The 57,391-nt window shown below is 63.3% G+C and carries 52 protein-coding genes and 5 tRNA genes (2 of these 57 cut by a window edge); 39 read left to right on the top strand and 18 right to left on the bottom strand.

Features of this window, described 5'->3' with window-relative positions:
• Together R3E77_13790 and R3E77_13785 are read right to left on the bottom strand one after the other, a co-directional pair.
• Window positions 1-288, bottom strand: the 5' end (the start) of a protein-coding gene (locus R3E77_13790; protein MEZ5500483.1) for an SDR family NAD(P)-dependent oxidoreductase. It extends 570 nt beyond the left edge of the window; only the first 288 of its 858 coding nucleotides appear in the window; the start codon lies at window positions 286-288; its stop codon lies off the left edge, out of view.
• Between the two features lie 5 nt (window positions 289-293).
• Window positions 294-593: a hypothetical protein gene (locus R3E77_13785; protein ID MEZ5500482.1), complete on the bottom strand. Its 300-nt coding sequence runs from the start codon at window positions 591-593 to the stop codon at window positions 294-296.
• Between the two features lie 90 nt (window positions 594-683).
• Here R3E77_13785 and R3E77_13780 point away from each other — a divergent pair, with 90 nt between their 5' ends.
• The 3 genes from R3E77_13780 to R3E77_13770 are packed head-to-tail and all read left to right on the top strand — an operon-like array spanning window position 684 to window position 3,795.
• Window positions 684-1,691, top strand: coding sequence for a hypothetical protein (locus R3E77_13780; GenBank protein ID MEZ5500481.1), 1,008 nt, complete (start codon window positions 684-686; stop codon window positions 1,689-1,691).
• Complete coding sequence (locus R3E77_13775) at window positions 1,691-3,193, top strand: FAD-binding protein (GenBank protein MEZ5500480.1); 1,503 nt, start codon at window positions 1,691-1,693, stop codon at window positions 3,191-3,193. Before R3E77_13780 ends, R3E77_13775 begins: the two co-directional genes overlap by 1 nt.
• A 14-nt stretch (window positions 3,194-3,207) precedes the next feature.
• Complete coding sequence (locus R3E77_13770) at window positions 3,208-3,795, top strand: OsmC family protein (protein MEZ5500479.1); 588 nt, start codon at window positions 3,208-3,210, stop codon at window positions 3,793-3,795.
• On the opposite strand, the gene R3E77_13765 is transcribed toward R3E77_13770, so the two are convergent.
• On the bottom strand, window positions 3,728-4,342 hold the full coding sequence (locus R3E77_13765; protein MEZ5500478.1) for a class GN sortase: 615 nt from the start codon (window positions 4,340-4,342) through the stop codon (window positions 3,728-3,730). The two genes, R3E77_13770 and R3E77_13765, sit on opposite strands and share 68 nt — an antisense overlap.
• Window positions 4,339-6,336 carry a marine proteobacterial sortase target protein gene (locus R3E77_13760; protein ID MEZ5500477.1) on the bottom strand — a complete coding sequence of 666 codons (1,998 nt, stop codon included), beginning with the start codon at window positions 6,334-6,336 and terminating at the stop codon, window positions 4,339-4,341. Before R3E77_13760 ends, R3E77_13765 begins: the two co-directional genes overlap by 4 nt.
• Window positions 6,337-6,468: 132 nt before the next feature.
• Here R3E77_13760 and R3E77_13755 point away from each other — a divergent pair, with 132 nt between their 5' ends.
• Together R3E77_13755 and R3E77_13750 are read left to right on the top strand one after the other, a co-directional pair.
• Entirely contained in the window at window positions 6,469-7,710 is a 1,242-nt protein-coding gene (locus R3E77_13755) for an MFS transporter (GenBank protein ID MEZ5500476.1), read from the top strand.
• On the top strand, window positions 7,707-8,603 hold the full coding sequence (locus tag R3E77_13750) for a rhomboid family intramembrane serine protease (protein ID MEZ5500475.1): 897 nt from the start codon (window positions 7,707-7,709) through the stop codon (window positions 8,601-8,603). Before R3E77_13755 ends, R3E77_13750 begins: the two co-directional genes overlap by 4 nt.
• Here the strand turns inward: R3E77_13750 and R3E77_13745 are convergent.
• Window positions 8,587-9,927, bottom strand: a complete 1,341-nt coding sequence (locus R3E77_13745) for a hypothetical protein (GenBank protein ID MEZ5500474.1) — start codon at window positions 9,925-9,927, stop codon at window positions 8,587-8,589. The genes R3E77_13750 and R3E77_13745 overlap by 17 nt on opposite strands.
• A 238-nt stretch (window positions 9,928-10,165) precedes the next feature.
• On the opposite strand from R3E77_13745, the gene R3E77_13740 reads away from it, so the two are divergent.
• From R3E77_13740 to R3E77_13690, 11 genes are all read left to right on the top strand, one after another.
• Entirely contained in the window at window positions 10,166-11,575 is a 1,410-nt protein-coding gene (locus tag R3E77_13740; protein MEZ5500473.1) for a hypothetical protein, read from the top strand.
• Window positions 11,572-12,912, top strand: coding sequence for a glycosyltransferase (locus R3E77_13735; protein ID MEZ5500472.1), 1,341 nt, complete (start codon window positions 11,572-11,574; stop codon window positions 12,910-12,912). Before R3E77_13740 ends, R3E77_13735 begins: the two co-directional genes overlap by 4 nt.
• An 8-nt stretch (window positions 12,913-12,920) precedes the next feature.
• Window positions 12,921-14,945 carry a hypothetical protein gene (locus R3E77_13730; GenBank protein MEZ5500471.1) on the top strand — a complete coding sequence of 675 codons (2,025 nt, stop codon included), beginning with the start codon at window positions 12,921-12,923 and terminating at the stop codon, window positions 14,943-14,945.
• Window positions 14,942-16,009 (top strand): HlyD family efflux transporter periplasmic adaptor subunit, encoded by a 1,068-nt coding sequence (locus R3E77_13725; GenBank protein ID MEZ5500470.1) that lies wholly within the window; start codon window positions 14,942-14,944, stop codon window positions 16,007-16,009. The genes R3E77_13730 and R3E77_13725 overlap by 4 nt, the downstream gene beginning before the upstream one ends.
• Before the next feature lie 121 nt (window positions 16,010-16,130).
• Complete coding sequence (locus R3E77_13720; protein ID MEZ5500469.1) at window positions 16,131-17,054, top strand: arginine deiminase-related protein; 924 nt, start codon at window positions 16,131-16,133, stop codon at window positions 17,052-17,054.
• Window positions 17,054-17,692 carry a glycerol-3-phosphate 1-O-acyltransferase PlsY gene (gene plsY, locus R3E77_13715; protein MEZ5500468.1) on the top strand — a complete coding sequence of 213 codons (639 nt, stop codon included), beginning with the start codon at window positions 17,054-17,056 and terminating at the stop codon, window positions 17,690-17,692. The genes R3E77_13720 and plsY overlap by 1 nt, the downstream gene beginning before the upstream one ends.
• Window positions 17,689-18,681 (top strand): biotin--[acetyl-CoA-carboxylase] ligase, encoded by a 993-nt coding sequence (locus R3E77_13710; protein MEZ5500467.1) that lies wholly within the window; start codon window positions 17,689-17,691, stop codon window positions 18,679-18,681. Before plsY ends, R3E77_13710 begins: the two co-directional genes overlap by 4 nt.
• Window positions 18,678-19,463 carry a type III pantothenate kinase gene (locus R3E77_13705; protein MEZ5500466.1) on the top strand — a complete coding sequence of 262 codons (786 nt, stop codon included), beginning with the start codon at window positions 18,678-18,680 and terminating at the stop codon, window positions 19,461-19,463. The genes R3E77_13710 and R3E77_13705 overlap by 4 nt, the downstream gene beginning before the upstream one ends.
• A gap of 9 nt (window positions 19,464-19,472) precedes the next feature.
• A complete protein-coding gene (locus R3E77_13700; protein MEZ5500465.1) occupies window positions 19,473-20,105 on the top strand; it encodes a hypothetical protein in 633 nt (210 codons plus the stop codon).
• Window positions 20,106-20,165: 60 nt separating this feature from the next.
• Window positions 20,166-20,241 (top strand) — tRNA-Thr (locus R3E77_13695).
• 44 nt (window positions 20,242-20,285) lie between these two features.
• Window positions 20,286-21,329 carry an LLM class flavin-dependent oxidoreductase gene (locus tag R3E77_13690; GenBank protein ID MEZ5500464.1) on the top strand — a complete coding sequence of 348 codons (1,044 nt, stop codon included), beginning with the start codon at window positions 20,286-20,288 and terminating at the stop codon, window positions 21,327-21,329.
• A gap of 7 nt (window positions 21,330-21,336) precedes the next feature.
• On the opposite strand, the gene R3E77_13685 is transcribed toward R3E77_13690, so the two are convergent.
• The 9 genes from R3E77_13685 to R3E77_13645 all read right to left on the bottom strand — a co-directional run bounded on the left by R3E77_13685 (window position 21,337) and on the right by R3E77_13645 (window position 29,873).
• Entirely contained in the window at window positions 21,337-21,648 is a 312-nt protein-coding gene (locus R3E77_13685) for a PilZ domain-containing protein (GenBank protein ID MEZ5500463.1), read from the bottom strand.
• A gap of 63 nt (window positions 21,649-21,711) precedes the next feature.
• Window positions 21,712-22,701 (bottom strand): endonuclease/exonuclease/phosphatase family protein, encoded by a 990-nt coding sequence (locus R3E77_13680; protein MEZ5500462.1) that lies wholly within the window; start codon window positions 22,699-22,701, stop codon window positions 21,712-21,714.
• A 110-nt stretch (window positions 22,702-22,811) separates the two neighbouring features.
• The gene (locus R3E77_13675; GenBank protein ID MEZ5500461.1) at window positions 22,812-23,276 is read right to left on the bottom strand and encodes a type IV pilin protein; all 465 of its coding nucleotides are present in this window, start codon (window positions 23,274-23,276) and stop codon (window positions 22,812-22,814) included.
• Window positions 23,277-23,312: 36 nt separating this feature from the next.
• Window positions 23,313-26,771 carry a PilC/PilY family type IV pilus protein gene (locus tag R3E77_13670; protein ID MEZ5500460.1) on the bottom strand — a complete coding sequence of 1,153 codons (3,459 nt, stop codon included), beginning with the start codon at window positions 26,769-26,771 and terminating at the stop codon, window positions 23,313-23,315.
• Window positions 26,772-26,799: 28 nt separating this feature from the next.
• A complete protein-coding gene (locus R3E77_13665) occupies window positions 26,800-27,153 on the bottom strand; it encodes a hypothetical protein (GenBank protein ID MEZ5500459.1) in 354 nt (117 codons plus the stop codon).
• 26 nt (window positions 27,154-27,179) lie between these two features.
• On the bottom strand, window positions 27,180-27,650 hold the full coding sequence (locus R3E77_13660; protein ID MEZ5500458.1) for a PilX N-terminal domain-containing pilus assembly protein: 471 nt from the start codon (window positions 27,648-27,650) through the stop codon (window positions 27,180-27,182).
• An 11-nt stretch (window positions 27,651-27,661) separates the two neighbouring features.
• Window positions 27,662-28,762 carry a PilW family protein gene (locus R3E77_13655; GenBank protein ID MEZ5500457.1) on the bottom strand — a complete coding sequence of 367 codons (1,101 nt, stop codon included), beginning with the start codon at window positions 28,760-28,762 and terminating at the stop codon, window positions 27,662-27,664.
• Window positions 28,763-28,767: 5 nt separating this feature from the next.
• Window positions 28,768-29,271 carry a type IV pilus modification protein PilV gene (gene pilV, locus R3E77_13650; protein MEZ5500456.1) on the bottom strand — a complete coding sequence of 168 codons (504 nt, stop codon included), beginning with the start codon at window positions 29,269-29,271 and terminating at the stop codon, window positions 28,768-28,770.
• Entirely contained in the window at window positions 29,268-29,873 is a 606-nt protein-coding gene (locus R3E77_13645) for a GspH/FimT family pseudopilin (protein ID MEZ5500455.1), read from the bottom strand. The genes pilV and R3E77_13645 overlap by 4 nt, the downstream gene beginning before the upstream one ends.
• Before the next feature lie 260 nt (window positions 29,874-30,133).
• Here R3E77_13645 and R3E77_13640 point away from each other — a divergent pair, with 260 nt between their 5' ends.
• From R3E77_13640 to R3E77_13625, 4 genes are read left to right on the top strand one after another with little or no spacing between them, the layout of a single operon-like run.
• On the top strand, window positions 30,134-31,321 hold the full coding sequence (locus R3E77_13640) for a class I SAM-dependent methyltransferase (GenBank protein MEZ5500454.1): 1,188 nt from the start codon (window positions 30,134-30,136) through the stop codon (window positions 31,319-31,321).
• The gene (locus R3E77_13635) at window positions 31,318-31,773 is read left to right on the top strand and encodes a hypothetical protein (GenBank protein ID MEZ5500453.1); all 456 of its coding nucleotides are present in this window, start codon (window positions 31,318-31,320) and stop codon (window positions 31,771-31,773) included. The genes R3E77_13640 and R3E77_13635 overlap by 4 nt, the downstream gene beginning before the upstream one ends.
• 14 nt (window positions 31,774-31,787) lie before the next feature.
• On the top strand, window positions 31,788-32,375 hold the full coding sequence (locus R3E77_13630) for a LemA family protein (protein ID MEZ5500452.1): 588 nt from the start codon (window positions 31,788-31,790) through the stop codon (window positions 32,373-32,375).
• Window positions 32,376-32,430: 55 nt separating this feature from the next.
• Complete coding sequence (locus R3E77_13625; GenBank protein ID MEZ5500451.1) at window positions 32,431-34,395, top strand: M48 family metallopeptidase; 1,965 nt, start codon at window positions 32,431-32,433, stop codon at window positions 34,393-34,395.
• A 7-nt stretch (window positions 34,396-34,402) separates the two neighbouring features.
• Here R3E77_13625 and R3E77_13620 read toward each other — a convergent pair whose 3' ends face one another.
• Both R3E77_13620 and cysK read right to left on the bottom strand, forming a co-directional pair.
• On the bottom strand, window positions 34,403-35,530 hold the full coding sequence (locus tag R3E77_13620) for a homoserine O-acetyltransferase (GenBank protein ID MEZ5500450.1): 1,128 nt from the start codon (window positions 35,528-35,530) through the stop codon (window positions 34,403-34,405).
• Entirely contained in the window at window positions 35,527-36,468 is a 942-nt protein-coding gene (gene cysK, locus R3E77_13615) for a cysteine synthase A (GenBank protein ID MEZ5500449.1), read from the bottom strand. The genes R3E77_13620 and cysK overlap by 4 nt, the downstream gene beginning before the upstream one ends.
• A 97-nt stretch (window positions 36,469-36,565) precedes the next feature.
• On the opposite strand from cysK, the gene R3E77_13610 reads away from it, so the two are divergent.
• From R3E77_13610 to R3E77_13535, 16 genes are all read left to right on the top strand, one after another.
• Window positions 36,566-37,540, top strand: coding sequence for a LysR substrate-binding domain-containing protein (locus R3E77_13610; protein ID MEZ5500448.1), 975 nt, complete (start codon window positions 36,566-36,568; stop codon window positions 37,538-37,540).
• Window positions 37,537-38,337, top strand: a complete 801-nt coding sequence (locus R3E77_13605; GenBank protein ID MEZ5500447.1) for a pseudouridine synthase — start codon at window positions 37,537-37,539, stop codon at window positions 38,335-38,337. The genes R3E77_13610 and R3E77_13605 overlap by 4 nt, the downstream gene beginning before the upstream one ends.
• 98 nt (window positions 38,338-38,435) lie before the next feature.
• Window positions 38,436-38,521 (top strand) — tRNA-Tyr (locus tag R3E77_13600).
• Between the two features lie 84 nt (window positions 38,522-38,605).
• A tRNA-Gly gene (locus R3E77_13595) sits at window positions 38,606-38,679 on the top strand.
• Window positions 38,680-38,690: 11 nt separating this feature from the next.
• A tRNA-Thr gene (locus R3E77_13590) sits at window positions 38,691-38,766 on the top strand.
• Window positions 38,767-38,860: 94 nt separating this feature from the next.
• A complete protein-coding gene (gene tuf / locus R3E77_13585; protein ID MEZ5500446.1) occupies window positions 38,861-40,051 on the top strand; it encodes an elongation factor Tu in 1,191 nt (396 codons plus the stop codon).
• 12 nt (window positions 40,052-40,063) lie between these two features.
• Window positions 40,064-40,139 (top strand) — tRNA-Trp (locus tag R3E77_13580).
• A gap of 10 nt (window positions 40,140-40,149) precedes the next feature.
• Window positions 40,150-40,533, top strand: a complete 384-nt coding sequence (secE, locus tag R3E77_13575; protein ID MEZ5500445.1) for a preprotein translocase subunit SecE — start codon at window positions 40,150-40,152, stop codon at window positions 40,531-40,533.
• Window position 40,534: 1 nt separating this feature from the next.
• Window positions 40,535-41,068, top strand: coding sequence for a transcription termination/antitermination protein NusG (gene nusG / locus R3E77_13570; protein MEZ5500444.1), 534 nt, complete (start codon window positions 40,535-40,537; stop codon window positions 41,066-41,068).
• 130 nt (window positions 41,069-41,198) lie between these two features.
• Window positions 41,199-41,630, top strand: a complete 432-nt coding sequence (gene rplK, locus R3E77_13565; protein MEZ5500443.1) for a 50S ribosomal protein L11 — start codon at window positions 41,199-41,201, stop codon at window positions 41,628-41,630.
• 1 nt (window position 41,631) lies between these two features.
• The gene (gene rplA / locus R3E77_13560; protein MEZ5500442.1) at window positions 41,632-42,327 is read left to right on the top strand and encodes a 50S ribosomal protein L1; all 696 of its coding nucleotides are present in this window, start codon (window positions 41,632-41,634) and stop codon (window positions 42,325-42,327) included.
• A 219-nt stretch (window positions 42,328-42,546) separates the two neighbouring features.
• Window positions 42,547-43,074, top strand: a complete 528-nt coding sequence (gene rplJ, locus R3E77_13555) for a 50S ribosomal protein L10 (protein MEZ5500441.1) — start codon at window positions 42,547-42,549, stop codon at window positions 43,072-43,074.
• A gap of 47 nt (window positions 43,075-43,121) precedes the next feature.
• On the top strand, window positions 43,122-43,511 hold the full coding sequence (rplL, locus tag R3E77_13550; GenBank protein ID MEZ5500440.1) for a 50S ribosomal protein L7/L12: 390 nt from the start codon (window positions 43,122-43,124) through the stop codon (window positions 43,509-43,511).
• A gap of 101 nt (window positions 43,512-43,612) precedes the next feature.
• Window positions 43,613-47,692, top strand: coding sequence for a DNA-directed RNA polymerase subunit beta (gene rpoB / locus R3E77_13545; protein MEZ5500439.1), 4,080 nt, complete (start codon window positions 43,613-43,615; stop codon window positions 47,690-47,692).
• An 18-nt stretch (window positions 47,693-47,710) separates the two neighbouring features.
• Window positions 47,711-51,916, top strand: coding sequence for a DNA-directed RNA polymerase subunit beta' (gene rpoC / locus R3E77_13540; GenBank protein MEZ5500438.1), 4,206 nt, complete (start codon window positions 47,711-47,713; stop codon window positions 51,914-51,916).
• Window positions 51,917-51,985: 69 nt separating this feature from the next.
• The gene (locus R3E77_13535) at window positions 51,986-53,245 is read left to right on the top strand and encodes a DUF4010 domain-containing protein (GenBank protein MEZ5500437.1); all 1,260 of its coding nucleotides are present in this window, start codon (window positions 51,986-51,988) and stop codon (window positions 53,243-53,245) included.
• A gap of 3 nt (window positions 53,246-53,248) precedes the next feature.
• Here R3E77_13535 and R3E77_13530 read toward each other — a convergent pair whose 3' ends face one another.
• Both R3E77_13530 and R3E77_13525 read right to left on the bottom strand, forming a co-directional pair.
• Window positions 53,249-54,367, bottom strand: a complete 1,119-nt coding sequence (locus R3E77_13530) for a hypothetical protein (protein ID MEZ5500436.1) — start codon at window positions 54,365-54,367, stop codon at window positions 53,249-53,251.
• Window positions 54,368-54,600: 233 nt separating this feature from the next.
• Complete coding sequence (locus R3E77_13525) at window positions 54,601-55,500, bottom strand: hypothetical protein (GenBank protein MEZ5500435.1); 900 nt, start codon at window positions 55,498-55,500, stop codon at window positions 54,601-54,603.
• Between the two features lie 349 nt (window positions 55,501-55,849).
• On the opposite strand from R3E77_13525, the gene rpsL reads away from it, so the two are divergent.
• The 3 genes in view from rpsL to fusA are tightly spaced (at most 38 nt apart) and all read left to right on the top strand, a layout consistent with a single transcriptional unit that may run on beyond the window.
• On the top strand, window positions 55,850-56,224 hold the full coding sequence (rpsL, locus tag R3E77_13520) for a 30S ribosomal protein S12 (protein ID MEZ5500434.1): 375 nt from the start codon (window positions 55,850-55,852) through the stop codon (window positions 56,222-56,224).
• A gap of 14 nt (window positions 56,225-56,238) precedes the next feature.
• The gene (rpsG, locus tag R3E77_13515) at window positions 56,239-56,718 is read left to right on the top strand and encodes a 30S ribosomal protein S7 (GenBank protein ID MEZ5500433.1); all 480 of its coding nucleotides are present in this window, start codon (window positions 56,239-56,241) and stop codon (window positions 56,716-56,718) included.
• A 38-nt stretch (window positions 56,719-56,756) separates the two neighbouring features.
• Window positions 56,757-57,391, top strand: the beginning of a protein-coding gene (fusA, locus tag R3E77_13510) for an elongation factor G (GenBank protein ID MEZ5500432.1). The gene runs 1,453 nt beyond the window's last position; only the first 635 of its 2,088 coding nucleotides appear in the window; its start codon is at window positions 56,757-56,759; its stop codon lies off the right edge, out of view.

Genomic DNA, 57,391 nt, shown 5'->3' with positions numbered 1-57,391 from the left:
AGCGTGATCGATCAAACCTTTGACGTCGGCTTCGCTCAGCATGTTGCCGGTACATGCACTCGCTTCGGCGCCCGCAGCGCGAAGCTCGTCGCGTACTGCATGGAGTTCCTCGATTCTGCCGATGCCGTGCTCGGGCGCAAGTTCACCGGCCAGTTCGCCGAGATCGTGCACGACAAGGCGCGCACCGCATTGCGCAAGGCGCATCGCAATGGCCGCGCCGAGACCCTGCCTGCGTCCCGCGCCGGTGACGATCGCCACCCGTCCATCGATTCCTGGGTAACGGGTCACGGCCCTCAACGCCTCTGGTGCATGCGCAGGACGCGTTTGATATAGGCGTCGCGCCACGCTGCCCTTTCCGACTCGACGGCGGCGGGCGCTTCGTAGGATTCGATGTCCGCTCGCGTCACGGTGCCCTTGGCATCGAGAAGCCGTTCGACGGTATCCAGACGTTCGCGCAGCGCGCCGACTTCGGTGGTCAGTTCCAGCACGAAGGTCATGATTTGATCGAGGTCCGGATCCGCGAAAAACGCCGGCCGCTTGCCTTTGCTCAGGCGCGGCAGCTGAACTTCGGCCGGGCTCCTGCGCTCGCTCACCGGGGCGTACCGGGCCTGTGTCTTGGCGCTTCGCGGATCATCCTATGAGTATAATGAATTTCCACCTGCGCGAACCTCGGGAGGCTGGCGATGACGGGAATGGCTCCACCTGCCGGATTGCGGACGCCGCCGCGGCGTCTCCTGCTGGTCCTGGGCTGTGCGTTCTTCTGTTCAATCGGTACGGCTGCGCGCGCCGGCGAGCCCAGCCTGCTGAGAATCCGTGCCGCGACCGTGCTGGCTGCCGACCTCGTGCAGACCGAGCGGCACTATCGTGCCTGGCTCGGGTATCAGGTCCGCGAGCGTGGCCGGCTGCCGGCGGCGGTTGCGCGCAGCCTGGGTGCGCCGCGCATGACCGGCCTGCCATTCATGTTGATGAGCCCGGACGCCGCGCCCGATGTCTGCATTCGCTTCATTGCCATGAAGCCGCCTGGCGGCTTCCGTCCGATGACGACCTGGGGATGGAACAGCATCGAGATCATCGTCGACCAGCCGCAGGCATTGCGTGGGCGTTTGGGAGCGGCGCCTTTCGAAGTCATTGGCGAGCCCGCGCCGCTCAACAGTCTGCCGAGTATCCACGCCTTTCAGGTGAAGGGACCTTCGCGCGAGGTGTTGTATCTTACGGCCGAAACCGGCGATCGCAGCAAGTCGCGATTGCCGCTACCCGGCGGCGAAGTCGGTCGCATATTCATCATGGTGCTGGCTGGCAGCGACATCGACGCCATGCTTGGCTGGTATGCCAGTACTTTCGGATTGCAGCCAGGCAAGGTGAGGCCGACGCCCATCGGCGTGGTGCAGCGCGCTCAGGGACGTGGTGCCGACTACCAGTATCCCCTTGCCGTGATGGCATTGCGCGATCCGGGGAACATGCTGGAATTCGACGGCTATCCGGCTGACACCATTGCGCGCAAGGCGCCGCGCGGGCGCCTGCCGCCCGGCATCGCCGTGACCAGCTTTGCTGTCGCGGATCTCGATGCAGTGCCTGTCACCTGGCTGCGGCCGCCGGCAGTGCTGCCGGGGAAACTCTATGCAGGCGCGCGCAGCGCGACCACACGCGGCCCGGCCGGCGAACTCATCGAGCTGATCGAAGAACGACGCTGATGCCGTTGCGACGACGCGATTTCCTGCTGGGCACGGCGGCGACCACGGTCGCAGCGCCCGCTTTCGGCCATAGAGCAAACGAGCCCAGGCCGAACGCGACGGATTATCTGATCATCGGCGCCGGCACGGCGGGCTTGCCGGCCGCCATCTTCGCATCGCGCCGTGGTGCTTCCGTGCAATTGGTGGATGCGGCACCGGTCATCGGCGGCACCTTGCAGATTGCACAGGGACAGATCAGCGGTGCCGGTACACGTCTGCAACGAACACTTGGTATCGAGGATACGCCCGAGTTGCACTATGACGACATCATGCGCGTCACCCTGGGTACGGCGGATCCCGACATCGCGCGCCTCGTTGCCGACAATGCCGGGGCGACGATCGATTGGTTGCTCAGCGCGGGCTTCACGCCATTACCCGGACACCCGGTCACCGGAGCGTCTCCCGGCCGACCGGCCTACAGCCGTCGCCGTTACCTTTGGGGTGCCGATGCGGGCCGATCCATCCTCCAGGTCGTCCTGCGCGAGATCGAGCCTTTGCTGGCCGATGGGCGCATCCGCCTGGCGCTCGATAGCCGGGTGACTCAACTATTGGTGGATGACAACGGCGCCGTGCGCGGCGCGAGCGTGCTGCGCGAGGGCAGGGCGCAGGAATTTCACGCGCGCAACGTGCTGCTGACCTGTGGCGGGTATGCCGCCAACGGCAGTCTGTTTCGACAACTGTGCGGCTATCCCAATTATGCCGGTTCCGCCTATGTCCACTCGCAGGGCGACGGCCTTGCGCTCGCGACGTCGGTAGGCGGTTATCTGCGCGGCCGCGAAAAATACCGCTCCGGATTCGGCTCGATCCTCGCCGATGAGCATTATCCGGCCAAGGTATATGCGCGGTTCAACACGGTGCCACAGGATCGCCCGCCGTGGGAAATCTGGGTCAACCAGCTCGGCGAGCGTTTCGTCCGCGAGGACGAGCCCGATCTGTTGCGACGCGAGCAGTCCCTGCTCGGGCAGAGTGAATTGCGCTACTGGATCGTGTTCGACGAAGCCATTCTTCGCGCGGCGCCGCCGGGGATCAAAGGCTGGAGCCGCGAGCAACTGCGCGCTGCCTGCAATCGGCATCCCATGTTTTCCTCGGCATCGAGCGTAGACGCCCTGGCACAGGCCACCGGTATCGATGCCCACGGCCTTGCCGCCACGATCGCCGCGTATAACAAGGTGGTGGCCGGTGGCAGGGATCCCCTCGGACGCCGCCACGCGCCGCATGCGATTTCGCGAGGGCCGTTCTATGCCATACGGCACCAGGGCCACTCGGCGACATCCGTCGTTGGCGTGACCGTGGACGCACAGTTGCGGGTTCTGCGCGGCGGCGGCGATGCGGTCGAGAATCTGTACGCAGCCGGGGAAATACTCGGCAGCGGTGCAACCATGGGCAAGGCATTTGCCGCAGGCATGATGTTGACACCGGCGCTTACTTTCGGGCGATTGCTCGGCGAGCGATTGCCGATCTGAAGGAGTGAATCTCGATGCGTGAGAAAGCCACCTACCCCGAGTACATCGGCATTTCGGATGTGACGACACGATCGTATGAACAAATGCGTGTCGAGGCGTACTTCGACGGCCAGCCGTCGATCATGTTCGACGAACCTGAAGGCTTCGATATCGGCGACCCACCCGATCTACGCGGCCGGTCGCGTGGCTGGACACCGGTACATGCCCAGCTTGCGGCGCTGGCAGGGTGCACGTCGATCACGATTGCGGTGGTGGCGCGCGACCAGAAATTTCGCTACGCCAATCTGAAGACCAAGCTGCGTTCGCTGATCGATATCCGCGGTTTCTTCTTCGACCTGCACCTGCAGCCGAAGTACCAGCAACTGAATTTCGATCTCACGCTTCGCACCAGGGAGTCGGTGGCCCGGATCCGCGACCTGGCCAAGGAAACCCACCGGCGTTGTCCGCAACTCGGGTTGTTTCGCGCTGCAAGGGTTCCGATGCTGGTCACCTGGTATCGCGCCGGCAGCCGCCGGGCGTTGTTCGAAGAGCGTTTCAGTCTGCGCGCGGGGCGTACGCCTGAAGACCGGCTGATCGGTCGCGCAGCTCGGCCACGACGATGAAACGCAGCGGGCCACCGGGCAGCAGCGCATTGAATGGATAGCAAGTCACGAGCGTAAGCATCGGCTGATCGGCATCGAGAAGGATGCGCGCCTTGTCCACGTGGACGATGCGGGTGCTGGTCACCCTGAACGAGAAATGCTGCCCGTCAACCCGCTCGACTTCGAGCGAATCACCGACGGCAACCTCCTGCAAGAATGCGAAATGGGTATCGCGGTGGCCGGCGATGATGCTGTTGCCGAGCTCGCCGGGAAGAACACTGGCGGCGTCGTGGGTGGGCGCGAATGCCAGGTTGCGGCCGCTCGCGCCTTCCAGGATCAGGCGATGTGTGCCGATGCGGGGTAGCGCGAGCCGTGCAATCGCGGTCGTGTCGGCCCATGGCCAGGGACGCGGTGCGATCACACCGTTGCGTGCCTGCAGCCAGCTTCGCTCGATCAGGCGCTGAGCCAACCAGGCTTTTGCCTGGATCCAGCCGCCGTTGCCCAAAAGGCCGATGCCGGGCAACGCGAGTAGCAGCACTGAGCGCAGCTTGATGGCGCCCGCGTTCATGGCGACGACACCGCGGGCAGGGCGCGGACCGACACCACGTAGTATCGCGCCGCAGCGAGCAGCAACAGCAGCATGCCAACGGCAATCATCAGCGGCGAGCCGGTGGCAGTGCTCGGCATGCCAGCCTCGCGCGCCCAGAAGCTGCCACGTGGCGCGACCGTCGGCAGTTGCCGCTGCGCAAGCGCCTCGCCTGGCCGGCGTGCCGGCGTCTTGTCGACGGCGACGAGACTCGTAAGGCGTGTCACAAGGCCATGACGCAGTGCTGCCACCGTGATGTCCCGATCGATTGCCGCGCGTGCATCCAAGGAAAGGTCGGCTCGAAGTCGCGAGCGTTCGAGTGAGGCGATGCGTTCGCGCGCCCACAGTTTGCCGATGCCGCTCGGATGAGCCAGTTCGCGTACGGCGAATTGCGTGCTGAAGTAGCCATTGGCGTCACTGCCGCTCAATAGCAACGGTCGATCGATGATGCCGTGGTGGCGCAGGACGATCATCAGCGGATCGCCGGCATACAGGTCTCCCGGCAGTGGCGCCGCAAGTTCGTAGTCGCCGCCATCCGGAAATTGCAAAGCGAGTTCACGCAATGCCGGGTGCTCGAGTTTCTCGAACAGGCTGCTCATGCGCTCGGCAATCTGCGCACTGTCAGCGATGAACACAAAACTGCCGTGTCCTGCTATCGCTGCTTCGCGCATGAACCAGGAATTGGGTGCGGCGCCGATTCCGACGGTGAACAATCGTCGTTTGCCCAGCCGGTTCTCGACCATGCCGAGCAGATCCTGTTCGTTGCTGACGCTGCCGTCGGTGATGAATACGATTTGCTGCAGCGGATTCTGACCCGACATGGCGAGGGCCATCGCGAGCGCGTCACGCATCTCCGTGCCGCCATCGGCTGTCAAGGCGGCGATGAACCGCTGTGCTTCCCCGACATGCAGTGAATTGGCCGGCTGCAAAGTCATATAGAGTGCTTCGGCATCGTCGGCGAAGCGGATGATATTGAAGCGATCCTCAGGGCGAAGACGCCGAATCGCCATTTGCAGTGCGGCCCGAGCCTGATCGATGGAAGGCCCGCCCATCGAACCCGAGGTGTCGACGATGAAAACGACGTCCCGGGCTGGAACCCGGGCCGACGGATCGACTGGCGGCGTCAGCGTGAGGAGAGTGAACCGCTCACCCCCGAACTGTTCACTGAAGGCGGCAGCGCTGATCGCATCATCCTGCGCCGCCCGCCATACCAGTTCGAAGTCCCGATCCATCGGCAGGTTGCGGCCGGCGACGCGAAGTTCGCCGATACCGTCATGCATGTCACTCGTCAAGGGGTGATTGAGGCTGCGAAGGTCCGCCGGCGCAAAGCCCGGCGCGAAATCGATGCCGATGGTCAATTCCTGCGCACTGCCTTCGACGAGCTCGCGAGACGGCGAATCGGGCGCCCGGTTGTCCTGGCCGACGGGCGCATAGCGCGGGGTGATCGCGAGCGGAATATGCAGACGGTACTCGCCATCGCGCGGCGCTACGGTATCTAGATAACCGATCTCGATTTGGACCTGCCCATGTGGTTCGATGTTCGCGACCTGGGTCGTGAACATGTTGGGCCGGTCCTGCTCGGCCAGTACGGTGGTCTGGCCTTGTGCCTTCGCCTGGCGGTACTCCGCGCGAGCGACGTCCTTGCTGCGTATCTCGCCGCGTATCTCACGCTGACCGATGCGCATACGCAGCGTATCGACGGCCGCGGTTGCTGCGAGCGGATAAACATACAGGCCCTCGGCCCACCGGTCGTCGTCATTGCGAAAGCGCTGCACGAGGGTAACGCGCACCAGATTCCCGACTACGCTCGCACGAATTTCGCTGCTGAGTCGAAGCGCCGCGCTCGGTTCCGTCGCTTCGTCGTAGAGCATGAGCAGGGTGCCGGAGCTGGCTTCGTCGGCGTGCAGCGCCCATGCGGGCGAAAATCCTGCGCTACCCAGTAGCGCGACAAGACCGATCAATGCAGTCCGAGTCATGTTTCAGCCCTCCATGGCGCTATTGCAGACCCGTGGCCTGTCCGGGCGACGACAGACTCTGACGGCACCATGGCGCACTTGAGGCAAAATAGGGCGGCGGTCCATGCCGGCCGCTCGAAATGGGGGTCGTGCATGTCAGACAACCAGGCGTCGCGGGGAGAATTTGCCCGAGGCTGGCGGGTGCTGGTTGCTTCGTCCCTCGGCGTGGCCTGCGGCGCATCGCCCGTGCCATTCAACTCCCTCGGCTCGTTTACCCTGCCGGTCACGCAGGAGTTCGGCTGGGGTCGCGGCGAGATGCAGCTCGCCATCATGTGGTTCACGGTCGCAGTGGTCCTGACGGTCCCGTTCGTCGGCGCATTGGCGGATCGCATGGGCGTGCGCCGGGTGGCAATCGGCACCTTGATACTCTTTGGCGTGTGCTTTGCCACTATCGGGCTCACGCCCGCGTCGCTGCCCGTGTTCTACCTGCTGTGGTTCATCAATGGCGCGTTAGGTGGCGGATCAACGCCTGTCACCTGGACAAGGGCTGTCAATGCCTGGTTTCAGCGCAAACGGGGTATTGCACTCGCGGCCACGCTATTGGGCACCGGTCTGACCGGCATGTTTCTGCCGACACTTGCAACCTGGTTGATCGGCCAGGTCGGATGGCGCTGGGCTTATGCCTTTGTCGCCTTGCTGCCGCTCGGGCTTGCGCTGCCTTTCGCACTGGCCTGGTTCAGGGAACCACCCCGCATCGCCGGTCATGCCGAACAAGGGGATCCGCGTGACGAGGGTTTCACCCTCGCCGAGGCTGCGCGCAGTTATCGCTTCTGGGTTCTCGCGTTTTCCGTGTTTGTGGTTGCGGTCGGCGTTGGCGGATCGATTACCAACTTCCAGCCGCTCTTGGCAGATCACGGGTTCAGCGCCGCGCATGCGGCGCGCATCGCGGGCGTCATTGGACTGTCCGTCGTCGCAGGGCGACTGATCGCCGGCTATCTGATCGATCACTGGTGGGCGCCCGGAATCACATTTCCAATGCTGGTTCTGCCAGCGCTCGCCTGCGTCCTGCTCGCACAAGCGCAGGTATCGGCTGATGTCGCCTATTTCTGCGCTGCGTGCATTGGCCTGGCGGCCGGCGCAGAAACGGATCTCGTCGCCTTCCTGACCGCGCGCTATTTCGGCCTACGTCATTACGGGCGGATCTACGGCGTGCAGTATTCCGGCTTTGGCCTGGCCTCGGGGATTTCCCCGTGGCTTTTTGGCCGTGTCTATGACATGACCGGCAGCTATCGACTCATACTGTTCGTTGCTTCCGCATTTTTCTTCATGGGCGCGGTCCTGCTGCTGACCATGGGTCGTTACCCACGTACATTCGCCACGCAAAAAAGTGCATGAGCGAAGCAAGCGTCGAATTGGGACGCACCGGGGATGCGGATCTCGCCGAGGAGTACCGCCTCGTTTTGCTCGCGCGTGGCATCGACGCCAACATCGCGCATCTCGATGGTGCATACGTCTTGCTTGTGGCGACGGGGCGATACGAGGAGGCGAGCAGGGAACTCGCTCAATACAGCAATGAGCGTCGCGCGCAACGCCCGGCGGCCGAGCCCGCGATGCACCTGCCATGGCGCAATGCGTCGCTGTTTGCAGTCGGCATCTATGCCTTCGTGCTGGTTTTCGTTACCAACCTCGCGGTTCGCGGCAGCTTCGGCGGCAACTGGTATGCGGCCGGCCGGCTAGAGGTCGATCGCGTCGTTGCAGGGCAATGGTGGCGATGCCTGACGGCGCTCACCTTGCATGTCGACTTCGAGCATTTGATTGCGAACATCGGCTTCGGAGGTGTATTCGGGTTCATCGCCGGACGCTTTTTTGGTCCCGGTGCGGCATGGTTGCTCATCCTGTTGGCTGGTGCCGCAGGCAATTGCGCCGATGCCTGGCTTGCGCCGGCCGGACACCGCGCCGTAGGTGCCTCGACGGCGATTTTCGCGGCGCTCGGGCTGACGTCGGTTTTTTCGTGGCGTGAACGCAGCACCTCGCGACGCATCTGGGCCTACCGCGTGGCGCCTGTCGTCGCGGGCGTGGTCCTGCTGGCCTACACCGGTACGGGTGACGAGAGCACGGATGTCCTCGCGCACCTGACGGGGTTCCTGGCAGGTGCGACGGCCGGATCACTGCCACTCAATTCACTGCGGCGCGCCTGCGCTGGTGGGGCAGCGCAGCTTGCCTGTGGTATCGCCGCAATATCCGTGCTGATCGTCGCCTGGATCGTCGCTATTACGCGTGCAGGTTGATGGCGAGTTTCGCCTCGTTGCTGACGCTCTGCGACTCGTGGTAGCGGCGCGCAGCTGCGCCCGCGCTGTTTGAGTCGAGGTCTGCCGACGGCTCGGCCTCGACCAACGCCGTCAGCGTCGCATCGACGACTGCACCCAGCATGTCGATTGCAGCAGCCGTCTGTTCCTTGTTGGGTGCAGGCTTTTCGTCCGTTGTTTGGACCGGATCTTCGCTCGAGACAGGCTCGTCGACCACCGGCGCATCCTCAGGTTCCTCCGCAATTCGCTGTACGACGCGGAAGAAGAATTCGAGTTTGAAGCGCGCATTGAGCTCGACGTTGCCGGTCGTGCCGGAGGTCTCGGCAGGCGCCGCGTTGGTCTGGGCCGGTGCGCCGATCTGCAGGGAGTCGAAGAGATTTGCGAGAAAATTCGTGATCGCCGCGAATATCTGTTGAACATTCGGCGCCGTCGCGGTATCGCGCGTCGTGTCGGCAGCCGTCGGTGCGGGCTCGACCGGTGAATTCGCGTTTGTCGCATCGGGGGCGGCTGCGGCGTCGGCGGCGGGCGCAGCGGCAGCGCTCGAAGGCGCTGAATTTGCGCTTGCGGCAGGCGTGGCATCGGCAACGGCGCTCGAAGCGACGGGGTGGTAATTGACCACGGGCTTCTGGTAGGTCGCCGTAACGCTCGAGGGCGTCGCCGTATTGGCAGGCGCGGGTTCCGTGGCAACGGCGGCGTCATTGAATTGCGCTTCCACGGAGGTCTGCTCCCGGTAGCGAAGTTTCAGCGCAAACGATGCCAGCTGGGCCGGATCGATCTGCAGATCCGCGGCGGCCGCGAACGCTCCGGCCACGTCGCCACTGAAGAAGCTGGCACTCAGGCTAGCGACCTTGTCGAGCACCGCCTGTATGGCCGCCTGCTCGTCGTTGTTGATATCACCCTTGATACGAAGCGCGAGACGCGTGCTGCTGTCGGTGCTGAACGAGAGGCTGTCACCGGTTTCGCCGTCACTCTGATAGTCGGCTTCGGTAACCGAAGAGCTCACCAGCCGGATCTTGACCAGATCGCCTTCCTGCGTGCGAAAAGACAGCGATGCTTTCTGCTGTACAGCGCTGCGTACGGCCATGGCGATGAGATTCGCGCCCTGGTCCGCCTGGACCTGATCGGCGGCATGGACGGCCGCGTCGAGACTCGCAGTTGTACTCACGCTGGAGGATAGATTGCCGGAGAGGGTTCCTGCTGCGGCATCGTCGTTACAACTGGCGCAGGTCGCTGCAGGCTGCCGGATGATGTCCTGATGCAGTACCGGCACCATCGCTGTCTGTACCTGGGTGTTGACCGTAGTCATCGCATGCGCTCCACAAGAAAATCGCTGTATGCGCACTAGAGCGGCATCGCGGCGCGGGTCTTTAGTCAAATCCCCGGCCTGCAGGCATGTCGAGAGTGGATTGTGATCTCGCGCACATTGCGATCGCATCGGCGCGCGCCACGCTGGCATGGCTCCGTGGCCAATCCGCCGTGCTTCAGTTCTGCCGGTTTTGCGCCGTTAACCGCCCTGTGCAACTGAAGCTACCCGAACCGCCGCCATGACCCTGGCCACACTGAATAGACAGCCCGACAGGCAAGTCGCCACGCTCGGACCGCGGGCGCGCGAAACGATACATTCCGGCACTGCCATCGAATACCAGTCGCTCGGTGAGCTACTTGCGATGAGTGCTGAGAGCCCCGTCGTGCTACTCGATCCCCAATCCCGTGCCCAGGGCGAACAGTGGTTGCACCTGCTTCGCAGCGAGCGCTCCGCGTCGCTGCTGCCGATTTTCCTGGTCGAGAATTTTGGACCTGTATGCGCCATGCTCGCCGACGGCATCTGCGCCGATGAGACTGCCATGTTCGCGGAGGCTGAGCGTATTACGGACGCTGTTGCGCAATTGCCCGCCGAGTTGCTGGCTGAGCCAGAGCACCGCTTGCTTGCTTTCCTGCAGACCCGCCCGTCGCGGGAGCTGACGCCCGTCAGCGATTGGCACCATCCGCAAATCTGCCACTACCCGGTGCTCGATGCATTGGCGCCGCAGGGCGTGGACGGTTTCGCGTGGAGTGAGCCGCTCCGGCGCCGGGGTCTCCTGCAGGCAAAAAAGCTCGTCCATCGACTACGCTACTGCCCGGGCTGCGATCAGGCGCAGCTCGCATTCGTCGACCTGTGTGCGCAATGCGATTCGATCGAGATCGATGAAGAGATATTCCTGCACTGCTATACCTGCGGTCATGTGGCTCGAAACGAGGAGTTCCGCACTACCGATGGCCTGGAATGCGGCAATTGCAATTCCAGACTGCGGCACATAGGAGTCGACTACGACCGCGCGCTCGAGACTTTCGGTTGTCGTGCCTGTGGTGCACGTTTCCTGGAGCCCGTCGTCAAGGCGAGTTGTCTTAACTGCCTGCGACTGTCGGCGACCGAGGATCTGCACGAAAAGCGCTTTCACACCTTTGAGCTTTCGAACGCCGGCCAGCTTGCGGTGCGCACCGGCAACGTCGGCGACCTGTTCGGGCTCATCGACGAGCTCAATTGCGCACATCCGGCGTATTTCGAGCAAACACTCAATTGGCAGATCGGGCTGTCGCGGCGCCACGCGGAGGTACAGTTCGGGCTTGTCCTGCTGAAGTTCGAGAACGTACGCGAATTGCTGGTGCAGTTGCCACGCGTACGGGTCGCGCAGATGCTGGACAACTTCGCGGCTCGTTTGCGCGAGCTTCTGCGTACGACAGACCTGCTGATGCGCGCCGACGAGCAGTACTGCTGGTTGTTGCTGCCGCAAACGCCACCGGAAGGCGTGCAGATCCTGTTGAGTCGAGTATTGAAGCTCCCCGAGCAGATCACCGATCCGGCGCTCGGACGGCTGCAGATATCCGCGCGCGCACATGCATCGCGCGATGGCAAGGACAATCACCAGGACGCTGCCGCAGTCATGCAGGCTATGCGCGAGCGAGTGAGTGCATGATGCTCTGGCAGGAGTTCTCGCAAGCGCTGTTTACCCTGCAGCAGCTCATTCATAACGCCGTCGATTCCGACTGGATCGACGTTGCGCTGAAGTTTTTCCCCTTTGTATTCGTGTTCGAGCTGCCGGCGCAGGTCATCGTCATGCTGGGAGGGGTTCGCTATTTCGTGAAGAATCGCTTTCGCCGCCGTGACGCGCTCTATCACCCACTGGTCAGTTGCGTGATCACCTGCTATTCAGAAGGCGAGGACGTGCGCAAGACCGTGCGTTCGCTTGCCGGGCAGCTCTATCCAGGGCGTATCGAGATGTTCGCCATCGTTGATGGGGCCAGGCAAAACCGCCACACGCTCGAGGTATTGCTGCGCGAAGCACCTGCCATCAATCGCGATCCAAAGCGTCGGCTGGAAGTCGTGCCGAAGACGCAAAGAGGCGGGCGCGTATCGAGCCTCAATCAAGGTCTCGCACTCGCACGAGGTGAAATCGTCATGGCGCTCGATGGCGATACGTCATTCGACAATGACATGGTAGGAAACATGGCTCGGCATTTCGCGAACCCGAATGTCGTCGCCGTGTCCGGCAACCTGCGTGTACGAAATGCCCGCAAGACCCTGGTTACGCGACTGCAGGCGCTCGAGTACATGCTGTCGATTCACCTGAGCCGCGCCGGACTCGATCAACTCAACGTGGTCAACAATATCTCTGGCGCCTTCGGTGCGTTTCGGCGAAGTTTCATCGCGCATATCGGCGGCTGGGACAGCGGTACGGCCGAAGACCTGGATCTGACTCTGCGCATCAAGAAGTACTTCGCCCGCCATCCGCAGCTGCGCATCCGTTTCGAGCCACGCGCCATTGGGCATACCGATTCACCGGAGACGCTGGGGGGGTTTCTCAATCAGCGCCTGCGCTGGGACGGCGACCTTTCCTACCTGTACTTGCGCAAATACCGACATGCGCTGCGCCCGGGACTGTTGGGTTGGCCGAATTTCATCGCCTTGCTGTGGACGGGTCTCTTCTTCCAGATCGCCTTGCCGTTTCTGGTGATCGGATACATGGTCTGGGTGTTCTTCGCGTATCCGGCGGCCTACGTCATTGGTGTTCTTGCATTCATCTATCTGTTCTATTTGTTGCTGGCTGCCGCCATGTATCTCGAGTACCTGCTGCTGTTCTCGGAACGCAAACGCTACGACCTGGGTTTCGCCTGGGTGTTGCTGGTATTTCCTGCGTTTGCGTTTATCACCCGCAGCTGGAACGGTATCGCGACGCTCTCGGAAATGTTGAATCGGACCCACCTTGATTCTTCCATGGCGCCGTGGTGGGTGTTGCGCAAGACGCGCTTCTGAGGTTGCTAATGCGTAGCATTTGGCTGCTCACGGTGATGTCGGGTGCCAGTGCGATTGCGCTGGCGGCGCCGCCCCTGCGGCTTTCCGATCTCGAACAGATGTTGCCGCAGTCGGCACTGGCGAGCGCACAACTCGCGTTGCATCGCGCGAGGACGGCGCGACTCGAAGCGGGGAGCATGTTGGGCGGGATTTCGCTGGTCGGCGGTTCGGCCTACACCCATGGCAGCGAAATCGTCGACATCGACCGGGTTCGTGACATCGATCTGCTCGGCGCCGACATTGGACTGCGCATACCAGTGCTGGCGAGCAGACGCAGCTACATTCGTGAACGCCTGTCAAATGAACTGGCGCAGGCGCAAGCGGATTTCGATCTGGCGCAAGCGCAACGCCGGATGTTACGCGAACTGCGCGTTGCCTATGTCAACGCCTGGGCGGCGACGCAACGAGTGAATCTGGCAAATGAACTGCTGGCGCTGCGGCTGCGCGCGCTACCGGTGCTTGCGGAAAGGACGCGCTCGGCGCTGTTGCTCGAGTCCGATCGGCTTGAGTTTCAGAGTGCGTTCGTCATGGCCGAGCGCGATGCTGTCACTGCGCAGATGGAGGTGCAGTCGGGCGCAGGGCAGATTGCGGCTCTCACCGCTCTTCCAGCTGCCGCAATTTCAGTGATGCGGCCGGCGCCAGTCGAGTTGTGCCATGGCGGGGACGCCGGCGTCGACCCGGAGCTTCAATATCTCGATCGTGCCCTGGCGTTGCGAAGCGAGTGGCCGGAACGGAACGCCCTGGATCAGGTCGAGACGACCCTGCGCATCAATGCCAATCGAATCACCGATCAGGGATCGGCGCGCGATGCGGGCACGGCCAATATCGCTTTCACCTTCAATATGCCGCTCGGCGCGCTCCAGCAACGGAGGGCGCTGGCTCGCGCGGATGCGGCTGAAGCCCAGGCATTGCAGTATCGCCGCGAAGCACGGCTTGCCGAGATTGACTCGGCTCGCCTCCGGCTGGCACAGCGCCAGGATGCGTCCCGGCGACTGGTCGCATTTGCCGGCAGCCGTCTTGCGGCGGCAGAGAGTGCCGTACGCGAGCGCGAACTGCGCGCAGCACGGCTCGCAGGCGATACCCAGGAGCAATTGCTGCAGGCACGGATCGGTCGTTACGCTGCCGCGCGCGCCGCACTCGATGCAGAGGTCGAGACGATGCTCATGCAGATCGACGCTGCGGAATCGGGACTCTGTGCTGCCAAGGTGGAGTCGCTCCGCGCCATCTACCTGTGGCACGACGCGGAACGCTTGGCCTCGGTCGCGCCGTCCGGGCGGTCGCAGCACGGAGCGCTCGGTATCGATCGGGTGTTGTTGTCGCTCAATGCCCGGGAGCTGCGCGAAGCGCGCGTCAATCCAGCCGCTCTCGCCGCTCGCATCGCGAAGCTGCGCGAGCAAGGCTACGCCGTCGAATTGCTGCTTGGCGAACCCACCTGGCTGCTCACCAAGGGTCGGCCGGCACTATTGCGGACCATCGGGGACCTGGCGGTGTTCGATTTTGATGCTTTGCATCTCGATCTCGAGACCACCCAACTGGATGCTCGCCATGGCAGCGAGGAGAAACTGCTCGAGGAGCTTCTGGAGACGCTGCGGGAGGCGAAGCGGCGCTCTCCCTGGCCGCTTGGGTTGAGCGTGCATCCGCGTCAGCTGCAGGTGCAGCTGGGACGCGCCAATTCAAGACGACCATTTGGCAACGCGCTACAGGATCTCGATGTCGAGACGACGCTGATGACCTATGTTGCCAATCCCGAACGGGTGGTTGCGATCGTACGCGACGCACTCTCGTCCTTGCCGCAGCTGCGTTATCGCGTGGCCTTGTCACTCGAGCGCAGCCTGGGACGAGATGAAAGCCTCGGGTTCCTCGCTCAGCAGGAGCAGAGGGCTCGCCTGGAGCGCATCGAATCGTCACTCAGAGGGCCGCAGTTCCATGGTCTCGTTCTGCAGCCCGAGCCAGGTGAATTCGGGATGTTTGCACAACGACCGGGTGACCCATGAAAATTGCTTTCCATCGCGCCGCGCGCACGGATCCGGGCGAGATTGGCGGCCTCAAGGTGAACTACGGCGCGGCACGGCGCAATCTCGCTCGCTGGCGCTGGTGGGCGATACTTGCGGTCGTACTTTCGCCGGTTGTGTATCTGGTCGTCGGTGTCATCGGCACGACGCTTACCCGGCAGGCACCGGGCACGGTGGTGCTCGAGCAATATGAAGCACGCGCACCTCTGGCAGGACAGGTCAGCGAATTGAATGCGAACGTCGGCGATGCTGTCATTGCCGGGCAGGTGCTCGCTCGAGTTGCCGCGCCGGGCGCCGCCGCCGTCAGCCTGCGAGTGGACACCGGGAGCGATGCACCGTCAGTCGAGGGCAAGGCAAGGGAATTGCTCGAGCAGGAGCTTGCACTGCGCGTCCGGATGCTCGATTACCAGCGTGACCGCCGGCGTCGAATCGATGATCTGCTTGCCGCGGGCGCGGCGACGGCTGCGGAGAGAAATGAAGCGCAATACGCCGTGGATCAGGCCGAGTCGGCCTGGCTGAGCGCGCGCACGGCGCTGGCCGAGTTCGTTGGTGCATCGAGGCGCGCAGGCGTCGTTGCGGCCCAAAGCGGCGCCAGCGGCGTAGCGGATGCAACCGTAGTTGCCACTCAACCCGGGCGCGTGCTCGATGCGTTCGCAACCGCCGGCGAATTTGTTGCCCAGGGCCAGACGCTTTTCACGGTGGGCAGCAGCGACAGCGCGGCCATCATCGCCTACGTGGCGCCCGAATATGCGGCGGAACTGGCAGTGGGCAGTCGTGCGACCATCCGCTTTCCCGATGGCGCCACCATCGATGCACGTATTGCCGAGGTGCCGAAGCTCACGCGACGCATGCCGCCGGACCTCGTGGATCAATTCGGGGTCAGGCCGATGACGGTCGTCCTCAGGCTCGAGCAGCTGCAGGCACTCAATGACCGGCAGAGTATCCATGGCCTGCCGGTCAAAGTCCGTTTCCACTACGGATTCGAGTCAAGCGCGGCCGGTCGTCGGCTCGGTGAGCTGCTGGGTTGGTTGGGCGGCCTCATCTAGCCGCTCGCACGCGCCGCGCGGACAAGGCCCGGCATTGAGATAAAATCGCGACCGGTGCCGCAGTTGCGGCGCAACCCGGGACGCTCTCTTGGGAGAATCTCAGACAGCAGCTGCCGTGGTGATGGTTCGCCCGGCCGCTTTTGGCTTCAACAGTGAAACGGCTGCGAGCAATGCGCTGCAGCAGCCTCCGGCGGCGTCGACTGCGGCAGACCATGTCGCTCTTGCGCGCAACGAGTTCGATCTGCTCGTCGCCGCACTTCGGGCCGAGGGCATCCGCGTCGATCAGTTCGACGACGCAACGCCGCCTGTGCGTCCGGATGCGGTATTCCCGAACAACTGGCTTAGCCTGCACGCTGACGGTACAGCCGTGCTTTACCCGTTGCTTGCGGCCAATCGCAGGCTAGAGCGTCGCAGGGACATCCTCGATACGCTCGTGTCCCGGTGCGGTTTCGCGATTCGCCGTGTGGTCGATCTGTCGCCCCATGAATGCGACGGCGAGTTCCTCGAAGGTACCGGTTCGCTGGTGTTGGATCACCCTGGCAGGAAAGCGTATATGTGTCGATCCGGGCGCAGTCACGAGACATTGGCGCGGCGCTGGGGCGACGAACTCGGCTACGAGGTCGTCGCATTCGATGCCGTCGACGCGCGTGGGTTCCCGTACTATCACACCAATGTCATGTTATCGATCGGTACTCACTTCGTGGTTGTGTGCGCAGAAGCAGTCGCGGCAAGCCAGCGCGACAAGCTGTTGCAGGACCTCGCCGGCGGCGGGCGCGTCGTCGTGCCGATCGATCGCGACGCGGTGACCCGATTCGCCGCCAACATCCTCGAGCTGGCCAGTTGGGAGGAGGGGCTTGGCGATGTGTGTATCCTTGCCATGTCGGCAAGGGCCCGCGATGCGTTCGATGAGAATCGATACGCCTTGCTGCGCGGCCAGGTCGACGCGGTGATGATCGTGCCCCTCGATTGCATCGAAACCGTAGGTGGCGGCGGTTTACGCTGCATGCTCGCCGAGAATTTCCTACCCGGACCGGTACAGGCGTGATGCACTGGATCGCGTACCTGCTGCTCGCCTATCTGATCGGTTCCATCGTGGGCAGCCTGGTACTCGGCCTGCTGCGCGGCGTCGACATACGGGGCATGGGCTCGGGTAACGCGGGCGGTACGAATGCACTGCGTACCCAGGGGAAATGGTTCGCCCTCGGCGTGATGTTGATCGATGTCGGCAAGGCCTGGCTCGCCGTGCGGTGGCTGCCGCAGCTGCCGTTGCCGGATGTTGCGGCGATGACGCGGGGCGAGTGGTTACCCGCGGCCTGCGGATTCGCCGCCATCGCAGGTCACGTCTGGCCCGTCTATTTTGGTTTTCGCGGTGGCAAAGGCGTGGCGCCGCTCGTGGGCGCCCTGGCTGCGCTGTCGATCGGCCTGCTGTGGAAATTTCTGCTTGTCTGGCTCATCGTAGTGACTCTTACTGGTTTCGTCAGCCTGGGTTCGATGGTGGCGAGCGCGAGTCTGGTTCCGCTCGCGGTATTGGCGTCGGGGCCGGCAAACAGCTCGCTGCCCGGTTTCGCGATCGCTGCAGCGCTCCTTATTCTCTGGTGTCATCGGACGAATCTTCGGCGCATGCGAACCCGGCGCGAACCGCGTGCGCAGAAGTTGTGGCTCTTCGGCAGGCGCTCGCAGTGAATCTGCCCGAACGGATCTTTCGGCGCCTTGCGGGCGGCGGACAGGTTTCGGGCGAATCCCTGGCCCGGGAATTGGGAGTCAGCCGCAGTGCGGTCTGGAAAGCGATCCGCCAGCTCCGCGCCTCCGGCGCCGGGGTGACGGGCGTACGCCATCGCGGCTACGCGCTTGCCCGTCCGGTAACAGCTCTCGCCTCTCAAACCATCGAGGCTTCGATTCCAGATTGCTGGCAACCCCATGTCGCCGCTCTCGCGGTCAGATGGCAGGTGGAATCAACCAACACCGTCCTGCTTGGCGAATTGCCGCGGCAATCACAACGGGCAAGCGTGCTGTTGGCCGAAATTCAAACAGCAGGGCGAGGCCGCCAGCAACGCAGCTGGCAAAGCAGCCTGGGAGGATCACTGAGCCTGTCGATTGCCTGGCAGTTCTCGAGCATGCCGCCCATGCCGGGCAGTCTAAGCCTTGCGATCGGTATCGCCTCTCGGCGCGCCCTGGGCACGTTCGGCGCCCGGGACGTCATGCTCAAGTGGCCCAATGATCTTCAGGTCCGAGGCGCCAAGCTCGGCGGCATACTGCTCGAGATGCGTGCAGAGGCAGGCGGTTGTGCGCAGGTCGTGATTGGCATTGGGATCAACATCGCGCTCGCGGACGCACAACGACAAGCCCTGATCGATGCTGGCACCCGTGCAGCGGATCTCGCCCATGATCTCGGCCTTATCGACGTGGATCGCAATCAACTCGCCGGCCGGATCATCGGCGAGGTCATTTGTGCATTGCTCGAGTTCGAGCGTGCGGGATTTGGGGGCTTCGCCACCGAGTGGCGCGGCGCCGATGCGTTGTTTGGCCGGGAAGTACGCGTGTATAACGGCGATGACGTTTCAGTCGGGAAAGCGATGGGTGTCGACGATACAGGTCAGTTGCTGCTAGCCACGGCCGACGGCGCCACTCGCGCGCTATTGTCCGGCGATGTCAGTGTGCGAGTGCAGCCATGACAGCCTGGCTCCTGATCGATGCCGGCAATTCACGCCTGAAGTGCGCATCCTGGCGCGCCGGCAGGATATCGCGTCAGCGTTACCGCGAAGTCGCCGGCGACTCGGCACGAGCGAGCGCGAAGTGGCTGCGCGCGCAGTTCGCGACGCGCTTCGATCGCATATTGATCAGCAGCGTGGCCTCGGCGGAGCGCAATCGCGCCTTGGCACGCGCCATCTACAGCGCCTTTGGGCAGCGAGCCGAGTTTGCACGCGTGAGGGCCAGTGCCGCTGGCGTGCGCTGCGGTTACGCGCAACCCTGGCGACTCGGCGTCGACCGTTGGCTCGCTGTGCTGGCAGCGGCGCACGTTGAATCGCGGCGCACAGGCTGTCTGGTCGTCGATGCTGGTACCGCGCTCACCATCGATCTCATCGACCAATACCGAAAGCACCGCGGTGGATTGATCGTGCCGGGCGCCGCCATGATGCGTTCGAGCCTCCATGGCAGGACCGCCGGTATTGCGAAGCGCGCGCGTGGTACGGGTCTGTCGAACGGCGATGCCTGGGGTCGGGACACGGCGACGGCGATCGATCGTGGTGCGCATCTTGCGCTCGTCGCCTTGATCGAGCGCTGTCATCAGAATGCCCTGCGCGATCTCGGTCAACGGCCCCGGGTCGTGCTCACGGGCGGCGACAGTGGTGAGCTGCAAGTCCTGTTGAGCCTTGACACGCAGAGGGTTGAGGACCTGGTGCTGCGCGGCCTGCTGGTGCTGGCGACGCGGGCCAATGCCAGCCACTTCGAGTAACATGCGTTGATGCGACTGCTCATCGCCGTGCTGCTGCTGGCCAATCTCGCGGTGTTCGCCTGGACTCACTGGTTGAGTGCGCCGTCAACCGAGCACGGCACACTTCTTGGCGCCGAGCAACTGCCGGCGCTCAAGTTGCGAAGCGAAGTACCGATTGCGCCTGTGCAGAGGCGCTGTCTGGCCCTCGGACCATTTCGTGACGAGGGCGAAGCCGGCCAGGCGGTGAAACTTCTCGAACCGGGCGGCTACAGCCCCAGTGTGACCACGCGACAGGCGCAGACCACGGCCGGGTTTCTCGTCTATGTCGGCAATATCGCCAGTGCGCAGGGACAGGCGCGCATCATCGCCCGCCTGCGCCAGGGCGGCCTCGGCGACGCAGTGGCGATACCGTTCCACGAGGGAGACCTCGAGCGCCGCGTCTCGGTGGGCCTTTTTAGCGAACGCGATCGTGCGGCGCGGCGTGCGCAGGTCGTGCAGCGTATCGGCTTCAAACCGCTGATCAGCGATCAGACGCGCGATGTCCCGCAGTACTGGCTCGAATTGCAGGTCGAGGAGGGCGAAGCCGAGCGCAATCTCGGCGCGTTCGCGGCAGGTCAAGGAGCGTTGCGGCTCGAATCCTGCGCGCCCGCTGCCGCATCCTGAGCAACACGGTCGCGATGGCTGGGGCCATCGCTTAGAATATTTGTCGGGTCTTTGATCCTTGCTGGCATAGCTCAGTTGGTAGAGCAGCCGCCTTGTAAGCGGCAGGTCCCGTGTTCGAGTCACGGTGCCAGCACCAGGGACCCGCTCGTGGCGCTTCATGCATTTGCGGACGACAGAACCATGATCTCCTGGCGCATTCAAGTCGACATGTTGCTGCCGCCCGAGCTGCACGACGATTCCCTGTATCAACTCTCCCTCGAACAGCTGGCCTGGGCCGACCGCAAAGGCCTCAGCGAAGTCTGGCTGTCGGAGCACCACGACTCGCTTTTCATATCGTCGCCGCTGGTCCTGGCGTCGGCGATCGCCGCCGTCACGGAGAATACCCGCATCGTCATCGGTTGCCTGTTGCTGCCGCTGCATGACCCGATCCGCGTGGCTGAAGATCACATCATGTTGAGCCTGGTGTCCAAAGGCCGTACCGAAGTCGTTACCGGCATCGGTTACGTCGCGCACGAGTTCGAGATGTTCGGTGTCTCGAGCCGTGAACGGGGTAGGATTGCCGATCAGAAATTACCTATCTATATCTCGGCCATGGCGGGCGAAGCGTTTGAATTCGATGGCCGGCGCGGTCGTGTACGACCGGGTCCGTATCGGGGCGAGCGGCCGCCCGTATTGGGTGGCGGCGCTGTGGCCGCTTCGGCGAAACGCGCCGCTCGCTTTTGCGACGGTTTCGCGCCGGCGGACGGCGATCACAAACTCGTCGCCCTCTACAGGGAGGAGTGCGTCAAGCTCGGCCGCAAGCCCGGCCCCGTGCGCCGCCCGACGATGCCGCTATACGTCCATGTCACGCGCGACCCGGAGAAAGCCTGGTCGGTGCTCGGACCTTCTTTTCTGCATGAGATCAACTACTACGGGAAGTGGGCCGCCGAGGCCGGAAATGCCCGGATCAGTTATGCGGCGACGCCTGAGGAGCTGACCGACGTTGCCATCGTCAGGTCGAGTCCCGCGTATGCGGTGGTAACGCCCGAGCAGTGCATCGAACTTGCGGGCAAACTCCCGGAAGGCAGCTATCTGTGCCTGCGCATCAACAAGCCCGGCACGCACGCCGAGATGTCATGGGAGAGCCTGGAACTCTTTGCAAGCGAAGTGCTGCCACACATCAACGTGGCTCGCCCCGAGGACATCGCGACGCCCGTCGTCGATGCCATTCCCTGGCGGCGCTGAACGGGAATTAGCGCGTCGCGTAGGCGTCCATCATCAGGCCGGTGCCGCCGCGGGACACATGAGCGACGACCGCACTGCGCTTGTGGATCTTTGTGACCTTGCCCAGATTGATGGCGAAGGACAGCTCTACCTTCTGACCCTTACGCAAACCGAGATTGCTGGTCTCGATGAAAACGCCTGTCGCACTCAGATTGATTGCCTTGCACAATCGCTTCTGGCCGCCGATGACGTTGATGTAGACCGTGGTCTTGGCGCGATGCCGGGTGTGCAAACGCCGTTCGACGTTCGCCGATTTGTCGCTCGGCTGGTTCTTTTTCATTTTTTGCCCGTCCCCAAGGCGCCATTATGCATGCTGGCCGCGCGAGGCCAATAGCGAGTGAACTTAATGACCGAGTGACAGACTGATCGCCACCGGGCAATGATCCGAGAGCCGGCGACGTGAAAAGTCGGTAATCGTGTAGGTTGGGCGGCGGAACGAGCCCTCGATCTCCCGCATGGCAAGCGATCGGCTGAGGATTATGTGGTCGATATAGCCCGAAAATGCCTGTTGCGGCGCGCAGTTGCGAAATTCCACATGGTCGGCCAGCAAGCTGAGGTCGGCCTCGGGCGGGGCGGAATCGTCGAGCTCGGTCCAGAATCCGTTGCGCCGCGGCTCATGGACGAAATCGCGATTGAAATCCCCAAGCACGGCGAAACGCCGGCCTGCGGCGGCCTGGGTATCGATCCATCGTTCGAGGATGGCCATTTGGCGGCGTAGGGCGCGGCAGGCGTCGCGGTGATCGTCGGGCGCGTTGCGCGCGCAGCCTGATTTGAGATGAACCGCGAGCAGCCGGGTCTCGTCGGGCTCGCCCGGGAACAATACCAGTTCCTTGCCACGTCGCACGCTGTCGCCTAGCGACAATTCTCTGAGGTCGGGTCCACAGCGATGAGCAACGCTGCGCCTGACCGCGAAGCCATTGTTCTGCACATGGCGTCGACCCGTAAAGCAGAAGTCATAATCCTCAGGAGCAAAAAGCAATGCGGCGGCGGCCGGGCCATCGACTTCCTGCAGGGCGATCACGTCGGCGCCGAGGCGCTTGGCGTAGTCCGCGAGCGTCTTGATGTCGCTGCTGCTTCGCTCCATGCCATAGGCGACATCACAGGGAATGCTCGGTCGACTGCGCGGCGGCGGCTGCTCGCGTGAAGTGCAGCTGGCTTTGAGTTTGTGAAAATCCTCGGGGCGCAGGAACCACTCGAGGTTCCAGGTGGCGAGGCGCAAGCCCTCGCGGGCACCCGCTGCCGGGCTCGCTTCGGGAGGGCGCGGCGTGCAGCCACCGAACAATGCGGCAATCGCCAACAAGATCAGGGGAGCGACGTGCGCCTGGGATGCCACCCGCACAGTGTCGGCAATGCCCGCCTCGCCGGCAAGATGCAAATCAGCGCGATATGTGCCGATGGCAAACGAGACCGTTCGGCCACGGCCCGCTGCGAATCAGTGACCCTTCAGCGCCAGCACTCCGCCGTCGTCGCCGTGCCGGTGCTGCCCTTGGTGCCGGTTTCGTTGATGGTGAACGAAGTGCACTTGGTGTCGGCGCCCTGGCCACCGGCAGCCGTGGGCGCCGCGGTTGCGATGAAGGTGTTGGGATTGCCGCCGTTGAACGCGATGCACACCTGGTATTTGCCGCCCTCGGAGTTCGCGCAGGCGCCCGCGGCGCCGGCGATACCCAGGCCGGCAGGTGCGGGCCCCATGTCGTTCGAATAGGCGTTGTTCTGGAGGTAGAACTTCTCCTGCGCCGAACGCACCCGCAACAGCGTGGTCGTGCCATCGGTACGCTGCGAGCGAAGCAGATAGCTGCGATAGCTCGGAATCGCGATGGTCGCGAGTATGCCGAGCACGACCACGACCGTAAGCAATTCCATGAGCGTGACGCCGCGCTGTCGTCTGCGGTAGCTGTTGATCATAGTCATGGGATCATCCTTTTCCGGCGCCGGCCAGTCAACGGCCTATCGGCCGTTGCTGTGCCAATAAGAGCGCACGGTACCACCGACGCCCACGCATTTCTTGAGCACTTCGACGCCGGCGATGCAAACGGTCGGCGTACCGCCGCCGCCACCACCACCGCCGTTACCCAGGCTGCTGTCGCGGATGATGCCAACACTGACGTCGCCGACGATACCCGACTGCGATAGATCATCCGACGGGTCGTTGACACCATCGTCGTTGAAGTCGAGTGCCGGGCGACCATTACCGATGCGCAGGGCGTAGACACGGTTGCGACCGGTCGACGGCACGCAGGGGTCGGCCAATGACGCCGGTGTCGGCTGGTAAGTCGGGAACAGGATGACGCCGTTCACTGTGACCGATTCCGCCAGGATCTTCTCGCCCACCCAGCCGCCGTTCAGCGTCATGTCAAGGCGCCATCCCCGGGCCGTTGCCGGGACGACGCTCGAATTGATGTTGGGCGTGATGTCCACGAGGTCGACGGGTTTCACCGGTACGAAGCTGTTGTACTGCGCCTGCGTGAAGCGCGCGAACGGTGTCTTGTCGCGGAACGAAAAGAACATGTCGTGGTTGTTGAGCTCGAGCGGATGCCCGCGGTAGCCGCTGCCGATCGCGATGTTGTAATACGGGTCGGCACCGCGCAATTGCACCAGCGCGACGTCGGGCCCATTGTAGAAACGGCGCGTGTCGGCCGTCGTTGGCGAGGCCATGCCCGCTGCACCGAATTCCGCCATGACGCCGCCCGTTACCAGGGTATTGGCCGGATTGCCGTTCCATATATCGAAGCGGTGCACCCGGCCGCCGAGGTCGGCCGCGTACATGCGGTCGGCATAGTTATCGCCATTGGTATCGAGCACGTTGATGCGCCCGGTGATGGCGTTCTCCATTTTCGGGAACACGGCCATGGACGGACCCACGGGCGGAACCGTCGACCCGGTGTTGGCGCCGCCAAACCACAGCAACGCACCGGTCTTGGCATCGATCATGAAGATGCGATGGCCTTCGACGTCGGTGCCGTAGGCGCCGCTGTCCTGGGCGGCGTCATAACCACCGCCGAAGATGAGGACCAGCTTCTCTCCGTTCTGGGCGGCACCGGCCACATTGACTCGCGAAATGATCGGCGGCGACCAGGACTCGCCGAGGCCCGGCAATTCCGCATTGCTCTTGGTGAAGAGCATGACCGGATTATTGCGGTCGGTGACATCGAGCGCGTAGTAGCGCTTGCCGCCGCGACGCAGGCCGAAGTACAGATAGACCTTGTCGCCCGCTGATGGATCGACGATGCCGTCGTTGTTCACGTCGAACTTGAGCACCTTGATGTCGCCGTCGAGTCCATAGGTGCGATTGACGGCCGAGGGGTTGTCGAACAGCGAGGCCATGCGCCCGAGCATCTCGTAGGGTACGAAGGCCCAGAGTTCGCGACCCTCCGTCGGCGAGGTTTCACGTACATCGATCGCATGCAGATAGCCGTCGTTGTCGGGAGCGAAGATCACGGTGTCATCCGGATCGGGGCTGCCTGTGGTGCCACCATAGGTCACGATGGCGGGCTTGCCGTGGAGCGGATCGCCCATGGTGCGGCGCGGCTCGGTGGTATCACCATCCACGTCCCTGTCCTTGATGTCCTGGCCGCGCGCCCAGAGAATGAGATCGTCTCGCAATGGCGCGGGACCGGTGATGCCGAGCATGGCATCCGTGATGGCGGCATTGCTCGTGTTGAAGGCCACCATGGGGCCGCCGCTCACGACCTGGGTCAGCAGATTGCGCGCCGACGGATTGTCGATGAGGTTGGCGGCGCCGCCGGGCTCGACATTGGGTCCATCGGGCGAGGGCGACCAGTAGCTCTGGGCATTGTTCTGGAAGAAGCCCGTGCCGGGATCGATCGCATCGGCGTTGTTCACGTCGACGATCTTGCCGCCCACCAGCTTGTATTTCTTGATGTTGCCGGGCCAGCGCAGCTCGCTCGCCGGACGAAACACCGAAACGAACAGGTCGTTCTGCGTCTGGGCACGGTTGAAGGCGTTGACCGCAACCGTGGGAGTCGTGAACGTCGTGCTGTTCGAGAGAATGTCACTGAAGACCTTCTGCAGCGTATCGGTGAGCTCCGTGACGTCGTCGGCAATGGTGTAGTTCTTGCCGCCGCCGCGTGTGGCGACGCTGTCAAGGAAGTTGGTGCCCGCAGGAATGCCCGGACCCATGCCGACGGTGTAGGTCGTGATGTTCTGCCTTCCCGCCAATGGGGAGTGGTCGCCTTTGAACAGGTACTCCGCCATGTCGTCGAGACAGCGGCCATCGCCCGTGCCATCGCAACTGCCGACCAGCGAGGCGAAACTCTCCGCCGGACTGCCTTTGTCGACGAGCGCCTGGATCTTGGCGTCGGCGTTGGTATCGGCCGTCGGCAGGCCGTCGGTCAGGAGCACGATGTAGTTCTTCTGGCACTTGTACTGGATGGGTGATTGGTACTGGTTGGCATTCGTCGAGCTGCGCGACGCGGCGACGCTCAAAGACGGTGCCGATGTATTGCCGTAGTCCACTGCGTTGCCGGCATAGTACTGACCTGCTTCGTACAGGGTCTCGGACAACGGCGTGCAGCCACCCGCGTTGTAGGAATTGATGGTCGCCACCAGGCTTGCGCGATTGCCCGTGCCGTTCACGTCCACCATTTCCTTGGTGACCATGCCGCCCTGGGCGGCGTTGTCGGTACAGAAAAATCCACCGTTGTCGGAGAAACGCATCAGGCCGAGGTTCACGCCATTGACGGTATTGGCGATCTGCGAAGCGACCGACTGCACGGCCTGCAGACGGGTCAGCGAGGTAGCCGGTCCCGACCAGCGGTACCAGTTGACGTAGTTGCCGGAATAGAGCGTGAAGTCGTTGCGCGACGACCAGCTGAGGATGCGGCTGTCGCCGGGATTGGTCGTCCAGGGGTTCGACGGATCGCGATCCTTCGGGTATTTGGCCACCGCGGCGGCGTTGACGCCATGTACGCCCCAGTCGTTCTGGCATTCGACGTAGCTGGTGTGCTCGCTCGAGGACAAATCCCGCCAACGATAGGCGCTCGCACCGCCGCCGCCGCTGGGATAAAACTGCGCTGCCCGACCGAACCAGAAGCCACCGCTGTTCAAGGCCGCTTCGGCGGCGCCGCAAGCGTTGTAAGCTGCGTCGATGTAGCGGCTCGTACCGCAGGTCGGCGGATTGCCACTGCCGGTGGACCAATAGACGCGGCCGGTGCTGCATGCGCCCGGGTAGACGGTGGCAGCATCATAGGGCGGCTTGGCGAGCGTGATGGTCGAACCCATGCTCCCCGAGGTGTCGATCACGAACAGGATGTTCGGCCGGACTCCGGCCGAGTTGATCTGGCTGATGAAGATTTCGGTATCGTCCGCGATGGCCGGGCTCACCGCGCCAATGCACAGCAGCGTACCCGCTGCCAGCGCCGTCAACGAACGTGAAATAGTGCTCATGGGGCTGTCCTCGATGAAATTCGGTTGTTTACGGCGCCTGGCGCAGGTAGGTGACGACGCGCAACAGGTTGGTCGCATCCGGCGGATAGAACACGGTCACGCTGCTGTCGCCGTGATTACCGGTGGCGCTCTTGAACTCGGCCAAGGTAACGCGCCGGCCGTTGACGATCCACACGGTCGCCGTGCTCGCCTGCAGGCTGATGGCGGCGCAGCCCGGGCAGGGTGCAACCAGCAGTGAGCCTGACTCGGTCACCGGCAGGCTGAGTGATTGAATGCCCGTCTCGATGGCAACTTCATTGATGGCCAGAATCTTGTTCTGTGCCGCCGCGAAACCCGCGGGCAGCAAGGCGATCAAGGCGAATGCAACAATGCGCGTGAACATAACCTTAGCTCCTTGAAAATTCGGAATCACAGGCCACCGCCGATCTGGGTGATCACAGAGCCGCCAGCGCCACCAGCGATCACGAACGAACCCTGTTCGTGCGCGGCGGTGGCATTGCGCCGCGACGTGCCGGTGCTGTCGATTTCGTAATGAAAGCCAATGAACTTGCCGGCGCTGAATCCGGGGATATCCGAGTCCTCGCCGCGGTAAGTGGTGGTGGTCGTGTACTCATCCGTCGTGCCAGCGATGACGACCGGCGCGACGACGGTTGGCACCGCCGTCTGCGGCAAGGTCGAGAGCACCATCATGGCCTGCTCGATGCCGGTTTCCGAAGCCTGGAAGGCGTTCTGGCGGTACTGCTCGTTGCCCGCCATGACGAGTTCGGTGCTGGCGGTGTTCATGCCGGTTACGGCCAGCAGGGTCAGTATGACCAGCAGCACGAGGCCGATCACCAGCGCCGCGCCACGTTGTTGGGTGTGCAGGTTCGTTTTGTTCATTGTCCTGATACTCACAGCAGCCGCGAGTTGCGCAGCTGGATGGTGCGCGAGACCAGGATGCGGCGGAACCCGGCCTCGGCAGCCGCCGGTGTGTAGTTGACGCCGGCGTACTGGTAGTTGCGCGTGTCGGTGTAGCCCACTTCGGGTTGCTCGGAGCGCAGGCGCAGCCAGATGCGTACCGAGACGACCTGGGCGCCGGGCAGGAGCGCGCTGTCCGGGTCGACGTAGCGTGTCGCGAGACCGTTGACGACGTCCGGTATGCCATTGGCATCGTCGTCGATGTCAGGCAGGCCGTCGTTGTCGTAATCGCCGGTGTCGATGCCGAACTGAACCTGCATGTCCTCGACGCCGGGCAGGATCTCGGCATCGGTAATCGCCGCCGCGCCGGCAACCGTCGCCTTGGCGCGAAGTGCCGGATAGTTGGGGCGACCGTCGGAGTCGCGCGACACGTACAGTGCCCGCCCGACGACGTCGCGGATCTCGGCCACATTGGGCACCAGTGCACCGGGCGCGACGCCGTTGAAGAAGATACGCTGGCTGCTCGACTTGGTGCGGTTGACGAAGGCCTGCAAGACACCCGCGGTCGGTGCCGCAAGCGCAGCGACGTCGAGGCGGCGGATCACGAGTGCATCGGTGCCGCCGACATTGCCATTGCCGCCGAGTCCACAGCCGCCCGGGGCTGCGCCCATGTTGGTCGGCGCGGGACCAAACTGCAGAGCGCCGGCCGGCGCATTGTTGATGCCCTGCACGGTCGCCATGAGATCGACCAGGAAATTGTTGCCGCACCAGTGCGTGTACCCGGGCAGACCCGGAACCGTGGGATCGCCCTGCTGCGCCTGCGCCAGGGCGGTTTCGTTGCCGGCATTGTCGACCAGGCGGATGTCGCTGTACTTGTTGCTGTAACCGTAATAGCCGGCCAGCTGGATGTCCGATTCGATGCGCGAGAATACGTAACGCGCGTTTTCCTGCAAGCGCGCAGTTGTTTCATTCAGACGGTAACTGGTGCGGCTCTGCGAATAGACGAATACCGCGCCGACGATGATCAGCGAACCAATCGCCAGCGCGATCAGCAATTCGATCATCGACAGGCCGCGAGCGGCGCGTGGGCTCAAGCGCATCATAGAGCGGACCCCGGAATCAGTTGCATGGTCATGTTGGCCGTGAGCGGATTGGGCTCACCGGGTTCGGTCCAGCTGACACTCAGACGGTAGGTGTCGGCGCTGTTGAGGTTGGCACCAGCCGCGAACTGGATCTGTGTCGTTGCGTTGGCACCACCGGCATCGCGTGGCAGCAACTCGGCCACGCGCGCCTGCCAGATCGCGATATCACTGTCGGCGAGTTGCACTTCACTGCAATTGGCGGCGACGACGCAGTTGACGCCGGCCACCACCGGGGTGCCCGCCGCAACCGCATACGCACCGCGGCCGCGACGATTGGCGCGAATGCGATCAGCCATGTCATTGATCAGGTACACCGCCTGGGTGCGATAGACCGCCGTGCGGTTTGCCTGCAGTGTCTCGACGTAAAGACCTGCAACGCCCAGCATGCCGAAGGAGAGAACCAGGAGGGCGACCATGGCCTCGACCATGGTGATGCCGCGTTGCGCGTAAAACGACTTCATGGGCAGGCCCCCCAGGCCGCGTCATTGAGGTTTTGCGGACCCGCCGCACCGGTCTCGCGTGTGATCAGCGAGCGGCCGGTCGGCCAGGTCATGATGCCGCGCGCGGCGGACAGCGCCGTGCCGGCCTGCAGGGCCTTGCCGCGGTCATCGCAGAACAGATTCCGGTCCGCGCGCACAAAGCCGCCGACGATGGGTTGCGTGAAGCCGTTGGCGCTGAAGGAGATGCACGCGCCATTCGACGGTGCGTTGACATTGGGGTCGATCGGGCCGTCGCCGCGCAGAATCACGTCGGCGCCATTGCGCTGGCAGTCGTTGTTCGTATCGACGAAGACGATCCAGCCGGTGAAGTTCGCGGCGGCGGAGCAGGTCGCGGCGGCCGAGGCCGGATTGAGCGAGGCGCAGACCGCCACGTTGGTCTGCTGCTTGATCGCTTCGGTGCGCGCGAGCAGCAGTGAGCCAAGGTAGTCATTGGCGATACCCGTCAGGCGGTTGTTGCGGCGAAATTCACCGAAACTGGGCGCGCCGATCGCGAGCACGGTCGCGGCGATCGCCAACACCACCATCAGTTCCATGAGCGTAAAGCCCTGTGCCGGTCGTTTCATGGCGTCTATCCTCGGGAATTGGCAAGCGGCAGGCACGGCGCGCTGACCAGTGGCCGATCCCGGTGGATGACAGGCGGCGGACTGTGAAGCCCGTCTCACCCCGGGTTCGACATAACTGGCAGCGACAGGATCCGCGCGCCGGCGACCCCTGTGGCGCCCGACCTGATCGCTTGCGGCGAGCCGCCTGCAGAGGGGCTGCGAATGCGCCATAATCCGGCAGACGTATCCCGATGAGATGGCATCCAGGCTGGAGGTGGGTCGTGCTCGAGCTGAAACATCAACTGAAACTGGACAAATCCCGCGACGAAAAAGGCCGGATGAACTTCGTCTCCGGGCTGCGCAATTACGTCCTGAACGATCTCGCGAATGGCATGCGCGCGGTCTACGATGCGCGCGTCGAACCCGATTTCAAGCGCGCCAAGGGCCACGCCCCGCGCAGTGGTCCGCAAGTGCATCAGGCAATTCGGAGCGATGAGATTTTTCGCTTCTATTCAAGTCTGCGGGTCACAGCGCAGGACATGGTCTGGCAATCGGTGATCCCGCCGCTTGAGCGCCAGCGTGCGGATCTCAAGTCGCGCGCCACCGAAATCGCGGCGAAGAACCCTGACGGGTCACTCGAGATCAAGGACGGCTTCGAGGTGCCGCGCTCGGTAAGCGCCATCGACGTGCACCTCATGCCCGGCAATTACGATCGCGAGTATGGCGCGGATGACCTTACGGCGGGTGCACTGTACGACAACGGGCTGGCGGTATTCTCCTTTGGCCTGATGGGGCAGAACCTGGATGACATCGGCCAGTCGATTGCGCGCTTCATCCAGGCCAAGCACCCGACGTTCAAGCCGCAGCGTATTCTCGATATGGGCTGCACCATCGGCCACAACACCGGTCCCTGGCACGACGTTTATCCGCAAGCCGAAGTCCACGCCATCGACGTAGCGGCGCCCTGCCTGCGCTATGGCCTGGCACGTGCCCGTGCGCAGGGGCGCCGCATCCATTTCCATCAAATGAATGCGGAACGAGTCGAATTTCCGGATGGCAGCTTCGATCTGGTTTTCTCGTCGATGTTCCTGCACGAAGTACCGCGCAAAGGTATCGATCGCGTTCTCGGTGAAGCACACCGGTTGTTGCGGCCCGGCGGATTGATGCTGCACATGGAGCTGCCGCCGAATTCACAGCTTGGCCCGTACGAGTCCTTCTACCTGGACTGGGACAGCTACTACAACAACGAGCCGTACTACAAACCGTTTCGCGACCTCGACCCGGCACAGTTGTGCCGCCGCGCGGGGTTCAAGCCGGAGAACTATCTGCAGTACGTGATTCCCTCGATAGGCTGGTATGGCGAGGAGGTGTGGCGCGAGTCGTTGACCCACCAGGACAACGTCGACAGCGACAAGACCGGGAGGCTGGCTGAAGGCATACGCTGGTACTGTTTCGGAGCCTGGCGATGAGCGAAGCACTGGCGCGCAATATTCGCGGTGGACGGCCATTTTTCTTCGCCGACCCTGCCGTCGACAAGCTGCTCAACATGACGGTGACACTGGCGAGCGAAGTATGGGTGTTGCGCGAACGCCTGGCCGCGCTCGAGGCCATTGGCGTCGAGCAGGGCAGTCTGGCAGCAGGCGCTGTCGATTCCTACGAGTTCGACGCCGCTGCGGAGGCGCGGCTCGGTGCGCTGCGCAAGGAGTTCATTGATAGTCTGTTTCGCATCCTGGCGGAGGACATCGCCGACGCCAGCGCGAATTCCGCGCGTGCACGCGCAGCTGCAGGCCGCAGGCCGGGCGCATTCGGCGCGCGCATCGCGGGCCTGCGCGCCGGGCCGAAGCGACGGCAGCGTCCACCCGGCAGGAAAAGCAGCAAGACAACGCGTCGTGGCAAGGTCGCGCGACGATCACGAAAGTAACGGGAGTCATCACGATGCTAGGCTGGATAGTCATTCTCTTGATCGTCGGTTTTGTGTTGTTCATCGTCGGCGCCTACAACCGGCTGATTGCGGCACGCAATGCCTTTCGCAATGCCTTCGCGCAGATCGATGTGCAACTGACGCGCCGCTACGACCTCATCCCGAACCTGGTCGAGACCGCCAAGGGTTACCTCAAGCACGAGCGCGAGACCCTCGAGGCCGTTATTCGCGCGCGCAATTCGGCTGTTGCCGGTCTCAAGAGCGCATCCGCCAATCCCGGTGATCCGGCGGCGCTTGCGCAACTTGCGGGTGCCGAAGGGGCCTTGAGCGGCGCCCTCGGCCGGCTGTTTGCGCTCGCCGAGGCCTATCCCGACCTCAAGGCGAACCAGAACATGATGCAGCTGTCCGAAGAACTGACCTCGACCGAGAACAAGGTGGCGTTCGCCCGCCAGGCCTACAACGATGCGGTCATGAACTACAACAACCAGCGAGAAATGTTTCCGACCAACTTCATCGCCGGCATGTTCAGTTTCAAACCCGCGGAATTGCTCGACATCGGCAAACCCGAAGCGCGCGAAGCACCCAAGGTCAGCTTTGGCTGAACCGGGCACGATCCCGGATCCGGCCCGGCCCCGGCGCCAGTAACGGATCACTACGTTGAACTTCTACGAGCGCCAGTCTGCCGCCCGGCGCAGCACGCGCCGACTGCTCGTGGCGTTCATCCTCTCGATGCTGGCCGTCACGGCGGCGCTGTCGTTGGTGATCTTCTCTGTACTCGGCGCGACGATTGGCGATCCGCTCGGTGTCGTCACCTTGCCTGATCCGGCGCCGCTTCGGTTCATGGCGGCGAGCCCGGGTGCCGCCATCGTCATCGTGCTGCTGATCGCGGCGGTGATGTTCGGCGCGAGCCTCTACAAGACCATGACCTTGCGTGCCGGCGGATCGGTCGTTGCGACGAGCCTCGGCGGTACGCGCGTGGAGCGAGGCGTCGCGGATCCCCTGCAGCAGCGCCTGCTCAACATCGTCGAGGAAATGTCGATTGCCGCCGGTGTGCCCATGCCCGAGATTTTCGTACTGGTCGATGAACCGGGCATCAATGCCTTTGCCGCCGGACACACGCCGGCGAACGCAGCCATCGCCGTGACGCAGGGCGCGCTCGAGCGGCTGCGGCGCGACGAGCTGCAGGGGGTTATCGCCCACGAATTCAGCCATATCCTCAATGGCGACATGCAACTGAATATCCGCATGCTGGGCTGGCTGTTCGGCCTGCTGGCGCTCGTCATCGTTGGCCGTACGGTGTTGCGCGTATCGCACCGCTCGCGCAACGGCAAGTCAACCGCCGCAATCCTCGTAGTCGCACTCGCTCTGGTCGTGGTGGGCCAGATCGGCCTGTTGTTTGCGCGCATCTTGCAGGCGGCCGTATCACGGCAACGGGAGCGCCTGGCGGACGCGTCCGCGGTGCAATTTACGCGCGACACGCAGGGATTGAAGCAGGCGTTGGTGAAAATAGGCGCCTCGAGCGCAGGCGCGCGGCTTGCGACTCCGGCGGCGGAGGAAGTCGCGCACATGCTGTTTGCGCCGGGACTTTCGCGGATGTTCGCCACGCACCCGCCGCTCATCGAGCGCATCCGCGCGCTCGATCCGGGTTTTGATCCCGCGGAGATCGAGCGCGCACGCATGGAGTTCGCCACCGCACGGGACGCTGGCACTGCCGCCGTGGAAAAGCCCGCAGCGCCGGCGGCTGCGTCCGCGCTGGCAGGCGCGGTAGCGAGCATTGCGGCACCGGTGGCAGCCCGCGCGGAGCTGATCGCCGATCAGGTCGGCGATCCACAGACGGTGCATATCGAACGCGCGGACGAATTGCGCCATGCCCTGCCGATCGATCTCGCGCGCTCGCTGACGCTGCCCATCGAGGCTCAAACCCTGTTGCTTGGCATGTTGCTGGATAGCGATGCCGGGCGTCGCGGCGCGCAGTTGCATGCCCTCGCGGGACATTTCGACGATGGGGCCATCGCGGCAATTGCGGCGGCGGCGGCCGCCGGTGCACGGTTGCCGGCCTTCATGCGCCTGCCGGTGATAACGCTCGCCTTTCCGGCGCTACGCCGTTTGCCACGCACGGCGCGCGAGCGGTTGCAGCATGCGCTTCACGATCTGATCATGGCGGACGGCAGCATCAGCGTATTCGAATTCTCGCTGTCGACAGTCCTTCAGCTGACCCTTGCCGACGAACTCGGCGCCACGGTGCCGCATGGTCGCTTGCGCCTTGGCGACGTCAGCGGTGATCTCGCGGTCCTGTTCGCGGTGCTGGCCGAGCAGGGCGCGAGCAACCGCGATGATGCGCGCCGGGCCTACGAGGCCGGTATCGCGCGCCTGTTACCGCGCCAACGACCGCCGTTCCAGCCGCCGCGCAACTGGCCGCCGCTCGCCGAGCAGGCGCTGCTGCGTTTGCGCCGGCTCGATCCGTTCGCGAAAGAGATGCTCATCGAGGCGCTGGTGCTGACCATCGCCCACGATGATACGCTTTCGGTCGCAGAGGCTGAGCTGCTGCGCGCGATCTGCCTGACGCTGCAATGCCCGCTGCCGCCGCTACTGCCACGGGTGAGCCTGGCGGGCGCCAGATGACGGACTGCTAGCGCAGGAAATTGCCGAGGGCGCCAGCGAAGCGCTCGATGTCGACCAGAAACGCGTCGTGGCCCTGCAGGGAGGGCATGGCGATCATTTCGCATTCGCGGCCGCCCGCGGTGATCGCAGCGGCGATGCGTTGCTGTTCCTCGATCGGAAACAGGATGTCGCTGCTGACACCGATGACCAGCGCCTTCGTCATGCTGCTGCGCGCAAAGATCTCCGGCAGGTTCTTGCCATGCGCCGCGAGATCGAACCTGTCCATCGCCCGTGACAGGTACAGATAACAATTGGCGTCGAAGCGCTCGGCGAAGCGCAGTGACTGCGCGTCGAGATAGTCCTCGACCATGAACTCGCCGGCAAAGCCATTGCGCTGGCCGACGCGCTTCGCTTGGCGCCCGGGCTGGCGTGCGAAGCGATTCTCCCATTCGGCCCTTGACCGGTAGGTGATGGTGCCCATCTTGCGGGCCAGGATGAGGCCATTGTGTGGCGGGCGGCCCGGCGCGTAGCTGCCGTGCTGCCAGTCGGGATCGCGGGTGATGGCTTCGCGCTGTACCGATCGCAATGCAATGGCAAAGGGTGATGCGGCGGCGCTGCCCGAGATGCTGATGAGGCGCCTGGCGCCGTCGGGATGCAGTGCCAGATAAGCAAGACAGGCCATGCCGCCAAGCGACGGTCCCATCACCGTATCGAGCTGCTGTATGCCAAGGCCTCGAGTCACATGCCAGGCAGCGTTCGCGATGTCCTCGACGGCCAGTTGCGGAAAATTGAGCCCATAGCGCTGACCTGTCCGGGGATCGATCGACGCCGGTCCCGTGGAGCCGAAGCAACTTCCCAGGGAATTGACGCAAATGACGAAATAGCGGTCGGTGTCGATCGCAAGCGAAGGCCCGATGATCGACTCCCACCAGCCGTCCTCCCGATCAGCAGCCGACGAGGCGGCGTGCGCCGATGGCGAGAGCCCCGTAAAGAGCAGGATGGCGTTGTCCTGTGCGGCATTCAGCGCGCCCCAGGTTTCATAGGCCAGCGTCGCGTCCTTGAGTACGCCGCCGCCGTGCATGGCAAAGGGATCCGGTAAACGGGCGTACTGACGCGCGTCGTTGCCTTCCTTGCGCCGCGGCATTGCCGGCGTCACGGTTCCGGATCGGCGCCGTCGTTGATGCCCTCGAACAGCGGTGTCGACAGATAGCGCTCAGCCGTATCCGGCAGCATGGCCAGAATGACGGTACCTGCGGCCGACTTTCTTGCGACCTTGAGGGCTGCCGCGAAGGTGCCGCCACTCGAGATGCCGCAGAAGATACCTTCCTGCCGCGCCAATGCGCGGGCCGCGTCGATCGCCTCGCCATCGCTGACCGGCAGGATTTCATGCGCCACATCGCGGTTCAGCACGGCCGGCACGAAGTCAGGGGTCCAGCCCTGGATCTTGTGCGGCGTGAAGGCCTTGCCGCTCAGCAATGCCGCATTCTCGGGCTCGGTGGCTACGATCTTCACGTCGGGGCGTGCCTTGCGAATGATCTCACCCGCGCCGGTGAGCGTGCCTCCCGTGCCCCAGCCGGTGACGAACACATCGAGTCGCCTCCCGGCGAAGTCGCTGAGAATCTCCGGGCCGGTGGTATTGCGATGATAGGCAGGATTGGCCGGGTTCTCGAACTGGCGCGCCAGGAACCAGCCGTGCTTCGCGGCGAGCTCGGCGGCCTTCTTCACCATGCCGGAGCCGCGTTCCGCGGCCGGCGTGAGGATGACCTTGGCGCCGAGCATGCGCATGATCTTGCGCCGCTCGACCGAGAAGGTTTCGACCATTACCGCGACGAAGGGATAGCCCTTGGCGGCGCAGACCATGGCGAGCGCGATCCCGGTATTGCCGGAGGTTGCTTCGACGACGGTCTGGCCTGGCTTCAAGGCGCCGGATTTCTCGGCATCGTCGATGATGGCGATGGCCAGTCGGTCCTTCACGCTCGCCAGCGGATTGAAGAACTCGCACTTGACGTACATGTCGATGCCGTCCGGTGCGAGACGATTGATGCGCACGACCGGCGTGCGGCCGATCGTGCCCAGTATGTTGGCGTAAATCATGGTTTGACCTTAGTCCTCATGGGTGTGGTGGTCGAGGTCGGCCGGGCCATGTCGTTATAACAAGAATGTTATAATGATCTGGGCTGAATATATAGCGATGAATATACAACATCTGCGTTACGCGCTGGCGATCGCCCGCAACGAACTGTCGGTCACCCAGGCCGCCCAGGTACTCGGCACGTCCCAGCCGGCGATCAGCCGCGCACTGAAAGCACTCGAGACCGAGCTTGGCTGCGAAATATTTGCGCGCCAGGGACGCTCGCTCGCACATATAACGCCGGCCGGTGAGCGCGCACTCGAGATCGCTGCTCGCGCCATCGATGAAATCGACGCCCTGCGCGTGATGACGGCGGATCTCAAGGGCGATATGTCCGGGAAGCTCTCCATCGCCACGACGCACACCCAGGCGCGCTATGTGTTGCCGCCCATCGTCAAGGCATTTCGCCGCCGCTATCCGGAGGTCGAGCTGCATCTGCACCAGGGTACCTCCGAACAAATCGCGGACCTGGTTGCGACCGACCGTGCGCAACTCGCCATAGCCACGGGTTCGGAGGGGCTTTTCGGCGGACTGGTGCTGCTGCCGGTCTATCGCTGGCAACGCCATGTCATCGTGCCGCGGCGTCATCCATTGACCAAGGTCGGCAAGCTCTCCATCACCGAGCTCGCGCGGCACCCCTTGATTACCTATGTATTCAGTTTTTCCGGGCCGTCGTCGCTGCACGAGATATTCGCGCGCCACGGCCTGCGCCCCAGGGTGGCGATCACGGCGCGTGATGCGGATGTCATCAAGACCTATGTCAGGCTCGGGCTGGGGGTCGGCATCGTCGCGAGTGTCGCCCTCGAGGCGCAGGTGGATGCTGATCTTGCGGTGATCGATGCCGCTCACCTGTTTCCAATCCATACGACCTGGGTGGGGTTTCGCCAGGGCACTGTGCTGCGCAGGTTCACCTATGATTTCCTGGCGCTGTTCGGCGAGCACCTGACGCCACGGCTGGTCAATCGCGCGCAACAGCTGCGCGACGCCAACGATCGCAACGAGCTTTTCCGGCGCATCGCGTTGCCGGTGAGATGAACGAGGCTCGGGTGCAGGGCGAGCGCGTGCAGAAGCTCCTGGCCGCAAGCGGCTGTGGTTCGCGGCGGGAGATCGAGCAATGGATACGTGATGGCCGGGTCACGCGAAATGGCCGCAGTGTCACGCTCGGCGATCGTGCCCAGCCCGGCGACCGCCTGCAGATCGATGGCCGCGAAATTGCCATCACCGCCGCAAGCGGTCCCGGTCGCGTGCTGCTCTATCACAAGCCCGTGGGCGAGGTGAGCACGCGGCGCGACCCCGAAGGTCGTGCTACGGTTTTCGATCGTCTGCCGCCGCTTGCAGAGGGCCGCTGGATCGCGGTGGGCAGGCTCGATGCGCACACTTCCGGACTGATGCTCTTTACCGACGATGGCGAGATCGCGCATGGCCTTGCCCATCCATCGCGGGAAATTCCGCGCCGTTATCTCGTGCGCGTACGCGGGCAGCCCGATGCCGCAGTCCGCGCGCGGCTTCTGGCCGGCGTGCCCCTGGACGACGGCCCCGCGCGGTTCGATGATTTGCAGGTGCGCGGCAGATCGGCGGGGCACGCCTGGTTCGAAGTCGCACTGCACGAGGGTCGCAACCGCGAGGTACGCCGCCTGTGGGAAGCGGTGGGTTTCGAGGTCAGCCGCCTGAAGCGCATCGCTTTTGGTGCCGCGCATTTGCCGGAGGATCTGGCGCCCGGAACCTGGCGCCTGGCGACGAAAGCGCTTTGCGAGCAGCTGCGCGATCAGGCGGCGCCGGCGGCGCTGCGCCGCGGTCGAGGCCCGCCGCAGCCCGGGCCCGGCGGCATATAGTATAAGGAGTGCCCCGGGAGCCGGCCCAAGCAAAAATCTTGCCAGTGCCGTTGACACCCCCCGGACGCGAAATCAGAATACGCGGCTCGATTTCGGGCGGAGGGGTACCCAAGCGGCCAACGGGAGCAGACTGTAAATCTGCCGGCTTACGCCTACGTAGGTTCGAATCCTACCCCCTCCACCATGGGGCTCAGGGGTTCGGGCCTTTTCGTGCGGGCTGGTGGAAGTGGGCGAGTGTGTCGCGAGGCGACGCCCTCGTGCGCCATCAGCGGGTGTAGTTCAATGGTAGAACCTCAGCCTTCCAAGCTGATGGTGTGGGTTCGATTCCCATCACCCGCTCCAGATCCGCGTGAGCCCACGTAGCTCAGTTGGTAGAGCACGTCCTTGGTAAGGACGAGGTCACCGGTTCAATCCCGGTCGTGGGCTCCATGAGCATGAGTCGGTTGTTTTGGGGTTTTAGAAAAACAGTTTGCGCAGTTGCTGCAGCGCTGCGCACCACAGCATAGGCCGGAGGCCGTAGGGCATGTCGAAAGAGAAGTTTGAGCGCAAGAAGCCGCACGTGAACGTGGGGACGATAGGTCACGTGGACCACGGTAAGACGACGCTGACGGCGGCGCTGACGAAGGTGATGGCGGAGACCTATGGTGGTGCGTTCATGGCGTACGACCAGATTGACAAGGCGCCTGAGGAGAAGGCGCGTGGCATCACGATATCGACGGCGCACGTGGAGTACGAGTCGGCGGCGCGACACTACGCGCACGTGGACTGCCCCGGGCACGCGGACTACGTGAAGAACATGATCACGGGTGCGGCGCAGATGGACGGTGCGATTCTGGTGGTGTCGGCGGCGGATGGGCCGATGCCGCAGACGCGCGAGCACATTCTGCTGGCGCGGCAGGTGGGGGTGCCGTACATCGTGGTGTTCATGAACAAGGCGGACATGGTCGATGACAAGGAGCTGCTGGAGCTTGTTGAGATGGAGGTACGGGAGCTTCTGTCGACGTACAAGTTCCCCGGTGAGAAGACGCCGATCGTGATTGGCTCGGCGCTGAAGGCGCTGGAGGGGGATACCTCGGAGATTGGGGTGCCTGCGGTGGTGAAGCTGGTGGAGGAGATGGACAAGTACATTCCTGTGCCCGAGCGCGACATCGACAAGCCGTTTTTGATGCCTGTGGAGGATGTGTTCTCGATTTCGGGTCGCGGCACGGTGGTGACGGGACGTATCGAGCGCGGGATCGTGAAGGTCAATGACGAGGTGGAGATCATTGGACTGAAGGCGACGGCGAAGACGATCTGCACGGGCGTGGAGATGTTCAGGAAGCTGCTGGACGAGGGTCAGGCGGGGGATAACGTGGGGGTGTTGCTGCGTGGCACGAAGCGCGAGGAAGTGGAGCGCGGGCAGGTGCTGGCGAAGCCGGGGAGCATCACGCCGCACACGAACTTCGAGTGCGAGGTGTACGTGCTGACGAAGGAAGAGGGTGGTCGGCACACGCCGTTTTTCAAGGGGTATCGGCCGCAGTTTTACTTTCGCACGACGGACGTGACGGGCACGATCGAGCTGCCTGCGGGGGTCGAGATGGTGATGCCTGGGGACAACATCAAGATGGTGGTGGACCTGATTGCGCCGATTGCGATGGAAGAGGGGCTGCGCTTTGCGATCCGCGAGGGCGGCCGCACGGTCGGCGCCGGCGTCGTCTCCAAGGTGCTCAAGTAAAACCGTACACACAGGCCAGTAGCTCAATTGGCAGAGCGGCGGTCTCCAAAACCGCAGGTTGGGGGTTCGATTCCCTCCTGGCCTGCCAGCGGTAGCGTATGACAGACACAGACAAGACACAGGCGGCGCCGCAGGGCGAGTCATTCAAGCTGGGCGTCGCCGTGCTGGCGGCACTTGGCGGCTTGGTCGCCTTCTACATGCTGAAGGGCAATGCCGCGGATTGGATGCGTTGGCTCGCATTCGCGGCGGGGCTCGCGCTCGGTGCACTGCTCTTCGCCTGGTCGCAACATGGCCGGGATATGTGGAAATTCGCGCTCGACTCGCGCATCGAGTTGCGCAAGATCGTCTGGCCAACCCGCGACGAGACACTGAAGACGACTGCGCTCGTATTCGTGTTCGTGATCATTCTGGCGATCTTCTTCTGGGCGCTGGACCTGGGGCTTGCCGCATTGACCCGTCTCGCGACCGGGCAGGAAGGTTGACATGGCGCTGCGCTGGTACGTCGTACATGCCTACTCGAACTTCGAGCACCGGGTTGCCGAGGCACTCAAGGAGCGCATCGAGCGCGCGGGGCTCAATGACAAATTCGGCGAAATACTCGTGCCTACCGAGGAAGTCGTCGAGATGCGCGAGGGCAAGAAGAAGAAAAGCGAACGCAAGTTCTATCCCGGGTACGTACTGGTGCAAATGGACATGTCGGAAGACACCTGGCACCTGGTGCGCGACGTGCCCAAGGTGCTCGGCTTCATCGGCGGCACGCCGGACAAGCCGGCGCCGATTACCGAGCGCGAAGCGAACCAGATCCTGAGGCGCGTCGAGGAAGGCGTCGACAAACCGCGTCCGAAGGTGTTGTTCGAACCCGGTGAAGTGGTGCGGGTGATCAACGGCCCGTTCAACGACTTCAACGGCGTCGTCGAGAACGTCAACTATGAAAAGAACCGGTTGCAGGTGGCCGTGCAGATCCTTGGCCGCTCGACGCCGGTGGAACTCGATTTTTCGCAAGTAGAAAAAGGCTGACGGTCCGGCCGTCGGCAAAAGTCAGGTGTATCGCCGGGCGACGGATGCGCACGGCGTAGCGGCAAGGAAGCGCATGGGGAGCAGCCAACTGATGGGTACGGCTGCGCTTGGACCCAGGAGATGAGGACAGATGGCGAAGAAAGTACAAGGTTACGTCAAGCTGCAGGTGCCTGCGGGGGCCGCAAACCCCTCGCCACCGATAGGTCCGGCACTCGGCCAGCAGGGTGTGAACATCATGGAGTTCTGCAAACAGTTCAACGCTGCGACGCAGAAGCTCGAGAAGGGATTGCCGATTCCGGTCGTGATCACGGTGTACGCGGATCGCAGCTTCACCTTCATCATGAAGACGCCGCCGGCGTCGGTCCTGATTGCAAAAGCGATCGGCATCCCGAAGGGCAGCGGCACGCCAAATACCAGCAAGGTCGGCAAGATCACCCGCAAACAGCTCGAGGAGATTGCCAAGACCAAGCAGCCCGACCTGACTGCCGCCGATCTCGATGCCGCGGTGCGCACCATCGCAGGCAGCGCGCGCAGCATGGGCGTCGATGTGGAGGGACTCTGACATGGCGGCGGTTATCAAACGGGCCAAGACCTGGGGCGATCGGCTCACGCCGGGCAAGCAGTATCCGATCGACGAAGCGCTGCAGCTCATCAAGGAATTCGCCAAGGCGAAGTTCGACGAAACCGTCGATGTCGCCGTGAACCTCGGTATCGATGCGAGCAAATCGGACCAGCAGGTGCGCGGCTCGACTGTCATGCCGCATGGCACGGGCAAGACCGTGCGCGTTGCCGTTTTCACGGGTGGCAAGAACCAGGACGCGGCACGAGCCGCTGGCGCCGATATCGTCGGTCTCGAAGACCTGGCGGAGAAAGTCAAAGCCGGCGAGATCAATTTCGACGTGGTGGTAGCGAGCCCCGATGCCATGCGGGTCGTGGGCCAGCTCGGCCAGATTCTCGGTCCCCGGGGCCTGATGCCGAATCCGAAGGTCGGCACGGTGACGCCGGATGTGGCCGGTGCGGTCAAGAACGCGAAGGCGGGCCAGGTGCGCTATCGCGTCGACAAGGCCGGTATCGTGCATTGCACAATCGGCAAGGCAAGCTTCGAAGTCGCAGCGCTTCGCGACAATCTCAATGCCCTGCTGGCGGACCTGCGCAAGGCCAAGCCGTCGGCGGCCAAGGGAATTTACCTGAAGCGGGTCACCGTCTCCTCGACCATGGGTCCGGGCGTCGTGATCGATCAGTCGAGTCTCGCTGCATAGCGGGCATTTCAGATTCGATGCGGGCCGGGATCAGCCGCAAGGCTGCGCCCGGTTCCATCCAAGACCGCAGGCGGGTCCACCGGGATCCTTAATGATCGCCTGCGCAGATGGTGTACCGCTTGGGCGAGGACGTCCTCGCCTGAAGGTCACTGTCAGATGAAGGGTGGGGCGGCGATGGATCGCTGCCTCGAATGTGATCTTCAGGAACAGGAGTAGAAGATGGCACTTAGTCTCGAAGACAAGAAAGCCATGGTCGCGGAAGTAGCAGAGGTTGCGGCAGCAGCGCAGTCTCTTGTTGCCGCCGAGTACCGTGGGCTTTCGGTCGCGCAGTTGACCGAACTGCGGGCGCAGGCACGTGCCGCCGGTGTGTACATGCGAGTCGTGAAAAACTCGCTGGCCCGGCGCGCGATAGTCGGCACTTCGTTCGAGGCAATGGGCAAACAGCTGAAGGGTCCGTTGCTGCTGGCTTTCTCGAAGGACGATCCGGGCGCTCCGGCGCGCGTGGTCAAGGACTTCGCCAAAGCCAACGATAAACTCGTCGCAAGACTGGTCGCTCTGGGCGACCAGGTCATGCCTGGCGAGGATATCGACAGGTTGGCGAATCTGCCGACCCGTGAGCAGGCGTTGTCGTTGCTACTCGCGGTGATGAAAGCACCGATCGAGAAGTTCGTGCGCACGCTGGCAGCACCGCATACCAAGCTGGTTCGTACCATCGCCGCAGTGCGCGATCAAAAACAGGCTGCCTGAGCGAAAGCCAGCGCAGACAGGATTGAGAGAATTTTCAGGAGACAAAAATGGCAGTTTCTAAGGACGATATCCTCGAGGCAATTTCCAAGATGAGCGTGCTTGAGGTCGTGGACCTCATCGCCGACATGGAGAAGAAATTCAACGTGACGGCCGCAGCGCCCGTGGCGGTCGCCGCGGTTGGTGCCGCCGCAGCGGGTGCGGGTGCGGCCCCGGCCGAAGAGAAGACCGAATTCACCGTCGTGCTCAAGGAGTATCCGGCGGACAAGAAGGTCGGTGTCATCAAGGTCGTGCGTGAGCTCACCGGCCTTGGCTTGAAAGAAGCCAAGGATCTGGTCGAGGGCGCGCCTTCGACAGTCAAGGAAGGCGTCAACAAGGCTGATTCGGACTCGATGAAGAAGAAGCTCGAAGAAGCCGGCGCCAAGGTCGAAGTCAAGTAACACGGTGCGTCAGCACGATAGCGTGATGCGTGCGCGCAGCGGGTCGGCAACGGCCCGTTGCGCGCTGCCGTGGCGGTGAGCAGGTATCAGAGGTCAAGCACATGAGTTATTCATTCACAGAAAAGAAGCGCATCCGGAAGAATTTCGGACGGCAGCCGAGCATTCTGCAAACCCCATACCTGCTGGAGATTCAGCTCAACTCCTACCGGCAGTTCCTGCAATCGGACCGGCCCGATGAGCACCGCGAGGAAGGTGGCCTGCATGCTGCCTTCAAGAGCGTGTTTCCGATCACCAGCTATTCTGGCAACGCAACGCTCGAGTACGTCAGCTATCGGCTCGGCGAGCCACCGTTCGACGTCAAGGAATGCCAGCTGCGCGGCCTGACCTATGCGGCGCCGCTGCGCGTGAAGGTGCGGCTCATCGTCCTCGACAAGGAAGCCACCGGCGCGAAGAAGCCGGTCAAGGACGTGCGCGAACAGGAGGTCTATCTCGGCGAGCTGCCGCTGATGACCGACAATGGCACTTTCATCGTCAACGGCACCGAGCGCGTCATCGTTTCGCAGCTGCACCGCAGCCCGGGCGTGTTCTTCGACCACGACCGCGGCAAGTCGCACTCATCGGGAAAGCTCCTCTTCTCCGCACGAATCATTCCCTACCGCGGCTCCTGGCTCGATTTCGAGTTCGATCCCAAGGACTGTGTCTTCGCACGCATAGACCGCCGCCGGAAACTCCCGGTGACAATTATCCTGCGCGCGCTCGGCATGAGCGAAGGCGAAGTCCTCGATACCTTTTTCGAGAAAAACGTCTTCTATCTGTCGAAGGAGCAGATTTCACTCGAGCTGGTGCCGCAGCGTTTGCGCGGCGAGAACGCCATGTTCGAAATCCGTATTGGCGACAACGTGGTCGTCGAAGCCGGCCGGCGCGTAACGGCGCGTCATGTGCGCCAGCTCGAAGACGCAGGCGTCAAGCGCCTCAACGTGCCGCGCGAATACATCTACGGCAAGATTCTCGCGCACGACGTGGTCAACACCGAAACCGGGGAGATACTGGCGAAGGCCAACGAAGTCCTGACCGCGACCTCGGTCGAGAAACTCGTTGAGGCGGGCATCAGCGAAGTCGGCACGCTGTATGTGAACGATCTCGATCGCGGTGCCTACATTTCCGACACGCTGCGCATCGATCCGACCAGCACGCGCCTCGAAGCGCTGGTGGAGATCTACCGCATGATGCGCCCGGGCGAGCCTCCGACCAAGGACGCTGCCGAGAACCTCTTCGCGAATTTGTTCTTCAACGGCGAGCGCTACGATCTCTCCGGAGTCGGGCGAATGAAATTCAACCGTCGCGTCGGCCGCAAGGATGCCGAGGGCGGCGGCGTGCTGTCCAAGGAAGACATCCTCGACGTGCTGCGCGTGCTGATCGACATTCGCAATGGCAATGGCGTGGTCGACGATATCGACCATCTGGGCAATCGCCGCGTGCGTTCGGTGGGTGAAATGGCCGAGAACGCGTTCCGCGTCGGCCTGGTGCGGGTCGAGCGCGCCGTGAAGGAGCGTCTGACCGTCGCGGAGAGCGAGCCGCTCATGCCGCAGGAGATGATCAACGCCAAGCCGGTCGCAGCAGCCGTCAAGGAATTCTTCGGCTCCTCGCAGCTCTCGCAGTTCATGGACCAGAACAACCCGCTGTCGGAGGTGACTCACAAGCGGCGCGTGTCGGCTCTTGGACCGGGCGGCCTGACACGCGAGCGCGCCGGTTTCGAAGTGCGTGACGTGCATCCCACGCACTATGGTCGTGTGTGCCCGATCGAAACACCGGAAGGCCCGAACATCGGCCTGATCAATTCGCTCGCGGTCTATGCGCGTACCAATGACTTCGGTTTTCTCGAGACGCCCTACCGTCGAGTCGAGAATGGGCGCGTGACCAACCAGATCGACTATCTGTCCGCGATCGAGGAAGGCGAATTCGCAATCGCCCAGGCCAATGCGCGCCTGACCGCCGATGGCGGCTTCGCCGATGAGCTGATTTCCTGTCGCTACCAGAGCGAGTTCACGTTGATGCCGCGCGAGCAGATCAACTACATGGACGTGAGCCCCAAGCAGATCGTCTCGGTGGCGGCCTCGCTCATCCCCTTCCTCGAGCACGATGACGCGAACCGCGCGCTGATGGGTTCGAACATGCAACGGCAGGCTGTGCCGACGCTGCGCTCGGAGGCGCCGCTGGTCGGAACCGGCATGGAGCGGCCGGTGGCGATCGATTCGGGTGTGACCGTGATCGGTACCCGTGGCGGCGTCGTCGACTCCGTCGACGCATCTCGCATCGTGGTGCGGGTGAATGATGCGGAAACGACTGCGGCAGAGCCTGGTGTCGACATCTACAACCTCACCAAGTACACGCGCTCGAACCAGAACACCTGCATCAACCAGCGTCCGCTGGTGCGCGCCGGTGACAAGATTGCGCGCGGCGACGTGCTGGCTGACGGGCCATCGACGCATCTTGGCGAGCTTGCACTTGGACAGAACCTGCTGGTCGCGTTCATGCCCTGGAACGGTTACAACTTCGAGGACTCGATCCTGATCTCGGAGCGGGTGGTCCAGGAGGATCGCTTCACCACCATTCACATCGAAGAGCTCTCCTGTATCGCGCGTGACACCAAGCTCGGTCCGGAGGAAATCACGGCGGACATACCCAATGTCGGCGATACGGCGCTTGCCAAGCTAGACGATGCGGGCATCGCCTTCATCGGTGCCGAGGTTCGCGCAGGCGACATTCTGGTCGGCAAGGTCACACCCAAGGGTGAGACGCAGCTGACGCCGGAAGAGAAGCTGCTGCGCGCAATATTTGGCGAGAAGGCCTCCGATGTGAAAGACACCTCGCTTCGCGTGCCTCCTGGCATGGATGGCACGGTGATCGACGTGCGTGTATTTACGCGCGATGGCGTAGAGAAGGACAGCCGTGCGATGGCCATCGAAAAGGCCGAAATCGAGCGTGTCCGCAAGGATCTCAACGACCAGCAGCGCATCCTCGAAGAGGATATGTACCAGCGCGTGCGCAGCACCCTGATCGGCAAGGTCGCAGCCGGTGGTCCGCGCAAACTGAAGGCGGGCACCAAAATAACCGTCGAGTACATCGACGAACTGCCGCGCGAGGAGTGGTTCGAGATTCGCCTTGAGAATGAAGAGGCCAATTCGCAACTCGAAGCGACTGCCGATCGGCTGAAGGCCCAGCGCAAGGCCTTCGACAAGCGCTTCGACGAGAAGAAGGCGAAGATCACCGCGGGCGATGATCTTGCCCCCGGCGTGCTCAAGATGGTGAAGGTATACCTCGCCGTGAAGCGTCGTGTGCAACCGGGCGACAAGATGGCGGGTCGGCACGGCAACAAGGGCGTGATCTCGAGCATCGTCCCGGTCGAGGACATGCCCTACCTCGAGGACGGCACGCCTATCGACATCGTGCTGAATCCCCTCGGCGTGCCCTCGCGAATGAACGTCGGTCAGGTGCTAGAGACGCACCTTGGCTGGGCGGCCAAGGGACTCGGCCTCAAGATCGGGCGCATGCTCGAGGCACAGGCGAGCGAAGCGGAGCTACGCGGCTTCCTGCAACGCGTCTACAACGACTCGGGCGGGCAGCACGAGGCGCTCGATGGGCTCGACGGCAGGGAGGTTGCGGAGCTCGCGGGCAATCTTGCGCGTGGCGTACCAATTGCAACGCCCGTGTTCGATGGTGCGAACGAGAAAGACATCAAGAACCTGCTGGCGCTCGCGGACCTGCCGGCGAACGGCCAGGCCTGGTTGTTCGACGGCCGCACCGGTGAGCGTTTCGAGCGGCAGGTGACGGTTGGCTACATGTACATGTTGAAGCTCAACCATCTGGTCGACGACAAGATGCACGCGCGCTCGACCGGGCCATACAGCCTGGTTACGCAGCAGCCTCTTGGTGGCAAGGCGCAGTTCGGTGGACAACGCTTCGGCGAAATGGAAGTCTGGGCGCTCGAAGCCTATGGCGCCGCCTACACCCTGCAGGAAATGCTCACGGTCAAGTCCGACGACGTGAACGGCCGCACGAAGATGTACAAGAACATCGTCGATGGCAATCACGAGATGGACGCCGGCATGCCGGAGTCGTTCAACGTTCTGGTCAAGGAGATCCGCTCGCTGGCAATCAGCATGGATCTCGAACAAGACTAACAGTCAGGTGGTGCGAACATGAAAGATCTACTCAAGCTATTCAAGCAGCACGCGCCGGTCGAACATTTCGATTCGATCAAGATCGGCCTGGCTTCTCCGGATGTGATCCGCACCTGGTCCTATGGCGAGGTGAAGAAGCCGGAGACAATCAACTACCGTACCTTCAAGCCCGAGCGCGATGGTCTTTTCTGCGCAAAGATCTTCGGGCCAGTCAAGGACTACGAGTGCCTGTGCGGCAAGTACAAGCGCCTGAAGCATCGCGGCGTCGTGTGCGAGAAGTGCGGCGTCGAAGTCACGCAATCGAAGGTGCGTCGCGAGCGCATGGGGCACATCGACCTCGCGAGCCCCGTCGCGCACATCTGGTTCCTGAAGTCGCTCCCGTCGCGCATCGGTCTGATGCTCGACATGACGCTGCGCGAAATCGAGCGCGTGCTCTACTTCGAGGCATTCGTCGTAATCGATCCGGGCATGACCGATCTGCAGCGCGGGCAGCTGCTGACGGACGAAATGTACCTGGAAGCCATCGAGCAGCATGGCGATGAGTTCGACGCGCGCATGGGCGCCGAGGCCGTGCACGAGCTGCTGCATAGCATCGATCTGCAGGTCGAAGTGGTGAAGGTTCGCGAGGAAATGGCGGGCACCAACTCCGAGACCAAGCTGAAACGACTTTCGAAGCGGTTGAAGCTACTCGAATCGTTCATCGAATCCGGCAACAAGCCGGAGTGGATGGTCATGACCGTCCTGCCGGTACTGCCGCCGGATTTGCGGCCGCTGGTTCCGCTCGATGGCGGCCGCTTCGCGACCTCGGACCTCAACGACCTTTATCGGCGAGTCATCAACCGCAACAATCGTTTGCGCCGCCTGCTCGAGCTGAATGCTCCGGACATCATCGTGCGCAACGAAAAGCGCATGTTGCAGGAAGCAGTCGATGCGTTGCTCGACAATGGCCGGCGTGGCCGCGCCATTACGGGCACCAATCGCCGGCCGCTGAAGTCCCTCGCTGACATGATCAAGGGCAAGCAGGGGCGATTCCGCCAGAACCTGCTAGGCAAGCGCGTCGATTACTCGGGCCGCTCGGTCATCGTGGTGGGTCCGACGCTGCGCCTGCACCAGTGCGGCCTGCCGAAGAAAATGGCACTCGAGCTGTTCAAGCCCTTCATATTCCACAAGCTGCAACTGCGCGGCGAGGCCTCGACGATCAAGGCCGCCAAGCGCCTGGTCGAGCGCGAAGGGCCGGAAGTGTGGGACATCCTCGAGGAAGTCATCCGCGAACACCCGGTGCTGTTGAATCGCGCGCCGACACTGCACCGGCTCGGCATCCAGGCTTTCGAGCCGGTGCTCATCGAGGGCAAAGCCATCCAGCTGCACCCGCTCGTCTGCACGGCATTCAACGCCGACTTCGACGGCGACCAGATGGCTGTCCACGTGCCGCTGTCGCTCGAGGCACAGCTCGAAGCCCGCGCATTGATGATGAGCTCGAACAACATCCTCTCGCCCGCGAACGGCGATCCGATCATCGTCCCGTCGCAGGACGTCGTACTCGGCCTCTATTTCATGACCCGCGAGCGCATCGGCGCCACGGGCGAGGGTTCGATGTACGTGGATGTCGCCGAGGTGCATCGCGCCTATGAGAACCGCAAGGTGCATCTGCAGGCGCGCATCAAGGTGCGGATCCGCGAGACTGTCCGCCAGGGGAGCGATGACATCACGTCCACGCGAGTGGTCGACACGACTGTCGGTCGCGCGCTGTTGTCCGAAATCCTGCCACGCGGATTGTCGATCGACCTCATCAACCAGGATATGACCAAGAAGGCCATCTCGGCCACCATCAACGCCTGCTATCGCATACTGGGCTTGAAGGAAACGGTCATGTTCGCCGACAAGCTGATGTACACGGGTTTCCATTACGCGACCCGGGCCGGTGTTTCCTTCGGCATCGACGATATCGTGATCCCGGAGCAGAAGACCAAGCTGGTTGCTGCCGCCGATCGCGAGGTCAAGGAGATCCAGGACCAGTATGCCTCGGGCCTCGTGACCAATGGCGAGCGCTACAACAAGGTGGTCGATATCTGGTCGCGGGCCAATGACCAGGTCGCCAAAGCCATGATGGAAAAGCTCGGCAGCGAAGATGTCGAGGACACAAGTGGCGCCAAACACCGCCAGAAATCCTTCAACTCGATCTTCATGATGGCCGACTCCGGCGCGCGCGGCTCGGCGGCGCAGATCCGGCAGCTTGCGGGCATGCGCGGCCTGATGGCGAAACCCGATGGCTCGATCATCGAAACGCCCATCACGGCAAACTTCCGTGAAGGCCTCAACGTCCTGCAGTACTTCATCTCGACACACGGCGCGCGCAAGGGCCTCGCCGATACGGCGTTGAAAACCGCCAACTCGGGTTATCTCACCCGGCGCCTGGTCGACGTCGCCCAGGATCTGGTTGTGACCGAGACCGATTGCGGTACGGATGACGGCCTCGTCGTGACGCCACTGGTCGAAGGTGGCGACGTCGTGGAAGGTCTCGGCGAACGTGTGCTTGGCCGGGTGCTTGCCGACGACGTGCTGAAACCCGGCACGGAGAAGCTCCTCATCGAACGCGGCACGCTGCTCGATGAAGCGCTGGTGAGGTTGCTCGAGCGCGAGAGCATCGACGAGGTGCGCGTCCGTTCGCCGATCACCTGCGCCACCCGCTATGGTGTGTGCAGCAATTGCTATGGTCGCGACCTGGCGCGCGGACACATCATCAATATCGGCGAAGCAGTCGGCGTGATCGCTGCGCAATCGATCGGCGAGCCGGGCACGCAGCTGACCATGCGTACCTTCCATATCGGCGGCGCAGCCTCGCGGGCAGCGGCGGCGAGCAGTGTGGAGGTACGAAATGCCGGCACGCTGCGCTTCCACAACGTCAAGACCGTGCAGCACGAGAAGGGCTACCTGGTCGCTGTGTCGCGCTCCGGCGAACTCGGTGTCGTCGATGAATTCGGCCGCGAGCGCGAGCGTTACAAGATTCCCTACGGCGCGACGATTTCCGCGAAGGAAGGCAGCCAGCTGTCTGCCGGCCAGGTTGTCGCGACCTGGGATCCGCATACCCATCCGGTGATCACGGAAGTGGCGGGCAACGTCAAGTTCCATGACTTCATCGACGGCGTGACCGTGACCTCGCAGGTCGATGAGGTGACCGGCCTGTCGAGCACGGTGGTGCTCGATGCCAAGCAGCGTGGCGGCAAGGAACTTCGTCCAACGGTGCGCCTGGTGACCGGTAATGGCAAGGAAGTGACCTTCGCCAACACCGACATACCGGCGGTCTATACGCTGCCGTCAGGCGCCTTTGTGACCATCGAAGACGGCGCGAAGGTGTCGATCGGCGATGTCATCGCGCGCATCCCCCAGGAGTCCTCCAAGACGCGTGACATTACCGGCGGTCTACCGCGCGTGGCGGATCTGTTCGAAGCGCGCAAGCCGAAGGACCCGGCGATTCTGGCCGAGAAGTCCGGCACCGTGAGCTTCGGCAAGGAAACCAAGGGCAAGCGGCGACTCGTAATCACCGGCGAGGAGGGCGACAAGTACGAAGAGCTCATCCCGAAGTGGCGCCAGCTCAATGTCTTCGAAGGCGAGCAGGTGGAGCGCGGTGAGGTCATCGCCGATGGCGAACCGAACCCGCACGACATCCTGCGCCTGCAGGGCGTGGTGGCACTCGCTAACTATCTTGTGCGCGAGATCCAGGATGTCTATCGATTGCAGGGCGTGAAGATCAACGACAAACACATCGAGGTCATCATCCGCCAGATGCTGCGCAAGGTCGAAGTGACCGATACCGGCGACAGCAACCTGTTGCGTGGCGAGCAATTGGATCGATCGCGCTCGCTCGACATCAACGACAGGCTGACTGCCGACAACAAGCTGCCAGCCGGCACACTGCCGGTACTGCTCGGTATCACCAAGGCCTCGCTCGCAACCGAGTCCTTCATCTCGGCGGCTTCGTTCCAGGAGACCACGCGGGTGCTCACGGAAGCTGCGGTGCGCGGTCTGAAGGACGATCTGCGCGGCCTGAAAGAGAACGTCATCGTCGGACGCCTGATTCCGGCCGGTACCGGGTTTGCCGCTCATGCCCATCGGCGGCAGCGGGCGAACCAGGGTTCGGGCAGCGGCTTCATGGACGTCGGCGGCACGGCGACCGCCGAAGCCGATGAGGCGACCGTGACCGATGACGGGCGCAGCGAAGGCTAGCCGACCGCGGCCTTGCCCTGAGGCTGGCGCGGTGGTGGCAACCTGCCGCCACGCGCCGGTTCGAGCGCGGTGACCCTGCCGGCCGACGGCCTGCCGTACGCGCAAATTGCCGTTGCGCTCGGCATCGGTCTCATGATCGGCGCCGAGCGCGAACGACGTCGCGCCGACAGGGGCGGCGCGGCCATCGCAGGTGTACGCACCTTCACCATCTGCGCGCTGCTCGGTGCCATCGGCGCACTGCTCGATTCGACGCTGCTGCTCGTGACCCTGGCGGCGGGACTGATCGCGCTCACCAGCATTGGCTATGCGAAGGACGATCAAACCGATCGCGGCCTGACCACGGAAGTGGCCCTGCTGGCAACTTTCTCTCTCGGCGCGCTGGCACTGCATCGACCGGCGCTTGCGGCCGGGCTCGGGGTCATCATTGCGCTGCTGCTGGCTGCGCGCGCCGCGATGCACGAGTTCGTCGCCAACCGTCTCTCGGATCGCGAGGTCATGGACGGGTTATTGCTCGCGGCCAGCGCGCTCGTCATCCTGCCGCTGTTGCCTGATCGCAGCATCGATCCATGGCAGGTGATCAACCCCCAGCTGATCGGTCGACTGACCGTGCTCATTCTGCTGCTGAACGCCGCCGGCTATCTTGCGACGCGCGCTCTTGGAGCGGGGCGCGGACTCGCCATGGCGGGATTCTTCGGTGGCTTCGTCTCGAGCAGCGCCACGATCGCGGCCATGGCCGCGCGCGCGCAGTCGAATCCCGCCTTGCGTTCCTACGCCGTCGCGGGCGCCACGCTGTCATCGGTGGCCACGGTCATCCAGATGGCCATGATCCTCGCGGTTGCCGACCGGCAGCTCCTCCTGCGCCTGACGCCCGCGCTCGTGGCGATGGGACTCGTGGCACTCGCCTATGCCGGAATACTTGCGTGGCACGCCGTCCGTGACGAGCAAACCCTGCGTGATCTGCCGGGCCGCGCATTCCAGCCGCGGTTGGCGGTGCTGTTTGCGCTGCTGCTGACGGGTCTCACGCTGCTCGCGGCCATTGCCACGCAACAATTCGGTAGCGCTGGTGCCCTGCTGAGCGTAGCGCTCGGCGGTCTCGCCGATACCCATGCCGCGGCAGCCTCCGTCGGCGGTCTCGCGGCGTCCGGCGCAATGGCGCTGCCGACTGCGGCGCTCGGCGTGCTGCTGGCACTGACGAGCAACTCGCTCACGAAGATGATCCTGGCGATCAGCGCCGGAGGCTCACGCTATGCACTCGTTATCGTACCGGGCATCGTCGCGATGCTCATTGCCGCCTGGCTCGTGGCATGGCTGGGCGGAGTTCTGAGATAGGTCCTACTCAAACGCGTCGCGCCAGTCGCCGTTCTCGGGACCGCTAAGCGTAGGCGCAAAAATAATCCCTCGGTGGTACAGGCTGCCGACGATCGGGGTGGTCTCCCCCAATGTCCAACGGACCGTCGTGCCGAGGTCATTGCCTCCAGATGCATCGGGAGCGTCGATGACCTGAATGTTCGCATCGCCAACCGTACTGGTCGTTGTCACAGTTCGCTGGATGAGCCAGGGTGCCGCAAGTCTCTTGCCGCCAAAGAGTGTGAACGTGCAGGTGTCATCACCCGCCCAACCATGACCGGCGACGTTGGCGCGGGGCGTTGCTCGCAATTCAACGTATGTGTTGCCCACGAATTCGATACTGCAGATCCACTGGCCACTGGATGATACGGCGCGAAAGACATAGCCCTCGGCGCGCGCCTCGTTGAACAAATCTGCGATGTTTGGTTCGAAGATTGCCGGACGGACGTAATTTACCGGGAGCCTGAACACGTCGGAGACATAGTCGTCGCCGTTCGCGATCTGCACGTACAGCGCGATCTTGTCGCTCGGTCCCGTCCTGATGCGGTAGGGGAAGACCCTGGTGCCACCGAGTTCCCGCCAGCCCACGTCGATCCCGGCAAACTCGGGATTCTCGGCGACGCGGTACCGGTTCGCGTTGCCTTCGTAGTCCACCTTGATTGACACGTTCTCGGTCTGGGTGAAATTCCTGCCGTCAGCCAGCGACACGCCGATCAGGCGAGGGTTGGCGAACACGATGGAGTCGGAGACGATGACCGAAGAGTCAAAACCGCCATTGACGGCCGTGGGACGCGCAGCCGGTGCCCTGACCTGAAAGTAGATCGTCTTCTCGCCATTGCCGATCGAGAGATTCGCGCTCGGTCGGCTCTGAAAGGGTTGCCAGCTGGACCCGATGAATTGCGGCGATTCGGACACACGCATTTCGGTCACGCGCGCGGCGTTGGCACCGAGCGTGATGTCAAGAACGACTACCCTGCTGCCTGTAATTGCAGCGCCCGCATTGATCCGGAAGCTCGCAACCACAGGCCAGAATTGGCGGGCAGCCTGCTGGACCTGCTGGCCAACGACAGGCCGCGCGATCGTGGTCGCATTGGAGTTCGGCACGGGCAGGTTTTGTGCCGATGCGATAGTGGCGAAGAATCCACCGAACCACAAAACAGCGGCAGAATGCCTCGAACGGCTTTGATGGGCGAGCATACGGGTCCTTTCGCTCCTGCACACCGACCGGCCGGTCGCTGCGCAGCTGCGAAACCAACGACCCTGGGGTACCGGTCAGGTACGCTCGGGAAGACGATCAGTGGCCGCGGATTGGTTCAAGGCACCACCGGAAAATGGGACTATTGCCAGACGTTGCCGCCGCGGTCCGAAAAACCCGTGTTACCCGCCGGACGGCTCACTGCCCCGGCGAAGGTGCTGGCCCAGGCGGCAACCCGCGCCCCGGCGGCCATCTCGAGCGCGCCGGTCGTACCCGTGACGCTGCTCGACTCGACTGTCACGTCCGAGCCGCTCTGGGCAACGATGGCGAAGCCGCCGGCATTTATCACAGTGTTGCTTATTCTGATCGTGCAGCCGCGCTGGGCGACCACAGCGGCGCTCGGGACCGTGAGCCGCAGCGCATCGACCTTCAGGTACTCGCCGCTTCGGCAAACGATGGGTTCGCTGCGCAGCAGGCGCCCTTGATCGTCGCGCGACTCGCCGGCGCTGGTTCCCGGGCCGACGCGCTGAACGCCCGCATTGGCATTGGTCGCAGAGCGCGGCAATTTCTCGATGCGAAATCCCGGCCCCTCGATGACGCTCCCGCTGCGTTTTGCGCTGGCCAGCGCGGCCGGCCCCGGCGTGGTGGCTTCATCGGCGGACTGAGGTTCGGCCGTCGCCATTTCCTCGGCCATTGTCTCGGCAGGCAATGGCTCGGCCTCGGGCGTCTGCGTCTGTGCCGCAATTTCGGCGGAGGCAGTTGCGCTGGTCTCGGCAGTCGGCCAGGAGTCCGGACGGGCGACATCGAGGACCACATATTGCTCCGTACGCTGGTCCTTGGCGGTCAGGAGGCCTTTGCTGCGATCTTCCGCCACGGCCGTCAGGTCCGGATGGCCGGCCAGGTAGGCCTCTGCGGCCGCCCACTGCGCGGAAGAACCGTCCGATGGGGGTTCACCGCGGCCGCAGCCCGTTGCGATCAGCATGGCGCAAACCGGTGCTGCCAGGCGCAGCAGGGACGAGGATCTAAGCATTCGAAGTGGCATGTCGGACTCTTTATGGTTTGTGGTCTGGATCGGCGGCGCAGCCTTTCGGTCAAACCCCGATGTTAGGCCTGCCAGCCGGTGCTGCCAGCCATATTTGACATGACGCGCAAGGCAGGTCTGTTGTTGCGTCGCAACATCCGGTTGACATACCTGCGTTCCATTCCTAGAATCGCCGGCCTTTATCAGACCGGCCTCCGGGGCGCACCGGTCTTAAAAACAGGGACTTAAGTGTAGCCGGGCCGTTCGTGCAGAACGGCCCGGCCTCATCTTTGGCGCGAATTTACGAGTGTCGGGTTTCGTCGCGACTGCGTCGAGTCGACACGGCAGTTTAGGATTTACTGGAGAGGCAATGGCCACGACCGGTCAGCTGATACGCAGTCCGCGCGCAACGCGGATCGAGAAAACAAAAGTGCCGGCATTGCAGTCGTCACCACAGAAGCGCGGCGTATGCACGCGCGTGTACACGACGACTCCGAAGAAGCCGAACTCGGCGCTGCGCAAGGTCTGCCGCGTACGTCTCACCAACGGCTACGAAGTCACCTCCTACATCGGCGGCGAAGGACACAATCTTCAGGAGCACTCCGTGGTGCTGATCCGAGGCGGTCGCGTCAAGGACCTGCCGGGTGTGCGTTATCACACCGTGCGCGGCACGCTCGACTGCGCTGGTGTCAACGATCGCAAGCAGGGCCGCTCCAAGTACGGCGCCAAGCGTCCGAAGAAATAACAGGGGATACATCCATGTCACGTCGTGCGCGCGCTCCGGTGCGTCAGATTCTGCCGGACCCGAAATTCAACAGCGAGATGCTTGCCAAGTTCATGAACGTCGTCATGCAAAATGGCAAGAAGTCCGCAGCCGAGAAAGTCGTCTACGGTGCGCTCGATCGCATCACTGAAAAGACGGGCAAGCAGGACCAGGCCGCGATCGAGCTGCTCGCGCAGGCTCTCGACAACGTCAAGCCCATGGTCGAAGTCAAATCGCGCCGCGTCGGTGGCGCGACCTACCAGGTACCGGTCGAAGTGCGCGCACCGCGCCGGCAAACCCTGGCGATGCGCTGGGTCATCGAGGCGGCCCGCGCGCGCAGCGAGAAGTCCATGGCTTTCCGGCTGGCGCACGAACTCCTCGATGCCGCCGAAAACCGCGGTTCGGCCGTGCGCAAGCGCGAGGACACGCATCGCATGGCGGATGCCAACAAGGCCTTCGCCCATTACCGCTGGTAAGCCGGCAGACCGCAGCACTCTTTAACAGGATCCGTATCGTGCCCCGCTCAACGCCCATCGAACGCTATCGCAACATCGGTATCTCTGCGCACATTGACGCGGGCAAGACAACCACCACCGAGCGCATCCTTTTCTACACCGGCGTATCGCACAAGATCGGTGAAGTGCACGATGGCGCCGCGGTCATGGACTACATGGAGCAGGAACAGGAGCGCGGCATCACGATCACCTCCGCGGCCACGACCTGCTTCTGGAAGGGGATGGACCAGAACTTCCACGAGCACCGCATCAACATCATCGACACGCCGGGTCACGTCGATTTCACCATCGAAGTCGAGCGCTCGCTGCGTGTACTCGATTCGGCCGTTGCGCTCTTCTGTGCCGTATCCGGTGTGCAGCCACAGTCGGAGACGGTCTGGCGGCAGATGAATCGCTACAACGTGCCGCGCATTGCCTTCGTCAACAAGATGGACCGGGCGGGCGCCAATTACCTGCGCTGCGTCGAGCAGATCAAGACCCGGTTGCGCGGCAATCCGGTTCCCATCCAGCTGCCGATAGGCGCGGAGGATGCCTTCGAAGGTGTCATCGATCTCATTCGCATGAAAGCGATCTACTGGGACATGGAAACCCAGGGCATGAAATTCGAGTATCGCGACATACCGGACAACCTCAA

This window comes from Steroidobacteraceae bacterium (genome assembly GCA_041395505.1).
GTDB lineage: Bacteria > Pseudomonadota > Gammaproteobacteria > Steroidobacterales > Steroidobacteraceae > JAWLAG01.
Note: the sequence above shows the minus strand (reverse complement) of the source record. Positions and strands in the feature narration are given on the sequence as shown.

Bases quoted from the DNA above. Each gene is read 5' to 3' on its own strand.
- R3E77_13780 (MEZ5500481.1), top strand. From the start codon at position 684: ATGACGGGAATGGCTCCACCTGCCGGATTGCGGACGCCGCCGCGGCGT.
- R3E77_13775 (MEZ5500480.1), top strand. From the start codon at position 1,691: ATGCCGTTGCGACGACGCGATTTCCTGCTGGGCACGGCGGCGACCACG.
- R3E77_13770 (MEZ5500479.1), top strand. From the start codon at position 3,208: ATGCGTGAGAAAGCCACCTACCCCGAGTACATCGGCATTTCGGATGTG.
- R3E77_13765 (MEZ5500478.1), bottom strand. From the start codon at position 4,342: ATGAACGCGGGCGCCATCAAGCTGCGCTCAGTGCTGCTACTCGCGTTG.
- R3E77_13760 (MEZ5500477.1), bottom strand. From the start codon at position 6,336: ATGACTCGGACTGCATTGATCGGTCTTGTCGCGCTACTGGGTAGCGCA.
- R3E77_13755 (MEZ5500476.1), top strand. From the start codon at position 6,469: ATGTCAGACAACCAGGCGTCGCGGGGAGAATTTGCCCGAGGCTGGCGG.
- R3E77_13750 (MEZ5500475.1), top strand. From the start codon at position 7,707: ATGAGCGAAGCAAGCGTCGAATTGGGACGCACCGGGGATGCGGATCTC.
- R3E77_13745 (MEZ5500474.1), bottom strand. From the start codon at position 9,927: ATGACTACGGTCAACACCCAGGTACAGACAGCGATGGTGCCGGTACTG.
- R3E77_13740 (MEZ5500473.1), top strand. From the start codon at position 10,166: ATGACCCTGGCCACACTGAATAGACAGCCCGACAGGCAAGTCGCCACG.
- R3E77_13735 (MEZ5500472.1), top strand. From the start codon at position 11,572: ATGATGCTCTGGCAGGAGTTCTCGCAAGCGCTGTTTACCCTGCAGCAG.
- R3E77_13730 (MEZ5500471.1), top strand. From the start codon at position 12,921: ATGCGTAGCATTTGGCTGCTCACGGTGATGTCGGGTGCCAGTGCGATT.
- R3E77_13725 (MEZ5500470.1), top strand. From the start codon at position 14,942: ATGAAAATTGCTTTCCATCGCGCCGCGCGCACGGATCCGGGCGAGATT.
- R3E77_13720 (MEZ5500469.1), top strand. From the start codon at position 16,131: ATGGTTCGCCCGGCCGCTTTTGGCTTCAACAGTGAAACGGCTGCGAGC.
- plsY (MEZ5500468.1), top strand. From the start codon at position 17,054: ATGCACTGGATCGCGTACCTGCTGCTCGCCTATCTGATCGGTTCCATC.
- R3E77_13705 (MEZ5500466.1), top strand. From the start codon at position 18,678: ATGACAGCCTGGCTCCTGATCGATGCCGGCAATTCACGCCTGAAGTGC.
- R3E77_13700 (MEZ5500465.1), top strand. From the start codon at position 19,473: ATGCGACTGCTCATCGCCGTGCTGCTGCTGGCCAATCTCGCGGTGTTC.
- R3E77_13690 (MEZ5500464.1), top strand. From the start codon at position 20,286: ATGATCTCCTGGCGCATTCAAGTCGACATGTTGCTGCCGCCCGAGCTG.
- R3E77_13685 (MEZ5500463.1), bottom strand. From the start codon at position 21,648: ATGAAAAAGAACCAGCCGAGCGACAAATCGGCGAACGTCGAACGGCGT.
- R3E77_13675 (MEZ5500461.1), bottom strand. From the start codon at position 23,276: ATGACTATGATCAACAGCTACCGCAGACGACAGCGCGGCGTCACGCTC.
- R3E77_13670 (MEZ5500460.1), bottom strand. From the start codon at position 26,771: ATGAGCACTATTTCACGTTCGTTGACGGCGCTGGCAGCGGGTACGCTG.
- R3E77_13665 (MEZ5500459.1), bottom strand. From the start codon at position 27,153: ATGTTCACGCGCATTGTTGCATTCGCCTTGATCGCCTTGCTGCCCGCG.
- R3E77_13660 (MEZ5500458.1), bottom strand. From the start codon at position 27,650: ATGAACAAAACGAACCTGCACACCCAACAACGTGGCGCGGCGCTGGTG.
- pilV (MEZ5500456.1), bottom strand. From the start codon at position 29,271: ATGAAGTCGTTTTACGCGCAACGCGGCATCACCATGGTCGAGGCCATG.
- R3E77_13645 (MEZ5500455.1), bottom strand. From the start codon at position 29,873: ATGAAACGACCGGCACAGGGCTTTACGCTCATGGAACTGATGGTGGTG.
- R3E77_13635 (MEZ5500453.1), top strand. From the start codon at position 31,318: ATGAGCGAAGCACTGGCGCGCAATATTCGCGGTGGACGGCCATTTTTC.
- R3E77_13630 (MEZ5500452.1), top strand. From the start codon at position 31,788: ATGCTAGGCTGGATAGTCATTCTCTTGATCGTCGGTTTTGTGTTGTTC.
- cysK (MEZ5500449.1), bottom strand. From the start codon at position 36,468: ATGATTTACGCCAACATACTGGGCACGATCGGCCGCACGCCGGTCGTG.
- R3E77_13610 (MEZ5500448.1), top strand. From the start codon at position 36,566: ATGAATATACAACATCTGCGTTACGCGCTGGCGATCGCCCGCAACGAA.
- R3E77_13605 (MEZ5500447.1), top strand. From the start codon at position 37,537: ATGAACGAGGCTCGGGTGCAGGGCGAGCGCGTGCAGAAGCTCCTGGCC.
- tuf (MEZ5500446.1), top strand. From the start codon at position 38,861: ATGTCGAAAGAGAAGTTTGAGCGCAAGAAGCCGCACGTGAACGTGGGG.
- secE (MEZ5500445.1), top strand. From the start codon at position 40,150: ATGACAGACACAGACAAGACACAGGCGGCGCCGCAGGGCGAGTCATTC.
- nusG (MEZ5500444.1), top strand. From the start codon at position 40,535: ATGGCGCTGCGCTGGTACGTCGTACATGCCTACTCGAACTTCGAGCAC.
- rplK (MEZ5500443.1), top strand. From the start codon at position 41,199: ATGGCGAAGAAAGTACAAGGTTACGTCAAGCTGCAGGTGCCTGCGGGG.
- rplA (MEZ5500442.1), top strand. From the start codon at position 41,632: ATGGCGGCGGTTATCAAACGGGCCAAGACCTGGGGCGATCGGCTCACG.
- rplJ (MEZ5500441.1), top strand. From the start codon at position 42,547: ATGGCACTTAGTCTCGAAGACAAGAAAGCCATGGTCGCGGAAGTAGCA.
- rplL (MEZ5500440.1), top strand. From the start codon at position 43,122: ATGGCAGTTTCTAAGGACGATATCCTCGAGGCAATTTCCAAGATGAGC.
- rpoB (MEZ5500439.1), top strand. From the start codon at position 43,613: ATGAGTTATTCATTCACAGAAAAGAAGCGCATCCGGAAGAATTTCGGA.
- rpoC (MEZ5500438.1), top strand. From the start codon at position 47,711: ATGAAAGATCTACTCAAGCTATTCAAGCAGCACGCGCCGGTCGAACAT.
- R3E77_13525 (MEZ5500435.1), bottom strand. From the start codon at position 55,500: ATGCCACTTCGAATGCTTAGATCCTCGTCCCTGCTGCGCCTGGCAGCA.
- rpsL (MEZ5500434.1), top strand. From the start codon at position 55,850: ATGGCCACGACCGGTCAGCTGATACGCAGTCCGCGCGCAACGCGGATC.
- rpsG (MEZ5500433.1), top strand. From the start codon at position 56,239: ATGTCACGTCGTGCGCGCGCTCCGGTGCGTCAGATTCTGCCGGACCCG.